Annotated in this window: 53 protein-coding genes and 1 pseudogene (2 of these 54 only partly in view); 26 read left to right on the top strand and 28 right to left on the bottom strand. The window is 72.9% G+C overall.

Annotated elements, in window-relative coordinates; all coding sequences use genetic code 11:
* On the top strand, positions 1-37 hold the 3' end of the coding sequence (locus F7Q99_RS26260; protein WP_153465312.1) for a putative bifunctional diguanylate cyclase/phosphodiesterase. 2,318 nt of this gene lie to the left of the window's left edge; the window shows 37 of its 2,355 coding nt (coding positions 2,319-2,355); its start codon lies off the left edge, out of view; the stop codon is at positions 35-37.
* Positions 38-175: 138 nt separating this feature from the next.
* Entirely contained in the window at positions 176-592 is a 417-nt protein-coding gene (tsaA, locus tag F7Q99_RS26255; RefSeq protein ID WP_153465310.1) for a tRNA (N6-threonylcarbamoyladenosine(37)-N6)-methyltransferase TrmO, read from the top strand.
* A gap of 27 nt (positions 593-619) precedes the next feature.
* Here tsaA and F7Q99_RS26250 read toward each other — a convergent pair whose 3' ends face one another.
* On the bottom strand, positions 620-1,288 hold the full coding sequence (locus F7Q99_RS26250) for a DUF4389 domain-containing protein (protein ID WP_153465308.1): 669 nt from the start codon (positions 1,286-1,288) through the stop codon (positions 620-622).
* A 754-nt stretch (positions 1,289-2,042) separates the two neighbouring features.
* Here F7Q99_RS26250 and F7Q99_RS26245 point away from each other — a divergent pair.
* Genes F7Q99_RS26245 through F7Q99_RS26225 form a run of 5 tightly spaced genes read left to right on the top strand, consistent with a single transcriptional unit; the run spans position 2,043 to position 8,119 of the window.
* Positions 2,043-2,267 (top strand): hypothetical protein, encoded by a 225-nt coding sequence (locus F7Q99_RS26245; protein ID WP_195911271.1) that lies wholly within the window; start codon positions 2,043-2,045, stop codon positions 2,265-2,267.
* Positions 2,264-3,979: an IucA/IucC family protein gene (locus tag F7Q99_RS26240; RefSeq protein ID WP_326847126.1), complete on the top strand. Its 1,716-nt coding sequence runs from the start codon at positions 2,264-2,266 to the stop codon at positions 3,977-3,979. Before F7Q99_RS26245 ends, F7Q99_RS26240 begins: the two co-directional genes overlap by 4 nt.
* Positions 3,976-5,187, top strand: coding sequence for an MFS transporter (locus tag F7Q99_RS26235; protein ID WP_153465305.1), 1,212 nt, complete (start codon positions 3,976-3,978; stop codon positions 5,185-5,187). Before F7Q99_RS26240 ends, F7Q99_RS26235 begins: the two co-directional genes overlap by 4 nt.
* Positions 5,184-6,914 carry an IucA/IucC family protein gene (locus F7Q99_RS26230; protein ID WP_153465303.1) on the top strand — a complete coding sequence of 577 codons (1,731 nt, stop codon included), beginning with the start codon at positions 5,184-5,186 and terminating at the stop codon, positions 6,912-6,914. Before F7Q99_RS26235 ends, F7Q99_RS26230 begins: the two co-directional genes overlap by 4 nt.
* Positions 6,911-8,119, top strand: coding sequence for a type III PLP-dependent enzyme (locus F7Q99_RS26225; RefSeq protein WP_153465302.1), 1,209 nt, complete (start codon positions 6,911-6,913; stop codon positions 8,117-8,119). Before F7Q99_RS26230 ends, F7Q99_RS26225 begins: the two co-directional genes overlap by 4 nt.
* A gap of 101 nt (positions 8,120-8,220) precedes the next feature.
* Here the strand turns inward: F7Q99_RS26225 and F7Q99_RS26220 are convergent, their stop codons facing one another.
* From F7Q99_RS26220 to F7Q99_RS26210, 3 genes are all read right to left on the bottom strand, one after another.
* On the bottom strand, positions 8,221-10,050 hold the full coding sequence (locus F7Q99_RS26220) for a choice-of-anchor P family protein (protein ID WP_195911176.1): 1,830 nt from the start codon (positions 10,048-10,050) through the stop codon (positions 8,221-8,223).
* 447 nt (positions 10,051-10,497) lie between these two features.
* Entirely contained in the window at positions 10,498-10,764 is a 267-nt protein-coding gene (locus tag F7Q99_RS26215; RefSeq protein WP_153465299.1) for a hypothetical protein, read from the bottom strand.
* 85 nt (positions 10,765-10,849) lie between these two features.
* Positions 10,850-12,283, bottom strand: coding sequence for an aminotransferase-like domain-containing protein (locus F7Q99_RS26210; protein ID WP_153465297.1), 1,434 nt, complete (start codon positions 12,281-12,283; stop codon positions 10,850-10,852).
* On the opposite strand from F7Q99_RS26210, the gene F7Q99_RS26205 reads away from it, so the two are divergent.
* Positions 12,282-13,517 (top strand): aminotransferase class V-fold PLP-dependent enzyme, encoded by a 1,236-nt coding sequence (locus tag F7Q99_RS26205; RefSeq protein ID WP_153465295.1) that lies wholly within the window; start codon positions 12,282-12,284, stop codon positions 13,515-13,517. The two genes, F7Q99_RS26210 and F7Q99_RS26205, sit on opposite strands and share 2 nt — an antisense overlap.
* Positions 13,514-14,836, top strand: a complete 1,323-nt coding sequence (locus F7Q99_RS26200; RefSeq protein WP_326847125.1) for an MFS transporter — start codon at positions 13,514-13,516, stop codon at positions 14,834-14,836. The genes F7Q99_RS26205 and F7Q99_RS26200 overlap by 4 nt, the downstream gene beginning before the upstream one ends.
* Before the next feature lie 72 nt (positions 14,837-14,908).
* Here the strand turns inward: F7Q99_RS26200 and F7Q99_RS26195 are convergent, their stop codons facing one another.
* The 3 genes from F7Q99_RS26195 to F7Q99_RS26185 all read right to left on the bottom strand — a co-directional run bounded on the left by F7Q99_RS26195 (position 14,909) and on the right by F7Q99_RS26185 (position 17,940).
* Entirely contained in the window at positions 14,909-15,625 is a 717-nt protein-coding gene (locus F7Q99_RS26195; protein ID WP_153465293.1) for an MOSC domain-containing protein, read from the bottom strand.
* A 212-nt stretch (positions 15,626-15,837) separates the two neighbouring features.
* Entirely contained in the window at positions 15,838-16,596 is a 759-nt protein-coding gene (locus F7Q99_RS26190) for a maleylpyruvate isomerase family mycothiol-dependent enzyme (RefSeq protein ID WP_153465291.1), read from the bottom strand.
* A gap of 18 nt (positions 16,597-16,614) precedes the next feature.
* Positions 16,615-17,940, bottom strand: coding sequence for an aldehyde dehydrogenase family protein (locus F7Q99_RS26185; RefSeq protein WP_153465289.1), 1,326 nt, complete (start codon positions 17,938-17,940; stop codon positions 16,615-16,617).
* Between the two features lie 160 nt (positions 17,941-18,100).
* Here F7Q99_RS26185 and F7Q99_RS26180 point away from each other — a divergent pair, with 160 nt between their 5' ends.
* The 3 genes from F7Q99_RS26180 (at position 18,101) to F7Q99_RS26170 (ending at position 19,849) form a co-directional block, all read left to right on the top strand.
* Positions 18,101-18,748: a TetR family transcriptional regulator gene (locus F7Q99_RS26180; RefSeq protein WP_153465288.1), complete on the top strand. Its 648-nt coding sequence runs from the start codon at positions 18,101-18,103 to the stop codon at positions 18,746-18,748.
* Between the two features lie 139 nt (positions 18,749-18,887).
* A complete protein-coding gene (locus F7Q99_RS26175) occupies positions 18,888-19,082 on the top strand; it encodes a DUF1918 domain-containing protein (protein ID WP_153465286.1) in 195 nt (64 codons plus the stop codon).
* A gap of 50 nt (positions 19,083-19,132) precedes the next feature.
* Positions 19,133-19,849 (top strand): DedA family protein, encoded by a 717-nt coding sequence (locus tag F7Q99_RS26170; RefSeq protein WP_326847124.1) that lies wholly within the window; start codon positions 19,133-19,135, stop codon positions 19,847-19,849.
* Here the strand turns inward: F7Q99_RS26170 and F7Q99_RS26165 are convergent.
* Both F7Q99_RS26165 and F7Q99_RS26160 read right to left on the bottom strand, forming a co-directional pair.
* Positions 19,846-20,586 (bottom strand): PIG-L deacetylase family protein, encoded by a 741-nt coding sequence (locus F7Q99_RS26165; RefSeq protein WP_153465284.1) that lies wholly within the window; start codon positions 20,584-20,586, stop codon positions 19,846-19,848. The genes F7Q99_RS26170 and F7Q99_RS26165 overlap by 4 nt on opposite strands.
* A gap of 272 nt (positions 20,587-20,858) precedes the next feature.
* Entirely contained in the window at positions 20,859-22,181 is a 1,323-nt protein-coding gene (locus F7Q99_RS26160) for a radical SAM protein (protein ID WP_153465282.1), read from the bottom strand.
* 176 nt (positions 22,182-22,357) lie between these two features.
* Here F7Q99_RS26160 and F7Q99_RS26155 point away from each other — a divergent pair, with 176 nt between their 5' ends.
* Entirely contained in the window at positions 22,358-24,304 is a 1,947-nt protein-coding gene (locus F7Q99_RS26155; protein ID WP_153465280.1) for an FUSC family protein, read from the top strand.
* A gap of 40 nt (positions 24,305-24,344) precedes the next feature.
* Here the strand turns inward: F7Q99_RS26155 and F7Q99_RS26150 are convergent, their stop codons facing one another.
* On the bottom strand, positions 24,345-25,748 hold the full coding sequence (locus tag F7Q99_RS26150; protein WP_153465278.1) for an amidase: 1,404 nt from the start codon (positions 25,746-25,748) through the stop codon (positions 24,345-24,347).
* A gap of 242 nt (positions 25,749-25,990) precedes the next feature.
* Between F7Q99_RS26150 and F7Q99_RS26145 the strand changes: the two genes are divergently transcribed.
* Entirely contained in the window at positions 25,991-27,319 is a 1,329-nt protein-coding gene (locus F7Q99_RS26145) for a cytochrome P450 (protein ID WP_230210321.1), read from the top strand.
* A gap of 37 nt (positions 27,320-27,356) precedes the next feature.
* Here the strand turns inward: F7Q99_RS26145 and F7Q99_RS26140 are convergent, their stop codons facing one another.
* Both F7Q99_RS26140 and F7Q99_RS26135 read right to left on the bottom strand, forming a co-directional pair.
* Positions 27,357-27,542, bottom strand: coding sequence for an AzlD domain-containing protein (locus F7Q99_RS26140; RefSeq protein WP_407697834.1), 186 nt, complete (start codon positions 27,540-27,542; stop codon positions 27,357-27,359).
* A gap of 64 nt (positions 27,543-27,606) precedes the next feature.
* On the bottom strand, positions 27,607-28,368 hold the full coding sequence (locus F7Q99_RS26135; protein WP_153466640.1) for a LysR family substrate-binding domain-containing protein: 762 nt from the start codon (positions 28,366-28,368) through the stop codon (positions 27,607-27,609).
* 67 nt (positions 28,369-28,435) lie between these two features.
* On the opposite strand from F7Q99_RS26135, the gene F7Q99_RS26130 reads away from it, so the two are divergent.
* The 3 genes from F7Q99_RS26130 (at position 28,436) to F7Q99_RS26120 (ending at position 31,665) form a co-directional block, all read left to right on the top strand.
* Entirely contained in the window at positions 28,436-28,846 is a 411-nt protein-coding gene (locus F7Q99_RS26130; protein WP_153465276.1) for a DUF5997 family protein, read from the top strand.
* A 289-nt stretch (positions 28,847-29,135) separates the two neighbouring features.
* The gene (locus F7Q99_RS26125; protein ID WP_153465274.1) at positions 29,136-30,809 is read left to right on the top strand and encodes a DUF885 domain-containing protein; all 1,674 of its coding nucleotides are present in this window, start codon (positions 29,136-29,138) and stop codon (positions 30,807-30,809) included.
* Between the two features lie 148 nt (positions 30,810-30,957).
* Positions 30,958-31,665, top strand: coding sequence for a hypothetical protein (locus F7Q99_RS26120; protein ID WP_326847123.1), 708 nt, complete (start codon positions 30,958-30,960; stop codon positions 31,663-31,665).
* Positions 31,666-31,884: 219 nt separating this feature from the next.
* Here F7Q99_RS26120 and F7Q99_RS43285 read toward each other — a convergent pair whose 3' ends face one another.
* From F7Q99_RS43285 to F7Q99_RS26085, 8 genes and pseudogenes are all read right to left on the bottom strand, one after another.
* Positions 31,885-32,109 (bottom strand): SDR family oxidoreductase, encoded by a 225-nt coding sequence (locus F7Q99_RS43285; RefSeq protein WP_326847262.1) that lies wholly within the window; start codon positions 32,107-32,109, stop codon positions 31,885-31,887.
* A 109-nt stretch (positions 32,110-32,218) separates the two neighbouring features.
* Positions 32,219-32,653 (bottom strand): annotated as a pseudogene (locus tag F7Q99_RS43280) (SDR family NAD(P)-dependent oxidoreductase); the annotation flags it as partial.
* 23 nt (positions 32,654-32,676) lie between these two features.
* Complete coding sequence (locus F7Q99_RS26110) at positions 32,677-33,162, bottom strand: SAM-dependent methyltransferase (RefSeq protein WP_230210320.1); 486 nt, start codon at positions 33,160-33,162, stop codon at positions 32,677-32,679.
* 129 nt (positions 33,163-33,291) lie between these two features.
* Complete coding sequence (gene ftsH, locus F7Q99_RS26105) at positions 33,292-35,223, bottom strand: ATP-dependent zinc metalloprotease FtsH (protein ID WP_153465272.1); 1,932 nt, start codon at positions 35,221-35,223, stop codon at positions 33,292-33,294.
* 90 nt (positions 35,224-35,313) lie between these two features.
* Positions 35,314-35,826, bottom strand: coding sequence for an NUDIX hydrolase (locus F7Q99_RS26100; RefSeq protein WP_153465270.1), 513 nt, complete (start codon positions 35,824-35,826; stop codon positions 35,314-35,316).
* 120 nt (positions 35,827-35,946) lie between these two features.
* Positions 35,947-36,552 (bottom strand): mycothiol-dependent nitroreductase Rv2466c family protein, encoded by a 606-nt coding sequence (locus F7Q99_RS26095; protein ID WP_326847122.1) that lies wholly within the window; start codon positions 36,550-36,552, stop codon positions 35,947-35,949.
* Between the two features lie 73 nt (positions 36,553-36,625).
* On the bottom strand, positions 36,626-38,185 hold the full coding sequence (locus F7Q99_RS26090; RefSeq protein WP_153465268.1) for an alpha/beta hydrolase: 1,560 nt from the start codon (positions 38,183-38,185) through the stop codon (positions 36,626-36,628).
* A gap of 187 nt (positions 38,186-38,372) precedes the next feature.
* A complete protein-coding gene (locus F7Q99_RS26085) occupies positions 38,373-38,696 on the bottom strand; it encodes a DUF2992 family protein (protein WP_153465266.1) in 324 nt (107 codons plus the stop codon).
* A gap of 317 nt (positions 38,697-39,013) precedes the next feature.
* Between F7Q99_RS26085 and rox the strand changes: the two genes are divergently transcribed.
* The 5 genes from rox to F7Q99_RS26060 all read left to right on the top strand — a co-directional run bounded on the left by rox (position 39,014) and on the right by F7Q99_RS26060 (position 45,536).
* Positions 39,014-40,483, top strand: coding sequence for a rifampin monooxygenase (gene rox, locus F7Q99_RS26080; protein ID WP_153465264.1), 1,470 nt, complete (start codon positions 39,014-39,016; stop codon positions 40,481-40,483).
* Positions 40,484-40,772: 289 nt separating this feature from the next.
* The gene (locus F7Q99_RS40495; RefSeq protein ID WP_195911175.1) at positions 40,773-40,913 is read left to right on the top strand and encodes a hypothetical protein; all 141 of its coding nucleotides are present in this window, start codon (positions 40,773-40,775) and stop codon (positions 40,911-40,913) included.
* Between the two features lie 179 nt (positions 40,914-41,092).
* The gene (locus F7Q99_RS26070; protein WP_153465260.1) at positions 41,093-42,331 is read left to right on the top strand and encodes a glycosyltransferase; all 1,239 of its coding nucleotides are present in this window, start codon (positions 41,093-41,095) and stop codon (positions 42,329-42,331) included.
* Between the two features lie 223 nt (positions 42,332-42,554).
* Positions 42,555-44,951, top strand: coding sequence for a helicase-associated domain-containing protein (locus F7Q99_RS26065; protein WP_326847121.1), 2,397 nt, complete (start codon positions 42,555-42,557; stop codon positions 44,949-44,951).
* A gap of 75 nt (positions 44,952-45,026) precedes the next feature.
* Positions 45,027-45,536: a GNAT family N-acetyltransferase gene (locus tag F7Q99_RS26060; protein ID WP_153465258.1), complete on the top strand. Its 510-nt coding sequence runs from the start codon at positions 45,027-45,029 to the stop codon at positions 45,534-45,536.
* Positions 45,537-45,721: 185 nt separating this feature from the next.
* Here F7Q99_RS26060 and F7Q99_RS26050 read toward each other — a convergent pair whose 3' ends face one another.
* Positions 45,722-46,375 carry an NAD(P)-binding oxidoreductase gene (locus F7Q99_RS26050; protein ID WP_153465256.1) on the bottom strand — a complete coding sequence of 218 codons (654 nt, stop codon included), beginning with the start codon at positions 46,373-46,375 and terminating at the stop codon, positions 45,722-45,724.
* A gap of 108 nt (positions 46,376-46,483) precedes the next feature.
* Here F7Q99_RS26050 and F7Q99_RS26045 point away from each other — a divergent pair, with 108 nt between their 5' ends.
* Positions 46,484-47,170 carry a GntR family transcriptional regulator gene (locus F7Q99_RS26045; RefSeq protein WP_153465254.1) on the top strand — a complete coding sequence of 229 codons (687 nt, stop codon included), beginning with the start codon at positions 46,484-46,486 and terminating at the stop codon, positions 47,168-47,170.
* A gap of 103 nt (positions 47,171-47,273) precedes the next feature.
* Positions 47,274-47,576, top strand: a complete 303-nt coding sequence (locus F7Q99_RS26040; protein WP_153465252.1) for a hypothetical protein — start codon at positions 47,274-47,276, stop codon at positions 47,574-47,576.
* 91 nt (positions 47,577-47,667) lie between these two features.
* Here the strand turns inward: F7Q99_RS26040 and F7Q99_RS26035 are convergent, their stop codons facing one another.
* Positions 47,668-48,729, bottom strand: coding sequence for a hypothetical protein (locus F7Q99_RS26035; RefSeq protein ID WP_153465250.1), 1,062 nt, complete (start codon positions 48,727-48,729; stop codon positions 47,668-47,670).
* Positions 48,730-49,042: 313 nt separating this feature from the next.
* Between F7Q99_RS26035 and F7Q99_RS26030 the strand changes: the two genes are divergently transcribed.
* Positions 49,043-49,522 carry an SsgA family sporulation/cell division regulator gene (locus tag F7Q99_RS26030; protein WP_153465248.1) on the top strand — a complete coding sequence of 160 codons (480 nt, stop codon included), beginning with the start codon at positions 49,043-49,045 and terminating at the stop codon, positions 49,520-49,522.
* A 116-nt stretch (positions 49,523-49,638) separates the two neighbouring features.
* Here the strand turns inward: F7Q99_RS26030 and F7Q99_RS26025 are convergent, their stop codons facing one another.
* From F7Q99_RS26025 to F7Q99_RS26000, 6 genes are all read right to left on the bottom strand, one after another.
* On the bottom strand, positions 49,639-52,038 hold the full coding sequence (locus F7Q99_RS26025) for an ATP-binding cassette domain-containing protein (protein ID WP_153465246.1): 2,400 nt from the start codon (positions 52,036-52,038) through the stop codon (positions 49,639-49,641).
* Positions 52,039-52,134: 96 nt separating this feature from the next.
* The gene (locus F7Q99_RS26020; protein ID WP_153465243.1) at positions 52,135-52,569 is read right to left on the bottom strand and encodes a VOC family protein; all 435 of its coding nucleotides are present in this window, start codon (positions 52,567-52,569) and stop codon (positions 52,135-52,137) included.
* 270 nt (positions 52,570-52,839) lie between these two features.
* A complete protein-coding gene (locus F7Q99_RS26015) occupies positions 52,840-53,082 on the bottom strand; it encodes a hypothetical protein (protein WP_153465242.1) in 243 nt (80 codons plus the stop codon).
* A gap of 102 nt (positions 53,083-53,184) precedes the next feature.
* Positions 53,185-53,679 carry a hypothetical protein gene (locus tag F7Q99_RS26010; RefSeq protein WP_153465240.1) on the bottom strand — a complete coding sequence of 165 codons (495 nt, stop codon included), beginning with the start codon at positions 53,677-53,679 and terminating at the stop codon, positions 53,185-53,187.
* Positions 53,680-53,722: 43 nt separating this feature from the next.
* Positions 53,723-53,953, bottom strand: a complete 231-nt coding sequence (locus F7Q99_RS26005; RefSeq protein ID WP_153465238.1) for a hypothetical protein — start codon at positions 53,951-53,953, stop codon at positions 53,723-53,725.
* A 4-nt stretch (positions 53,954-53,957) separates the two neighbouring features.
* Complete coding sequence (locus tag F7Q99_RS26000; RefSeq protein WP_153465236.1) at positions 53,958-54,806, bottom strand: SDR family oxidoreductase; 849 nt, start codon at positions 54,804-54,806, stop codon at positions 53,958-53,960.
* A gap of 158 nt (positions 54,807-54,964) precedes the next feature.
* Between F7Q99_RS26000 and F7Q99_RS25995 the strand changes: the two genes are divergently transcribed.
* Positions 54,965-55,459, top strand: the 5' end (the start) of a protein-coding gene (locus F7Q99_RS25995) for an IS630 family transposase (protein WP_153466636.1). Its footprint extends 588 nt past the window's final position; 495 of the gene's 1,083 nt are visible here — the first part of the coding sequence; the start codon lies at positions 54,965-54,967; its stop codon lies beyond the right edge, outside the window.

The following is a 55,459-nucleotide window of genomic DNA, read 5'->3' as shown; positions in this document are numbered from 1 at the left end:
CGCGCGGGCCGAGGGCCAGCCGCACCCGAGTGCCTGAGCTTCGCCGCCATCGTGCCAGCCCTTCGACACTCGGCGGGCAGACAGACCTCGGCAGGCGACGTGGGATGAGACGAGCCGAGTCGCGGCGTTGTACGAGCGAACCCCACACGCTCAGGAGGGGCGAGCGGAGAGAGCGATGGCGAACCAGGACTACCGGGTACGGGCGATCGGCCGGGTCGAGTCACCCCTGCTGGACCGGGCGGACGCCCCCAAGCAGGATGACGAGGGCGGGCCGGACGCCTGGCTGGTCTTCGAGCCGTCGATGGTACGGGGACTGCGGGACCTGGACGTCGGACAGGAGGTTCTGCTGCTCACCTGGCTCGACCGGGCAGACCGCGAGGTGCTCGCCGTCCACCCGCGCGGGGACCTCTCCCGGCCGGAGACCGGGGTCTTCGCCACCCGCTCGCCCGACCGGCCCAACCCCATCGGCCTGCACCGGGTCACCATCCTCGCCGTGGACGGCCCGCGCGTCCGCGTCAGCGGCCTCGAAGCCCTCGACGGCACCCCGGTCCTGGACGTGAAGCCGGTCCTGCCGCAGAGCGGCGAGCGGTAGGGGCTGTTGCCGGGTGGCGGACGGTGGTCACGGCGGGAGCTCGCCCGGTTCGCGGCCGCCCTGGTCGAGCCGGAACGGCGGATACTCGTCGGTCATCAGGGCCGCGTAGGCGGCGACCCGGAACACCCAGCGGTTGAGGCCGATGACCAGGTCGAAGAGGTCGCGCGGGTAGCACGAGGTGAAGGCCAGGATGACGGCCGCGATCAGCGCCAGGAGACCGATGAGCCCCGGCTCGCCCCCGTCCCCCCGCCAGCCGCCGCTGAAGACGCCGATCACCAGGTAGTGCGGAATCGCGAGGAGCCACCACTTGACCAGAACAAGCCCACGGGACAGCCGCTCCGGGTAGGCGACGTCGAGCCGGGCGGGGTAGTCCGGTTCCTCCCGCAGGCTGAACGGCGGGTACCGGTCGGTTCCCAGCGCGCCGTACGCGTAGTACGACACTCGCCAACTCCAGCGCAGTACGCCGAGGTTGAAGTCGAACAAGGCACGCGGGTAGCGCTCGTTGATGAAGATCGAGAAGAACGCGACCACACTCACCAGGACGAACGCGATCCACAGGAAGAACAGCACCACCAGGTGAGGGATCACCAGAATCCACTTCACCAGCCACAGCCATCGCGACAGCGGCGCGTCCAGGACCGCCACCAGCCGGACCGGACGGTAGACAGCGGAAGGGCGGACACCGGGGGTGGTCATGAGGACTCCTCCTCTCGTCGCCGGAGCGCTCGGCCAGGGCGCGGCGAGGGCGCTGCCGCCCCGGTGCGGGCGCGAGACGCCGCGAGCTACTACTCCAGCCTGCGCTCGGACGGAGCGGGCGGCGAGGCCACACCGAGCTCCTCACGCGCCGCCGACGGTTCCCCGATCGGCGTTCCGGAGTTTGTCGCGGGAACGACGTAATTGCACACGCGGATTTCCCCAGGCGGCAGCGCGCCTCCCATGCCGTCACAGGCGATCCGTTGACGAATCACTCCGGCACGTCCGCTCCTATGCGCCCTCGCAGAGGATCACACCCGGACCGGTTGCCGGCTCCACGACTACGAGAATTCCCGCCCGTCCACGACGTTCTCGACGCCAAATTGCCGGCTCTGGCCAGGAGTTCTCACGGCGAGTCACACTTGAGGCGAATTCGCCGAAATTTGACACACAGAGTCACTTTCCACCCTTTGCGCCGAAAAAATCGCGGGTGGGATGGGCCGGAAATGTCGCCACTTCCCTTGATGTGCGAAAATCGCCTCCTATACTGACTTTAGAGATTGTGTCCGAACCGGCCCGACCGCCTGATTCGCTCGGACACCTGAGACTTGTCGCGGTGTCAGGCACGATGCCTGACGTACATGCTGTGGAGTGACGGCACGGAAGCGCCTGACGCCGACGGCGCCGGCCGATGCGTCCGCCCGCCACGCCCGTGCGGCTGCCGGTGGCTGCGTCCGTGTGCCGAGGACCACCCGAAATGCTGCTGTACCTGCTCGCCCTCAAACCCACCGACTCGGTCACCCGGGGCTTCCTGCCGGCTGCGGCCCGGCTGGGTCTGGCGGTCACCGTGCTGACCGACCGCCGGGTGCGGGCGCTCAGGGACTACCTCGGCTTGGTCTGGGCCCTGGGCCGGGACCCGGACGCCCTCCGGCGTGCCGCCACGGACTTCGTCGCCGCCAACCGCTGGGAGATCACGCCGTGACCGAGCGAGACGAGTTGACCCTGCGGGTCCTGGGCGCCCTGCTCCGCGAGGACGTCCTCGGCCTGCGGACCGCCAGCGTGCCCGTCGAGCGGGCGGACGGCCGCTGGCTGCGCCTGGAGCTCAGCGGAACCGCCGTCCTGCTCCCGGTGGCGGACGAGGGCTTCCAGTGCGAGCACACCGCGCGACTGCCGCTGCTGGAGGTGGACGGAGCCAGGGTGACCGGCCTGGACGAGATGATCGGCTCACTGCGCGCCCTGGCCGCGCCGGAGGACCGGGCCGGCTACGACGCCTTCGCCGAGGAGTGCCGCCAGACCCTGGCGACCATGCGGCTGCACGCCGGGGCCCGCGATGGCGTGCACGCGGAGCTGGCGGCGCGGTACGGGGCCGACCCGGCCGACTGGACAGGTTTACGCGGCAGCCTCGCCGAGGACACCCTCGCGGCCTACCACGACCATCCCGTCTACCCCACCGCGCGCGGGCGGCGCGGTCTCGACGACGAGAACCTCCGCCGCTACGCACCGGAGTTCCATCCGTCCTTCCCGCTGCGCTGGCTCGCCGTCCCACGGGAGGCCCTGACCACACACGGTGACGCCCCGCTGCCCGCCTGGTGGCCCACGCCCCGACAGCTCGGCCTGCCCGATCCCACCGGGCACCGTCTCGCCATTCCGGTCCACCCGCTCTCGATCGGCGAGGGGCTGGAGGAGGCGCTGGCGGCCACTGCGCTTGGGGGGCGGGCCGTGCTGGCCGAACGCCCGTACCTCACCGTCGTCCCGACGCTCTCGATGCGCACCGTGGCCGTCGTAGAGACCCCGCTGCACCACCTCAAGCTCCCGTTGGCCACCGCCACCCTGGGCCGTCGCAACCGGCGGACCATCAAGCCGGGCGTGCTGCCCGACGGCGCGGCGGGCCAGCGGCTGCTGGAGGCGGTGATCGCCAGGGAGCCGAGATTCGCGCACTCCGTGCTGCTGGCCGACGAGCAGTGGTACGCCGAGACCGGCCACGAGCTGCTCGCCGTGCTGCTCCGCCGCTACCCGGCCACGCTCCAGGACGCGCTGACCGTGCCGTTGGCCGCGCTGCTCGCCGCCGCGCCCGGCGGCAGGCTGGTGATCGACCACCTCGCCGACCGGTTCTTCCGCGGTGACGTGCTCGCCCTCTACGACAGCCTGCTCGCCGTCCTGCTGGACTGGCACACGACGCTCTTCGGGTACGGGATCGCCCTGGAGTCGCACCAGCAGAACACCTCGCTGGTGCTCGACCTGCCACACGGCCGCACCCGGCTGCGGCTGCTCCTCAAGGACAACGACGGCCCCCGGATCAACACGGTGAGGTCCGCCCTGCTCGACGTGAAGCCGGACGACTTCACCGACCCGCGGATCTGCGGTACGGACGATCGGCCGCTGACCGACCTGTTCACCACCATCACCGGCCATCTCTGCACGGCCGCCGTCGCGTTCGGCCTCGCCGCACACGGCCGCGCCTCGCTGACCGGCCTGCTGCGGCTGCTGCGCGACCGTCTGGACGAGGCGATCGGCCGCCTCGGCGCCGACGGCGAACCGATGCGAGCCGCCCTGCTGGACGCCGAACGGCTGCCGGTCAAGGCGATGGTCACGGCCGGCACCCTGCTCAGCAAGGAGCGCTCGGGCGCCGCCGACGTCAACAAGTACTACACCAGCGGCCCCAACTACCTGCTCCGCGCGGGGGTCAGGAGATGAGCACCGCCGCCCCGCAGGGCTCCGCGCACGCCATCGCCGGCCCCACGCGGGGGCTCGACCGCGGCCAGGTGCACGCGGTCGCCGCCTGCTACTTCGTCGCCTCGTTCGCCACCCTGGGCCTGCCGCCCTACTTCACCGCGATCCTGCCCGGCCTCGGCGACCCGACCGCCCGCTGGGCCGGGTTGCTCTACGTCATCCCGACGGTCTTCAGCGCGCTCGGCGCCCCGTTCTGGGGTCGCCTGGCCGACCGGTTCGGCCGCAAGCGGCTGCTGTTGCGGGCCCAACTCGGGCTCAGCGTCTCCTTCCTGTTCGCCGGGGCGGCGGACAGCCTGCCGGCCTTCACCGCCGCGCTGGTGCTCCAGGGCTTCCTCGGCGGCACGTTCGCCGCCTCCAACGGCTACCTCGCCGCCGGCCTGGAGGGTCCGCGACTGTCCGGGGCCCTCGCCCTGATGCAGGGCGGCGCACGGGCCTCGCTGGTCGCGGCACCCATCGTGGTGGGGGCGCTCTCACCATGGATCGGCCCCCACCGGCAGTACCTGCTGATGGCCGTCCTGCCGCTGGCCGCCGCCGCGCTGCTGGCCCGGCTGCCGGAACCCCGCCTGACGCCGGCAGCAAAACCGGAGCGGGCCGGGCCCGCACCGTGCGATCGCACCGACGGCCTGCTCCGGCTGCTCTACGCCCTCGAGTTCGTCTTCGTCTTCTCCACCGTCATCTCCTTCCCGTACCTGATCGCCCTCCTCGATCAGCGCCTGCCCGGCCTGTCCCCCACCGTGGCGGGCCTTCTGTTCGCCCTGCCCCACCTCTGCTACCTGCTGTTCGCCGCCCGGGCCCACAACCTCGTCCTGGGCAGGGCGCGGCTCGGCTTCGCGCTGGGCCTCGCGGTGGTCGCGCTCGGCCTCGCCGGCCACGCGGCAGCCGACAGCCTGGCCGCCTTCGTCACCGTCCGGCTGGTGTTCGGCGCCGGGCTCACCCTCGGCCTGGTATCGCTCTCCGTGCTGGCCGCCGAGGCGGCGCACGGGCGGGCCCCCGGCCGGATGTTCGGCACGGTCGAGTTCTTCTCCAAGGGCGGAGCGGTGGCCGCCGGGGTCGTCGCCGCGCTCGTCGCCGGCCGCTACGGCGCGAGCGCCCCCGCGCTGACCGGAGCGGCGACCGCCCTCGCCGCGGCCACCGCCCTCCTCCTCTCCCGCACCCGTCGGAGGTTCCGATGAGGCCCCTGTCCCAGCCGCCGGCTCCGCTTCCCACCGCCGACCACGCCGTGTCGCACACCCTCCTCAACTGCCTGCTCCGCGAGGTGTCCGCGCCCGAGCACCAGACCACCGTCGCGGACGGACACCTGCTCGTGCGGCTGCCGAGGCGCGGGGTGCTGCTGCGGGTCGCGCTGCGCCGCACCTCCCTGATCGGCGCGCACCGGTTCACCGGCCCGGTCCACCAGGAGCACCCGGCCGCCCCGCGGGAGCTGGGCTGGCGCGAGTTCGCCGAGCACGTCCAGGGCGAGCTGACGCTGCGCAGCGGCGTCAACAACGACGAGTTCCTGGATCAGATGACCTCCAGTTACGAGGGTGTGGCCGCCGCCCTGTCCGGACGGCCGGCAGCCGGCACGGACCGCTACCTGGAGTCCGAGCAGGCGATCGTCTTCGGCCACCGCTTCCACCCCACACCCAAGTCCCGCTCCGCCGACCGGGCGGCCTGGGCCGCGTACGCACCGGAGCTGCGCGCGGCCTTCCCGCTGCGCCACCTCGCGGTGCGCGCCGACCTGCTCGCCGAGCAGAGCGTGGACGGTACGGCGACGGCTCTGGTGGACGGGCTGCGCCCGGTGCCCGCGGGGTACCGGCTGCTGCCCGTCCACCCGTGGCAGTACCGGCTGCTGGATGCGAACCCCCTGCTGCGGGCGGCACTCCGGCGGGGTGACGTGCTCGACCTGGGCACCGGCGGCAGTCCGTTCACACCCACCGCCTCGGTCCGCACCCTGCAAGGGGCTGGCGTGTTCCTCAAGTTCAGCCTCAACGTCCGGATCACCAACTGCCTGCGCAAGAACGCCGGTTACGAACTGGCCGGAGCGGTGGCACTGACCCGCCTGCTGGCCCCGGTACGGGCGGAGCTGGCCCAGCGGTTCCCGCAGGCCGTGATCCTCCGCGAGCCGGCGTTCCGCACTCTCGCGCTGCCGGGCCGCGACGGGCGCCCGGACACGGCGCTGTACGAGGGCTTCGGCCTGATCGTCCGCGAGGGCCTGGCAGCCGTCCTGCACCCCGGGGTGACCCCGCTCCTCGCGGCCGCCGTCGCCGACGAGTACCCGACCAGCTCCGCGCACGTCTCCCATCTGCTGGACGGCGCAGGGCCAGCCGAGGCGATCGACTGGTTGCGCGCCTACCTGCGGCTGCTCGTGCCGCCGGTGCTCGCCGCGTACTTCGACCACGGCGTGGTCCTGGAGCCGCACCTGCAGAACGTCGTGGTCGGGGTGGACGCCGCCGGGCGCCCGGCCCAGGTGCTCTTCCGCGACCTGGAGGGCACCAAGCTGCTCCCCGAACGCCACGCCCCCGCGCTGGCCCAGCTGCCCCCCGACGTGGCGGGCCCGATGACCTACGACGCGCAGCGCGGCTGGGACCGGGTGGTCTACTGCCTGCTGGTCAACCACGTCTCCGAGGTCCTGGCGGCGCTCACCGACCGGTACCCGCGGCTGGAGGCCACACTGTGGGAGCTGGTCCGCGAGACGCTGCGGGACCACGCCGCCGAGTACGGCTGTCCACCGAGGCTGAGCGCGCTCCTCGCGGGCGTGCCGCTGCCGGCCAAGGCCAACCTGCTGATCCGCTGGGCACGGAAGGCCGATCGCGAGGCCGGCTACGTCCCGCTGCCGTCGCCGCTCGCCGAGGATCTTCTCGCCGCCGTCGGCACCCCGTCCGAAGCCCTCGACCGCACCCCGATCCGGACCGTCCGATGACCGCCGCCGTCCGTCGACTGGTGGCCGGCCTGGCGTCCGACGCCCTTCCCGCCTACGTCTACGACCTGACCGCGCTGCGGGTGCACGCGGCCGCCGTCCGGGCCGCCCTGCCGGAGCGGGCCGAGCTCTACTACGCGGCCAAGGCCAATCCGGAGCCCGAGATCCTGGCCGCGCTGGCCGACCTGGTGGACGGCTACGAGGTCTCCTCCGGCGGCGAGCTGGCGCACGTCCACCAGGTGCTGCCGCAGGCCGCGCTGGCCTTCGGCGGGCCCGGCAAGACACCCGCCGAGACGGCCCTGGCGCTGCGGATCGGAGTCGGACGCTGGCACCTGGAGAGCGAACAGGAGCTGCGACGGCTGGCCGCGTTGCTCGCCGGGATGCCGGGGCGGACGGTGGACGTGCTGCTCCGTCTGAACCTGCCGGCCGGTTCGGAGGCGCTCGGCCCGGTGGCGCTGACGATGGGCGGCCGCCCGACGCCGTTCGGGCTCGACCCGGACCAGGCCGAGCGGTGCCTGCGGCTGCTCGCCGCGCCGGGCTTCGAGCAGCTGCGGTTGCGCGGAGTGCACGCCCATCTCGCCAGCGGGCTGGACGCGCCGGCGCAGCTGGCGGTGACGGAGCGGATCGTCCGTCGGGCGGTGGAGTTGGCCGAGCGGCACGCCTTCGAACTCACCGAGGTCAACGCGGGCGGCGGGATGGCCGTCGACTACGCCGACCCGGCGCGGCGCTTCGACTGGAAGGCGTTCGGCGCCGGCCTCGCCGAGCTGCTGGAGCGCGTCCCCGGGCTGCGGCTGCGGATCGAGCCGGGGCGGGCCCTGACGGCGTACTGCGGCTACTACGCGACCGAGGTGCTCGACGTGAAGCAGAGCTACGGCCAGGACGTCGCCGTCCTGCGCGGCGGCACCCACCACCTGCGCACTCCCGCCACCCGGGGGCACGACCAGCCGTTCACCGTCGTGCCGGTGACGGACTGGCCGCATCCGTGGGCCCGGCCCGCCGTCACCACCGGCCGGGCGACCCTGGCCGGGCAGCTGTGCACGCCGAAGGACGTGCTCGCCCACCAGGCCGCGGTCACGGTCCTGCGGGCCGCGGACCGGGTGATGTTCGAGCTGGCCGGCGCCTACGCGTGGAACATCTCGCACCACGACTTCCTCATGCACCCTCGCCCCGCCTTCCATTTCCTCGCACCGGGGGAACTCGACGTTTGAAGGGCAGGTGGACCGCGGACACCGGACGGCGTCGGGCCCTCCGTGGGTTCACGGAGGGCCCGACGCGGCAGTGCGACCAGTCGGTCCGGCAGCAGGTACGACTACCCGCGGGCGCCGGTCCGGCGGCTCCGGACGCGGGTGTAGCCGCGCAGGAGCGAGCCCATGCCCACGAGGGCGACGGCGGCGAGTCCGGCGGCCTGCGTCGAATCTCCCGCTCCCGTCTCCGCCAGGACGCCGCCGGGGTGGGGGGCCGGGTGGTGCTCGCCGAGCGGGTGGTGCTCGCCGACCGGGTGGTGCTCGACGACCGGGTACGGGTTGCCGGCGTACTCCAGCCCGACGGTGAGCGGGTCGGTGTCGGCGCTCACCGTGCGGCCGGCCGGAGTGGTGCCGGTGGCGGTCGCGGTGTCGGTGACCCGGCCCGCGGCGACGTCCGCCGCCGTGGTGGTGTAGGTGGCGGTGCAGTCCACCGAGGCTCCCGGCGCCAGTTCGCCCGTGGGGCAGGTCACCGTCGGCACGCCGGGCCCGTTGTCCGTCACGTGGATGTTGGTCAGCGGCTGGGCGCCGGTGTTGGTCACCGTGACGGTGTAGGTGATCGTCTCGCCCGCGCCGGTGAACACGGACGGGTTGGCGTGCTTGGTCGCCGCCAGCGCGGCGAGGGTGGTGGTGACCCGGTTGCTGGTCGCGGTCACCGGCTGCCCGCTCGAGTCGGTGCCGCTGGCCGACCCCTGGTCGGTGACCGACTTGGCCGCGACGTCCGCCGCCGTGGTGGTGTACGTGGCCGCGCAGGTCGTGCTCTCGGCGGGCGCCAGCTGGTTGGTGCCGCAGCCGGGGATGTTGACGCCCGGCGTCGCATCGGTCACGGTGACGTTGGTCAACGGCGCCCGGCCGGTGTTGGTGACGGTGTAGACGTAGTGGACCGTCGCGCCCGGGGCCTGGAAGTCGGGGTCGGTCGCCTCCTTGGTAACGGCCAGCGCCCGGAGCGGAACCGTCAGCTCGTTGCTGTTGATGGTGACCGCACCCGCGCCCTCGACGGTGGCGTTGAGCGTCGCGGTGTTGACGATCCGGCCCGCCGCCGCGTCCGCCGGGGTGGCGACGTAGGTGGCGGTGCAGACCTCGGAGGCGGCCGGCGCCAGCGTCCCGGCCGGGCAGGTGACGACCGGGCTGCCGGGGCCGGAGTCCGTCACCGTGATGCCGGTCAGCGGCACGACGCCGTTGTTGGTCACGGTGTAGGTGTAGTGGACCGTCTGCCCCTCGACGAACGAGCTCTCGGCGCTCTTGACGATCGACGGGGCCGGGGCCGCGCCTCCGCACTGGACGTGTGCCACGATGACGTTGGCCCCGCTGAGCTCCGGCAGCAGCTGCAGGTGGAACGCGTTGACCGTGAGCACTCCGTTGACGTCCGTCGACTGCTCGTTGAGCGTCAACTGGCCGAGTGCCGGGATGACGATGACGGTGTTCGGCGCCGGATTCGACGGCAGGATGACGGGAGCCAGCCCCGCGGGAGTGACGCTGCCGCTGTCGATCAGCCCCGAGCCCGTCGCACCGGCGGCGTTCGCGTTGCAGGTGGAGTGGACACCGACGAGTCCCAGAACGCCGATGTTCGCGCCGAGGTTGCCCCCGAGGTTCTCCACCGTGGCGGTGGCACTGGAGGTTCCGGTGACGGGGTTGCCGGCGGTGGCGGCGGTCAGGGTCCCGCTCGTGGCGAACGGGCCTGCGGTGAGGCCGACTTGGGTGGTCGTGCCACCGGGCGGATAGTCCGACACCACGGTGGGCGGCACGGCGGCGATCGCCCCGATGGCGTCGGACGAGACGACGAACGCGTGCGCGATCGGCGAGGGAAGGGCGGCGTGCGCCGGTGTGGCAGAGCACAGTGTGCCGGCGAAGGTGGTGAGCGCGGCGAAGGCGGTGCCGCGTCTGATCCGTGAACCCATGAAGATCCTTTGCGTAACAGTGAGCACGTGGGAACCCATCCGGGACCGGTGGACCCGACGGCCCTGACCGAGGACCGGGGCTGGACAGACCACTGCCGGCCGGGCGACCGGGACCGGGAAGCCCTGCGGTCGCCGGTGGGTGACGGGCATGCATCATCTTCGCCATGCGGGTGTCACACCCGTCCACATGCCGACCTGGGCGCGCGGCCGGTCCGCCGAGAACCACCTGTCCGGGCCAACAGGCGGTCAAAGGGACCGATGGCTACCAGCTTTCTGTCATACCGTCAGACCGGCTGTGGGATTCGGCGCAGGATGTCCCGAAAAGGTGGCGAACTGCCTCCACACATCGCCCCGTTCGTACCGGTCGAGACCGGGCCCGCGGCGTCAGTCGTCGCCGGCCTGCTCGACCGCCTGGAACTCGGCTCCGCCTGAGCCACTGCGCTGACCTCACGACCGTCTCAGCACCGTCTCGCACTCCCGGCACCTGAGCTCGGCCAGCGCGGGCGGATACCAGGACTCTCCGGGCCGCTGGGGGCTGTAGTGGGAGTGCTCCATCCGGCTGGTGTCCCGCAGGCACAGCGTGCGCGGCAGCGGGTCCTCGGGGACGTCGGGATCGGCACCGGCGGCATGGACGGCAACCACCCTCGGCTCCACTCCTTCGGGGCCGAGGGCTTCGTCCTGCTCCAGCTCGAAGAGCACGATGATCGAGGCCATACCTCAGACGGTGCGACAGGACGGCCCACCGCGCACGCCAGGCTGGCATCGGCGGGTACGAGGACGGCGCTTCAGAGGTCACGCTTCACCCGCCGGACGCCGACCCGGCCGTCGGCCCCAGGCTGCGGGCGGCGGCGGCCAGGCGGCTCGCGGCTTCGGCGAGTTCGGCGGGCTCCGCCGCGGCGGCAAAGGCGAGGCGCAGGTGAGCAGCGGGCGGCTCGGCCGGGAAGCGCTGGTGACCGAGGTCGACGGCCACCCGGTGAGCCGCGGCCGCGTCCACGACGGCCGTCTCCGTGAGGCCGGACGGAAGCCGGAGCCACAGGTGCAGGCCGCCCTCCGGAACGCCGAGGAGGCTCCAGTCGGGTACCTCACGGGCGAGGGCGCCGGCCAGGACGGCGCAGCGGTGGTGCAGTGCGGTGGCCAGCGTGCGCAAGTGGCGGTCCCACGCGGGGGTGCTGAGCAGTTCGACCGCGGCTTCCTGGAGGGGGCGCGCGATGAAGAAGTCGTCGACCCGCCGCATCCCGAGCAGGCGCCGCATGACCGGGCCCCGGGCGATGACGGCGCCGATCCGCAGGCTGGGCGACGCCGGTTTCGTCAGCGAGGTCAGGTGGATCACCGTGCCGTCGCGGTCGTCCGCGACCAGCGGGCGCGGCACCGGGCGGCCGTGGCCGAGATGGCGGGCGAAGTCGTCCTCGATCAGGAAGGCTCCGGCGGCGCGCGTCACGTCGACGACCTGCCGGCGCCGTTCGGGAGAGAGGACGAGGCCGGTGGGGTTGTGGAAGGTGGGCTGGCAGTAGAGCAGACGGGCTCCGGTCATGGCGAAGGCGTCGGCGAGCAGGTCGGGGCGCAGGCCCTCGTCGTCCATCGGCACGGGCACCGGGTGCAGCCCGGCGGAGCGTGCGGCGGCGAGCGCGCCGGGGTAGGTCGGCGACTCGACCAGGACCGGGCTGTCCGGCGCCGCGACGGCGCGGAACAGCATGGACAGCGCCCCCTGCCCGCCCCCGGTCACCAGGACGTCCTCGGGGCCGACGTCGCCACCGGCCTGGCGGGCGAAGATCGTGCGCAGGGTCGACAGGCCCGCCGCCGGGGCACGGTGCCAGGCATCGGGGCGGCGGGCCGCCCGGGCGAGGGCGCCGCCGAGCAGCCGGGTGGGCTGGAGGCTCTCGTGCAGGTAGCCGCCGGACAGCGCGATGGTGCCGGCCGGCACCCTGCCCGACTGCTCGTCAGGCCGCTCCGGAGGGGCGTGGCGGCCGGCCAGGGCAACCGCCTGCCAGGAGGTGTCCGGTTCGCCTCCGGTGTGCCGCGGCCGGCGGACGGCGACGTACGTACCGCTGCCGGGACGGGTGACGACGGCGCCCTCGGCGGCCAGCTGGGCGATCGCGCGGGAGACGGTGACCGGGCCGACGCCGTGACGCGCGATCAGATCGCGGCTGCTGGGCAGGCGATCGCCCGGGGAGAGCCGGGCGATCTCGGTCCGGAGGATCGCCACCAGCGTCTCGATACTGCTACTGTCAGACATGAAGAATCATGATAGCGCTTTCGCCGCAAGCCCGGAACCGCTCCTCGACCTCGCCGCCCTGCGGGCCGACACCCCCGGATGCGAGGCGGTGATCCACTTCAACAACGCCGGCTGCGGTCTGACGGCCCGTCCGGTGCTCCAGGCGATGCTCGACCACCTGCACCTGGAAGCGGCCATCGGCGGGTACGAGGCCTCCGCCGCCCGGGCCGGCGAGATCGCCGACTTCCACGCGGCGATCGCCGAACTCGTCAACGCCCGGCCCGACAACATCGCCTTCGCCGGCAGCGCGACCCACGCCTACACCAAGGCCCTCTCCGCGATCGACTTCCGCCCCGGGGAGGTCGTCCTGACCACCCGCAACGACTTCATCTCCAACCAGATCGCGTTCCTCGCCCTGCGCAGGCGTCACGGTGTCAGGATCGTGCACGCCCCCGACCACCCGGACGGCAGTGGCGTCGACGTCGACGCGATGGCCGTGCTGATGCGCGCTCACCGCCCGCGCCTGGTGGCCGTGACACACGTCCCCACCAACTCCGGGCTGGTCCAGCCGGTGGCCGAGATCGGCCGGCACTGCCGGGAACTCGACCTGCTCTACCTGGTCGACGCCTGCCAGTCGGTCGGCCAGTACCCGATCGACGTCGAGGAGATCGGCTGCGACCTGCTCACCGCCACCTGCCGCAAGTTCCTGCGCGGGCCGCGCGGTTCGGGCTTCCTGTACGTCTCCGACCGGGCGCTCGCGGCCGGTCTCGAGCCCCTGTACATCGACATGCACGGCGCGCGCTGGGTCGCCCCCGGCCACTACCGTGCGGTCGGCACGGCCGCCCGGTTCGAGGAGTGGGAGTTCCCGTACGCCACCGTGCTCGGCTGCGCCGCCGCCGTCCGCTACGCGCTGCGGGTCGGCCTGGAGCCGGTCGCGCAGCGCACCCCGGCGCTGGCCGCGCGGCTGCGCCGGCAGCTGGCCGACGTACCCGGCGTCCGGACGCTGGACCGGGGGCCCGCTCCGGCCGCGCTGGTCACCTTCGCGATCGAGAGATGGGAGGCGGAGCCGTTCAAGGCGGCGATGGACGCGCGCGGAATCAACTCGGCCCTGAGCTACCGGGAGTTCGCGCAGTTCGACTTCGCCGACAAGGAGGTGGAGTGGTGCCTGCGGCTGTCGCCGCACTACTACAACACCGAGGACGAGGTCGATGCCGTGGCCGGCGCCGTCGCCGAGCTCGTCGGGAGCGCCTGGTGACCCCGAACGCTCCCACGTCGGCCCCGACCGTTGCGGACACCACCGAGGCGGACACGTCCGCCCGACCGAGCCGGTGGCGCAACGGCGACTTCCTCAGATTCTGGCTGGGCGAGACGGTGTCGCTGCTCGGCACCCAGGTGACCAACCTCGCGCTCCCGTTGACGGCCATCAACGCCTTCGGTGCCACCGACGAGCAGGTCGGACTGCTGCGCTTCCTGCAGCTCGTCCCCTACCTCGGGCTCGCCCTGCTGATCGGCGTCTGGACCGACCGGGCCCGTCGGCGGCCGGTCATGCTGGGCGCCAACCTGGTCCGGCTGGTCCTGCTCGGCCTCGTCCCGCTGCTGTACTGGTGGCACGCGCTCGACCTGCCCGTGCTTATGGTGATCGCCTGCGCGGTGGGCATCGCCTCGGTGGTGTTCGACGTGAGCTGGATGTCGTACGTGCCGGTGCTGGTGAAGAGCCCCGAGCACTACGTCGAGGCCAGTGCCAGGATGGGCGCGAGCTCCTCCGCCGCCGACGTGGCGGGGCCCGGGCTGGCGGGTGTCCTGGTGTCGGCGCTGGGCGCGCCGGTGGCTCTGGTCGTCGACGCCTGCTCCTACGCGGTGTCGCTCGTGTCGCTGCTGCTGATCCGCACGCCCGAGCCGCGCCCCGAACCGGCAGCCGAACGGCACCTGCTGCGCGAGCTCGGGGACGGCCTCGGCTGGGTGATGCGGGACGGGGTGCTGCGGGCGCTCGCGCTGATCGGCTTCTGCTGCAACTTCTCGATGATCACGGTGTGGACGATGTTCCTGCTGTACGGCACCCACGATCTCCGTCTCGGCTCGACGACGCTCGGGACCGTGTTCGCGGTCGCTTCGGTGGGCGGGCTGATCGGCGCGCTGATCTCGCGGAGGGTCATCGCGCGGTTCCCGCTCGGCCGGGTCTACCTGGTCGCCCAGTCCGCCCTCCTGCTCGGCCCGACGCTGATTCCCGCCGCCACCGGGCCGCGACCGGTGATGATCGGGATGTTCGTCCTCTCCTTCTTCACCACCTATCTGGGCCTCGGCGTGGCCGGGGTCATCATCGTCAGCCTCCGCCAGGCCGTGACGCCGCAGTCGATGATGGGAAGGATGACCGCCGCGTTCCGAACCCTGCTGTTCGGCGGCGGTGCGCTGGGCGGCCTGTCCGCCGGCCTGCTCACGGGCCAGCTCGGCGCCCGGGGAGCCCTGACCGTGGCCGCCGCCGGCTCCGCCGTCGTCGTCATCGGCCTGGTGCTCTCCCCGGTCAGCCGCCTTCAGGACCTGCCGTCCTCACCGGGACGGCAGGCGACGGCCGGCTGACGACCACAATGCGAGAGCGGGGTCCGGCCGTCCACGGATCGGCCGGACCCCGCTCTCGCAGCGGCCCTGATCTCACATCAGTTCGACGGTGTCGCCGAGCCGTATCCGTCCCGGGCGGGTGACCGTGGCCAGGACGTCCAGCCGCGTGTCGTGCGCCTGCGCGATGGCTCGCAGGATCAGCGGCGAGTGCGGAAGGTCCTGCTGGGCCTCGTTGGTCATCACGCATCGCTCGCTGGAGCGCTCGAACCCCAGGCGCAGGGCGTCGCCGATCCGGGCGGTGCGGCCGAACCACTCGTCCTCCACGAACGGGGGCGTGCCCGGCGGTGTCCGCACCAGCAGGTTCGGGCGGAACCGGCGCTCGTCGACGGGCACGCCGGGAACGGCCGCGCGGACCCAGTCGAGGGTGGCCGTGGTCAGGAGGCTGAGCGGGAGCTGGTCGAAGTGCGAGACCGCGCCCTCGCGGGCCACCTCGACGTCGTCCCGGTCCAGGTAGCGCCGCAGGTAGCCGGTGGGGTCCGCTACCGGGACGCCGTCCGGGTCCAGCAGCTCGGGCACCTCCGTGACATCTCCGCCGGCGTACCGGGACCGCAGCCGCAACAGCCCCGGCATCCGCCGGAACCGGCGCGTGGTCTTGCCCGAGCCGAACTTCCCCTCGGTGTCCCGCACCGCGTGGAGCCTGTCGCCGACGACGCCCCGGACATCGACGGCGGCCTCGCTCAACGACTCACCACCGGTGGACTTGATCGGGTACCGCCAGATTCGCTCGATCGTGCCGAGCACCATGCCCATGTCCGCCTCCCCCGCGTGTCGCCATGTCACCGTCGGCGTGAACTGCACTGACACCTGTGGTGGTTGACCCCGGGAAAGTGCGGCAGCACTGATGGATGCCGGACGCGCGACAGCACAGACCGTAGGCGCCCAGCCGAACAAACCTCAAGAATCCTGCCCGGATTCGGGCAGGATTCTTGATTTCACCGGCGGGCCTGCGCCCGAACCGACTCCTAGAAGGCGGAGTTGGCGAACCAGCGCGCCAGCAGCTCCTCGTCCCCGTCGAGGACGACAGCGTCCGCCGTGCGGTCGAGGCGGCCGTACAGGAGGAGGAGCAGGTCGGCGGCCGTGGCCCGCACGGTGGCGTCGGCGGGCGCGGCGGCATCGTCCGGGGTGAGGCCGAAGCCGTCCGGGCGGAGGCGGACCAGCCAGGTGTCCTCGCCGTCGGTGCGGACGAAGCGGATGGTACGGTCCTCGGCTCGCAGCTCGGCCGTCCCGGGAGCGAAGAAGGCGGCGTGGGGCAGGTTGGTCAGGAACTCGGTCACGGCGTCGGCCGCGAGGGCCGGATCGATCGTGGGAGCGAGGCCGAGGGCGAGTTCGGCGTCGACGCGGTGGACGAGGGTTTCGCACAGCATGCGGCGCACCCAGAAGCGGGCGTGCTGGTCGGCGCCCCAGGCCCACATCGGCGCGTCGAGGTCGTTCTCCGCGAAGGTCCGGCCCGCCTCCGCGGCGGCCTCGGCGAGCCAGGCCGGGTAGGCCTGCGGCTGCTCGGGCAGGCGCAGGTCGACGTCGCGGCTGCGGGGCGGCTCCTGGATGCGCTGCCGGAGCAGGACGGTGAACCAGCGCTGGACGCTGCCGGTGTGGCGGACGAGGTCGGCGAGGGTCCAGCCGGGGCAGGTGGGGACCGGTGTGGACGGGTCGGCGTGCTGCACGGCGGCGACGAGGCGGGCGGTCTCGGTGGCGACGGCGGTGCCGTGGTCGAGCGGGGTCATGAAGGTGATCTCCGGTAGTCAGACGAGGGGCTTGTCGACGACGGCCTTGGCGTGGCTGAACGTCTCGATCGAGTACTCGCCGTGGTAGCGGCCCATGCCGCTCTCGCCCACGCCGCCGAACGGCAGCTCGGGCATCGCCAGGTGGGAGACCGGCAGGCCGAAGCTGAGCGCGCCGGAGGAGGTCTCCTCGGCCAGCCTCCGCTTGGTGTCTTCCGACTCGGTGAAGGCGTAGAGGGCGAGCGGCTTGTCGCGCTCGTTGATGAAGGCGATCGCCGCGTCGAGGTCGGGCACCGCGAGGACGGGCAGGATCGGGCCGAAGATCTCGGCCTGCATCACGGGGGCCGTGGCCGGGACGTCGGCGAGGACGGTCGGGGCGAGGTAGCGGGTGCCGCGGTCGTGGCCGCCACCGGTGACGGTCCGTCCGTCGCCGAGCAGTGCGGTGAGCCGGTCGAAGTGGCGCTCGTTGACGATCCGTCCGTAGGCGGGGCTGGCGGACGGCTCCTCGCCGAACAACTCCGTGACGGCGGCGGCGAGTTCCTTCTCCAGTCCGGCGGCGCTGTCGCCGATGGCGAGGACGTAGTCGGGGGCGACGCAGGTCTGGCCGGCGTTGAGGAACTTGCCGCGGGCGATCCGCCGGGCGGTGACCGCGAGGTCGGCGCCGGGCTCGACCACGACCGGGCTCTTGCCGCCGAGTTCGAGGGTGACCGGCGTCAGGTGCTTGGCGGCGGCGGCCATGACGATCCGTCCGACCGCGCCGTTGCCGGTGTAGAAGATGTGGTCGAAGCGCTGCTCCAGCAGGGCGGTGGTCTCCGCCACGGCGCCCTCGACGACCGCCACGGTGTCGGCGCCGAGGTAGCGCGGCAGCAGCTCGGCGATGGCGGCGGAAGTCGCGGGGGCGAGCTCGCTGGGCTTGACCACGGCGGTGTTCCCGGCGGCCAGGGCGCCGACCAGCGGGGCCAGGGCGAGCTGGAGCGGGTAGTTCCAGGGCGCGATGATCAGCACCACGCCCAGCGGGTCACGGACGACGCGGGCCTGGGCGGGCCGGAAGAACTCCGGCACGGCGGCGGGCTTCGGGCGCAGCCACTCCTCCAGGTGCGCCACGGTGTGGTCGAGCTCGTTGAGCGTGAAGCCGATCTCGGTGCGGTAGGCCTCGGCGGCGTTCTTGCCGAGGTCGGCGTGCAGGGCCTGCTGGAACGCCTCGGCCTGTTCGGTGAGCAGGGCGCGCAGGGCGGCGAGCTGCTCCAAGCGCCAGGCGAGCGGCTTGGTCCGGCCGGTGGCGAACTCGGCCCGCAGCCGGGCGACCACGGCGGGGATGTCTTCGTTCGGGAGGGTCAGGCGGGTCATGGGTGTCTCGCGATGCTTCGGGATGGCTGGCACACATCAATGTTTCATCACTTCAAGCAATTGCGACGCTAGACCTGAAAGGTTGAGTTTGTCAATCAATTGCCGCGGTGCGCCGAGCGTGATTCGCCGCCGGTGCGCCTGATGCGGCACAGTGACCCCCATGAGCGGGGACACGAGGACTCATCCACGGCGGCGGCCGGTGCAACAGCGCAGCCAGGAGCGGTACGGCCGGATCCTGGACGCCTGCGCCGGGCTGCTCGACGAGGTCGGCGCCACCGCGCTCACCACCAAGGAGGTCGCGGCCCGCGCCCACGTGCCGATCGGCACCCTGTACCAGTTCTTCGCCGGCAAGGAGGACCTGCTGGCCGCGCTCGCCACCCGCAACCTCGACCAGTACCTCCAACGGCTGGACGACCGGCTGGCGGACGCGGCCCCGGTCGGGCCGGCCCGGTTCACCGATCTGGCGGTGGAGGAGTTCGTCGCGATGAAGCGCGCCGTGCCCGGCTTCGGGAAGCTCGACTTCGGCCTCGCCGGACCGGCCGTCCCCTCCGACGTCCGAAACGACCAGCACCTGCTCGACGCCGGGGTGGACAACAACACCGCCGTGGCCCTGCGGCTCCAGGCGCTCGGCGGCGAGCTGTTCACCACGAACGACCCGGCCACCCTCACGCTCGCCCTCCGGGTGGCCCTGGAGGCCGCCGACGCGGTGCTCAAACTGGCCTTCCGCGGCGACCCGGACGGCGACCCCGCGCTGATCGCCGAATGCAAGCGGTTGGTCCGCAGTTACCTGGTGGAACAGCTGGCCTGAGGCCGGCCGCGAGGCCCCACCCTCCCTCGGAACCCGTCCCAACCCGTCCGCCCGAGCCGTTGCGAGGCCGCTCCCCGCGCAGCAGAGTGGAAGCAGACCGGCCGCGGACGCGGCCAACCGTTACCCGAGGAGCAGACCAATGCACGCAGCTGTAGGTGACCAGCTCCACATCCACAGCAGGTCGGTGGGCATGGTGGACCAGAAGGGCATCATTACGGAGGTGCGCGGGCTCAACGGCGAGCCGCCCTACCTGGTCCGCTTCGAGGACGGCCACGAAGGTCTGATCTACCCCGGCCCCGACTGCAACATCGAGCCCGGCAAGGCGGACCACTGACCCACACCCCCTCCACCGCGCACCCGGCCGGGGCGAGGTGGTGAGTCGCGGTGTCCGCCCCGTCGGCCCCGCTGCCCGGCGCACTTGCCGGGCTCGCGCCACTGCTGGACCACTACGGCTACCTGGCGGTGGCGCTGCTCGTGCTGCTGGACAACTGCGGCATCCCGGTGCCCGGGCAGACCATCCTGGTGCTCGCCTCCGTCTACGCCGGCACCGGGCACCTGGACTTCGCCGCCGTGCTGATCATCGCCTTCGCGGCGGCCTCGCTCGGCAACACCTTCGGCTACCTGATCGGCAGTACCGGCGGGCGTGCATTCGTCCACCGCTGGGGCCGCTACGTGCTGCTCACCCCGGCCCGGATGGAACGCGCCGACGGCTTCTTCGCCCGGCACGGCGGGAAGGTCGTCACGGTCGCCCGCTTCGTGGACGGGCTGCGCCAGACCAACGGCATCATCGCCGGCACCACCGAGATGCCGTGGCGCCGCTTCCAGCCGTTCAACCTGCTCGGCGCGGCGCTGTGGACGGCCGTCTGGGGGACGTTCGGGTACGTGGCCGGCGCCAACATCGGCACGGTCTACCGGACGGCGATCCGCTACCAGCTGTGGTTCGCGATCGCGCTCGGGGTGCTCGTCGCGGCGTTCCTGGTCCGGCAGGTGGTGCGCTACCGTCGCCGGCGCCGCGAGGACACCGGCGCCGGCGAGGCGAACGCCGACGAAGCCGACGCCGACGAAGCGAGCGGCGACGGATCGGACGGGTCCGCGGACTAACGCAGCGGGAACACCTCGAACGGCACCGCGAAGCGCACCCCGAGCCGGCTGCCCGCGCCCCGCCCGAAGCTCTCCAGGAACTCGCGCGCGTCGGCCATCGCCCCGCCCAGCCCGGCCAGGTACGCCTTGTGCTCCTGCAGCGAGGCCACGCCCAGGTCGAAGGTTGCGGTGGTGTCCACGGCGTGCCGCGAGAGCGGGGAGGCCGCCGCCCAGATCTGCCGGACGCCGTTCCACGGCTCGTGCCCCTCCTCCAGGAGCTCGCGGAACACCCACCGGTTCCCGGCGTCCCGGACGGCGTCCAGGGTGGCCCGGCCGACGGCGACGTGGTCGGCCTGGTTGAGGAACGTCCCGCCGTACGTCTCCCGGAAGTTGCTGGTGATGACGATGTCCGGCCGGTGCCGGCGCACCGCGCGGGCGATGTCGCGGCGCAGCGGCAGCCCGTACTCCAGCATGCCGTCCGGGTGGCCGAGGAACTCGACGGTGTCGACGCCGACCAGGGCGGCGGAGGCGATCTGCTCGGCCTCGCGCAGCGGCCCGCACTCCTCGGGGCCCATCGAGTCGATCCCGGCCTCGCCGCTGGTCACCATCACGTAGACGACTCGCTTGCCCTGCGATGTCCAGCGGGCGACGGCGGCGGCCCCGCCGTACTCCATGTCGTCGGGGTGGGCGACGACGGCCAGGGCGGTCTGCCAGTCCTCGTCGACGGGCTCGAACGGCTCGGGTGCCTGCTCGGTCATGGCGGTGCTTTCCTCTCGGTGCGCGGGTCGGCTGCGTACGGTCGTGTCGTACCGCAGCGACTTTAGAAGACGCACCGTCAGAATGCCTCCGGCTGGCGGTCCGAGGTGTCAGCGGCTTCCGCGGTGACGCGGGCCCGGGCTCTATGCCGCGCAAGGGAGTTCGGCGCTCCGGGGATAGCCGCCCCGCATGCCCGGCTACTCCCCTGCAAGCTCTCGCCCGGCACGTCGACGCCTCCGTCGTGTGCGTGCCGGGCGAGACGGTCGCCAAGTGGTCAGCGCGTCAGCGAATCCATGAAGGAGCTCACGGAGAACACCGCCTTGCCCGGCCCCGCCGGCCCGTAACCGGGCGGGGAGGAGAGGCCGAACTCCTCCAGCGTCGCCCGGTACGTCTGCAGCAGCCGGATGTGGTACTCCAGCGGCGCGCCCAGCGGGTTGGCCCTCCCCAGCGGGGTGGTCGGCTCCGGGCACCAGGTGGTGAACCGCGGCACCACGCCGTGCGACATGAAGAACCGCAGCCCCTCCCGGGTCGAGGCGATCGCCTCGTCCACCGTCGTGAACCCGAACGGCTTCGCCATCTCGATCCCCGCCACGAAGTTGGGGATCACGTTCGACGGGCCGAACACCTCGGCCGAGGCGAGGATCCGCCGGTGCCACTCGTCCCGGCCGACGTAGCGCTCCTTGCCCGGGCAGTGCAGCTCGAACAGCCGCTTGTCCCACACCTCGAAGTTCGGGTGGTAGATCCGCACGCCGTAGTCGTGGAAGCGCTGCACGTCCTCGCGCGGCAGCGCCTGCGCCACCACCTTGCCGATCCACCGCCCCGGGAAGCGCTCCTCGATGGCCTTCGCGTACTGGCCGTAGAAGTCCGCTTCGCCCATGCCGCCGACGTGCGAGGTGATCGAGCCGCCCGTCAGCGTGTAGGCCTGCGAGGTGCGGGCCGGATCGTGACGGTCGATCAGCTCCAGCGCCTCCAGCACCTCCTCCACCGGCTTGACGCCCGTGTAGGGGCGGCCCGCCGCCTTGTGCTGGCGCCAGTTGTGGTTGATGTCGCAGAACTGGCACTCCTCCTTGGCGCCGAAGTACTGGCACACCCGGAAGACCGTCAGGTAGATCAGGTAGCCCCACTGGATCGTCGGCGCGACCTCCATCACCGACTTCCCGTTGGCCAGCGTGTGCCGGTAGTAGTCCGGCATCGGTGGCAGGCCGACGTCGGCGATCCGCGCGCCGTCCAGGTAGAGGCCGAGCGTGCCGTCCTCGCCCGCGCCGACCCGGTACGGCGAGTCCGGGTTGACCCGCACCGACACCACCGTGCGGCGCAGCCCGTACGGGCCGCCGGTCAGCACGATCTCCTCCGGCGGCCGGTTGAGCGCGGCGGCGCCGAGCTCGGGCAGGGTGCGGTGGTCGAAGGAGAAGATGAAGTACGACTTGGGCTTGACCTCCCCCTCCCCCGTGCCGCCGCTGCCGCTGAGCGCGGACTCGTCGAAGGCCATGCCGCCGCGCAGCAGGTCCTCCTTGATCACCGCCTCCCGGGGCACCTCCGGGAACCGCTCCATCAGGTCCTCGACGAGCGCCGTCCGGCTCCGACCCTGGCTTTCCATCCGCTGTACTTCCCTCCCGGCCCCGTGCCACCACGAACTGCGGAGATCGTCCCCGCACATCCTGACGACCGGCCGCCGCGCCACGCCTCGGTCTGCAGTCCCCCACACGCTACGACTTCTGACGCAGGCCGCACCGCGGGGGCGCCGGTGTCGCCACGCCGCCGTACGTTGGCCGTATGGCACGCCGCTCCCGAGCCACCCGGCTCGCTCCGCCCAGCTGGCTGACCGAGAGCCTGCGGCCCCAGGCCGCGCCGGTCCCGTGGGCGGCGGTGGCCCGGGCCTCGGTGGCGCTCAGCGCGCCACTCGCCGTCGGGACGGCCACCGGGCGGACCGGGTACGGCGCGCTGGTGTCGATGGGCGCGCTGTCCGGCGTCATCGGGGACACCGCGGACGCCTACCGGATGCGGGTGTTCAACATCGCGGTGCCGCAACTGGTCGGCGCCCTCGGGGTACTGCTCGGCGCCGTGGTGTACGGCGAGGGCTGGACGGCCGTCGCCGTGCTGACGCTGATCGCGCTGGTATCCGGCATGATCTCGTCGATCGGCGCGGTCGCCTCGGTGTCCGGACTGCTCCTCCTGCTGAACGCGGTGGTGGGCGCGGGCCTGCCGCTGCCGTCCCCGTGGTGGCTGCCGCCGCTGCTGCTCCTGACCGGCGGCGGCGTGGTGCTCGTCCTCAGCCTCATCGCCTGGCCGCTGCGCGCCGGCACGCCCGAACGCGGGGTCGTCGCCGGGACGTACCGGGCGGTCGCCGACCTGCTGGAGGCCACCGGCTCGCGCGGGTACGACGAGAAGCGGCGGGCGCTCACCGATTCGCTCAACCACGCGTACGACGTGCTGCTCGCCCGCCGGGCCCGGCGGCACGGGCGCTCGCGCACACTCGTGCGGCTGCTCGCGCAGCTCAACGCGGTGATCCCGGTGGTCGAGGCGGCCGCGGCGGCGCAGCTGCGCCCCACCGAGCTCGGCCCGCTGCCGGCCGCCTACCCGGCGGCGGTGCGGCAGCTGGCGGACGCCGTCGAGCAGGGCCGCGCCGGGCCCGCCCCGGCGCCCGTCCTGCCGGAGCCCGGCGGGCCGTCCACCCGCGCGCTGGACGAGGCGATCGGGCACGCGGCCACGGTGGTGCACGAGCCCGAGCCGGATCCGTACGCCACCGCCGACCGGCTCGGCCGGCCCGCCGGGCTGCGCGACCGGGCCCGGCGAGCGGCCCGGGCGCTGCTGCTGTCCGGGGCGTCCTGGCGGTACGGGCTCCGGTTGGCGCTGTGCATCGGCCTCGCGCAGGTGCTCGTGTCGGTGATCGCGGTGCCCCGCTCGTACTGGGTGGCGCTCACCGTGACCTTCGTGATGAAGCCCGACTTCGGTTCGGTGTTCTCCCGGGCGGTGCTGCGCGCGCTCGGCACTGCGGCCGGGCTGCTGATCGCCATGCCGGTGCTGGCCGAGGTGCCGCGCGGCTGGTGGGACGTGCCGATGATGGCGGTGCTGGCGGCGCTGATCCCGGCACTGTCGGCGAAGGGGTACGCGTTCCAGACGGCGGCGATCACGCCGGTGATCCTGCTGCTCTCCGACCTGCTCAACCACCAGGGCTTCCACCTGGTGCTGCCCCGGCTGTACGACTCGCTGATCGGCTGTGCGATCTCGCTGCTGGCCGGCTACCTGCTGTGGCCGGAGTCCTGGCACACGCGGATCGGGGACCGGCTGGCCGACGCCGTCGCGGACACCGCCTCGTACGTGTCGCTGGCCTTCACGACCCGCCCGGGCCGGGACGAGCCGGCCCGGGCCCGGTACCGGCGGCGGCTCTACCGGGACCTGTCGGCGGTGCGCAGCGAGTTCCAGCGGGCGCTCACCGAGCCGCCGCCGGTCGCGGCGCGGGCGCAGGCGTGGTGGCCGCTGGTGATCGCGGTCGAGCGGATCGTGGACACCACGACCGCGACCCGGGTGCGGGTCGAACACGGCGCGCCGGTGCCGTCCCCGGCCGAGGTAGGCGCGGTCGCGCGGGAGCTGGCCGACCTGGCCGAGGCGCTGCGGACGGGCGAGGTGCTGCCCGAGCCGCCCGAGGGTGCGATCGCGCCCGACTGCGCACTGGCCCGGCTGCACCACGAGGTGCACGCGGCGCGGGCGATGGCCCGGTAGCCGGCGTAGACGGTGGTTCCGTACGGTCGGTTCCGGACGGTCAGCCTTGGATGCGGCGCCAGGGCCGGTCCGCCTCCAGCGCGAACGCCAGCTCCAGCAGCAGCCGTTCCTGCCCGTGCGCCGCCGAGAGGTGGACGCCGATGGGTAGGTCGTTCGCCGCCGCCCCGGCCGGCAGCGCGATGCCGGGGCCGCCGGTCACGTTGTTGACCGGCGTGAAGGCGACGTAGCGCAGCAGCCGTTCGATGAGCTCGTCGAAGGCCACGTTCGGGCTCAGGTGCCCGATCGGCGGGGCGACGTGGGCGAGCACCGGGGAGAGGATCACGTCGTGCTCGTGGAAGATCCCGGCGTACGCCGCCTCGGCCCGGCGCAGCCGGCGCAGCACGCCCGGGGTGCGCCGGAACTCGCTCTGGAAGCGGCGGCGCAGACCGGTGGTCAGGCCGTCGAGCCTCCCGGTCCGGAAGCTCGGATCGAGGATCAGCTTGCCGGTGAGGGCGATCACCCAGGCGATGTAGCCCCAGTACGAGACGAAGTCGCGGGAGAACTCCTCGCCGAACGGCAGGGTGGCCGGGGCGACGTGGTGGCCCATCGCCTCCAGCCGGGCGGCGGTCTCCTCGACGACCCGGCGGGTCTGCTCGTCGGTCTTGGCGATCGGCGAGTCGACGACCAGGCCGATCCGCAGCTTCCGCTCCCCCGGACCCTCGACCAGTCCGAGCGGCGGCAGGTCCAGGTTGCGGTGGTGGCGCTCGGCGGCGGCGAAGAAGGCGGCGGTGTCGCGGACCGAGCGGGTCAGTACGCCGTCGGTGACGATGTCGATCGGCAGCTTGCCGCCCTGCGCGTTGGTGACCAGCCGGCCGCGGGTGGGCTTGAGGCCGACCAGTCCGCAGCAGGCGGCCGGGATGCGGATCGATCCGCCGCCGTCGTTGGCGTGCGCGATCGGCACCACACCGGCCGCCACCAGGGCCGCCGCGCCGCCGGAGGAGGCGCCGGGCGAGTGCGAGGGCTTCCACGGGTTGCGCACCGGCTGGGCGGCGGCGAACTCGGTGGAGGCGTTGAGGCCGAACTCGGGCAGCCGGGTCTTGCCGAGGACGGCCAGGCCGGTGGAGAGGAACTGGTCGGTGAAGCGGGCGTTGCGCCGGGCCGGGCGGGCGCGGTACGCCTCGCTGCCCATGGCGGTCGGCAGGCCGCGCAGGTCCACGTTGTCCTTGAGGTAGGTGGGCACGCCCCACAGCGGCCCGCCGATGCCCTCCCTGCTGATCCGCGGCTGCTCGTACGAGGTGTGGGCGACGGGCATCAGCGTGTCGTCGATCCGCGCGGCGCGGTCGACGGCCGCCGCGACCAGCTCCCGGGGGTTGACCTCGCCGGCCCGCACGAGGGCGGCCAGCGCCACCGCGTCGTGCGCGCCGAGGGCGTCGTCGGTGAACGCGTGGGCCCGCTCGTCGGCCATCCGAACTCCCCATTCCCTACTGACTGGTAGTCTCGCAAGAGCTTCGCAGTCTAGGCGCGCGACGGCGACCGCGGGTAGCCCGCGCCGCCGCCGGGGACTCGTGGCGGGGTCAACAACCCGACGGCGCACGGGCGTTCGCCGCACGCCCCCGCGTTCACCCATTCGCCGGTCGGCGGCCGTTTTGGTGATCACCGCCGGGGAAGCTGACGATCATCGATCTTCGCAACCCCAAGGTGACGCCTTTGACCAGCCAGTACACCTCGGCCACCGCCCCCGGCGCCCTGCCCCTGCTCGGCCACGTGCCCGCGTTCGTCCGGCGCCCGTACGACTTCGTGGCCGGCCTGCCCGCCCACGGCGACCTCGTCCGGCTCCGGCTCGGCCCGCTCGACGCGTACGTCGCCTGCCACCCCGACCTGGTCCGCCGGATGCTCACCGAGCACCGCGTCTACGACAAGGGCGGGCTGGTCCTCGACAAGGCCCGCGAGGTCCTCGGCGACGGCCTCGCCACCTGCTCCGCCACCACCCACCACCGCCAACGCCGCATGCTCCAGCCCGCGTTCGACCGCGACCGGCTGCCCGGCTACGCCGCCCTGATGGCCGAGGAGATCGCCGGCGTCACCGTGCCCTGGCGCAACGGCGAGGTGATCGACGTCCCCGCCGCCATGTACCGCCTCACCACCGCCGTCACCGCCCGCTGCCTCTTCGCCGCACACGAACGGGCCGGCTCGCTGCCCGTCCACGAGAGCATGGACGTCGTCACCCGGGGCGTCGCCCGGCGGGTCATGATGCCGCTGCCCGGCGTCGGCCGGATCCCCACCCCCGGCAACCGCCGCTACCGGCGCGCCCGCGCCGACCTCGCCGAGATCACCCGGCGCCTCGTCGCCGACTACCGCGCGGCCGGCACCGACCACCACGACCTGCTGTCCGTGCTGCTCGCCGCCCGCGACGAGGACGGGCAGGCGCTGTCCGACGCCGAGATCCACGACCAGGTGGTCACCTTCCTGCTCGCCGGGATGGAGACCACCGCCGCCGCCCTCTCCTGGGTCTGGCCGCTGCTCGCCGCCCACCCGGCGATCCGCGACCGCCTGCACTCTGAGCTCGACACCGTCCTCGACGGCCGTCCGGCCCGCCACGAGGACCTGCCCGCCCTGCCGCTGGCCGCCCGCATCGTCACCGAGACCCTGCGGCTCTACCCGCCCGTCTGGCTCCTCAGCCGCACCGTCGCCGCCGACACCGAACTCGGCGGCCACCGGATCCCCGCCGGCACCACCATCCTCTTCAGCCCGTACCTGCTGCACCGCCGGGCCGACCTCTTCCCCGCGCCCGACCGCTTCGACCCCGACCGCTGGCTCGCCACCCCGCGCCCCACTCCCGGCACCTACGCCCCCTTCGGCGCCGGCGCCCGCCGCTGCATCGGCGACGCCTTCGGCACCACCGAGGCCGTCCTCGCCGTCGCCACCATCGCCGCCCACTGGACGGTCACGCCCACTCCCGGCCGGCCCGTCCGCCCCCGTCGCAGTTCCTCGCTGTCCCCCCGCCCCTTCACCGCCACGCTCACCCGCCGGCGCTGAAACGCATCGCCCGCGCGCGGCCGGAACTGCGGGAATCTCAGCGAGCCAGAACCGTACTGGCCAGCGTCACGTTCACGGTGGTGCCCACCGCGATGCTCACCAGGGCGTTGCGGCGCCACAGATGCAGGCCCACGGTGACGGCAAGAGCAATGACCGGAGCGAGCGCGCGCGGGTCGGTGAGGGGCAGGTCGCGCAGACAGTAGTACTGCGGGTCACCTCTCACCTGACCATGAAGAAGATCAAGTCCGACGGCTGACGATCGCCTCGGTACCGCCGGCGCCCGAGCGCTAGGAGCGGCGCTTCGGCTTGCCGCGCTTGGCGGTGGCCGCCTTCGGCTTCGGCCTGGGCTTCGCCCCGCTCTTCTGCGGCTGCGGTTTCTGCTGCTGCGGCTTCCGCGGCTGCGTCGCCTTCTTCTTGGGCTCGGGCTCGGCCGCCGCCTGCACGGCCCCGCGTCCGCGCGAGCTGTTGACCGTCCGCCCGCGGACGATCCCGATGAACTCCTCCACCAGGTCCGTCGTCTGCTCCTGCGGCCAGGAGAGCGCGACCTGCGACTGCGGCGCGTCCGCGACCGGCCGGTAGGTGAGGTCCCTCCGGTGGTGCAGCCGGGCGAGGGACTGCGGCACGAGCAGCACGCCGACGTTGGCCGCGACCAGTTCGATCGCGTCGGCCGTGGTGGCCGGGCGCTCGATGGCGGGGCGTCCGGGCAGGTCCGTCCAGCCGAGGGTGTCGTCGAGCGGGTGGAAGACGACGTCGTCGGCCAGGTCGGCGAGCGCGACCTCGTCGGCGGCGGCCAGCCAGTGGTCCTTCGGGAAGACGACGACGGTGGTCTCGGTGTACAGCGGGATCGCACTGAGCACGTCCCGGTCGACCGGCAGCCGCACCAGCCCGGCGTCGGCGTCGCCCTCGCGCAGGGAGCGCTCGCCGTCCGTGGAGGGGACCGCGACGAGGTCGAGCGGCACGTCCGGGAGCCGTTCGCCCCAGACGCGCGCCCACTTGCCGGGGGTCACGCCCGGGACGTACGCGAGCCGGAAGGACGGGTTCACCTGCATGTCTGTCACAGGGCAAGGCTACCGACCGTGACCGGAAGCGCTCGCACACTCCCTTACCCTTGTCTCCATGACATCGCTCAAGCAGAAGACCAGCCAGACCATGAAGCCGGCCACCGCGGCCAAGAAGCTGGGGATCTACCTCGACGCGGCCCCCGCCGGCTTCCGCGAGGGCATGGTCTCCCGCGAGGAGCTCAACACGCTTCAGGCCGACCCGCCGCAGTGGCTCCAGGAGCTGCGCAAGAACGGCCCGCACCCGCGCCCGGTGGTCGCCGCCAAGCTCGGCGTCTCCATCTCGGGCCTGGCCCGCGGCGGGGTGACCGAGGCCCTCACCACCGAGCAGATCGAGGCGATCAAGGCCGAGAACCCGCTCTGGCTCCAGCACGAGCGCGCCAACCAGGTGGACGTCCGCAAGGAGACCGTGCGGATCAAGGAGAAGCACGAGAAGGAGGCCGCGGCCAAGGCCGCGAAGGCCGGCTGACCCCTGCATCCCCTGTCGCCCCCGCGCCGCTCCGGCCGGGGGCGACCGCACGTTCGGCGGTCTTCCGGCGGTCCGTCAGCGGCCTGTCGACCTGGCGAGTCGGCTCGGCCGGGCATGGGATGACATTCGGTCATATCGCGGTATCCGCACGGATACCGCGGTAAATGCCACAAGGAATTCACTTCCCGGCCCCTTATTGACCGGGCCCGCACCGCATCCGAATAATCGGCGCCACCGGGGTACCCCCAGGAACCCGCGTCACGTCCACCACTTCGGACCCGGGAGCGACATGACCGACCGGACTCAGCAGGCCGAGCTCGTCGAGCTCGCCGAGGAGTACTTCGCCGCCGCGAACGCGCACGACCCGTTCGAAGCCACGCTCAGCGGAGTCGCCGGGCACGCCCACGAGGTGCCGGATCCGTCCCGGGAGGCCGCGCTGGCGCACCGCGCGGTGCTCCGCGGCCTCGGGACGCGCCTCGCCGCGATACCGGTCGACGGGCTGGACACGGACGACCGCGTCACACACGGCGTCCTCGGCCGGCTGATCGACAACGGCACCGGCGAGATCACCCACGGGCTGGCCGACTTCAGCGTCTCGGCGACCATCACCGCGCCGCAGAACGCGGCGTTCCAGTCGCTCGCCATGACCGCCGTCGACCAGGAGGGCGCCGACTCCTACCTGGAGCGGCTGGCCGGTCTGCCCGCCTACTTCGACGTCCACCTCCAGCGCTACCTGGACGCCGCCGCCGAAGGCCGCCGTCCCCTGCGCAGCGGCGTCGACGCCGCCATCGCACAGCTCGACACCTACCTCGCCGGGAGCCTCGCCGACGACCAGCTGCTGCGCCCGTTGCAGGGCCGCCGGGAGGCGGAACGGGCCAGGACGATCGTGCGCGACGGCATCCGCCCCGCGGTGGCCCGCTACCGGGCGGGCCTGGCGCAGCGGCTCGCACCCGGCGCCCGGCCGGACGACGAGGCGGGCGTCTGCCACGTCCCCGGCGGCACCGAGGGCTATGCCGACGCCGTCGCCCGCTTCACCCGGCCCGGGCTGACCCCGGAGGAGATCCACCGGATCGGCCTGGACACCGTGGCGACGCTGCGCGAGGAGTTCGCCGAGCTGGGCGCGACGGTGTTCGGCATCGGCGACCCGGACGGCGTGCTGGCCGCGCTGCGCGAGGACCCGGCGCTGCGGTTCGGCAGCGCCGAGGAGATCGTCGCCCTGGTCGACGACGCGCTGGAGCGCGCCCGCCGCGCCGGCGCCGACTACTTCCGCGCCTACCCGATCGCCGACTGCGTGACCCGGGAGATCGACCCGATCGAGGCGGAGACCGCGCCGCTGGCGTACTACCAGCCGCCGGGCCCGGGCGGCCTGCCCGGCACCCACTGGATCAACACGCTGCGCCCGGACACCCGGTTCACGTACGAGTACGAGGCGATCGCCTTCCACGAGAGCGTGCCGGGCCACCACCTGCAGATCGCCGTCGCGCAGACCCTGCGCCACCTGCCGGAGTTCCGGCAGAAGTCGAGCGGGCAGATGACCGCGCACGTCGAGGGCTGGGGCCTGTACACCGAGCGGCTGGCGGACGAGATGGGGCTGTACAGCTCGGAGCTGTCCCGCTTCGGCATGCTCTCGCTGGACGCGCTGCGAGCCGTCCGGCTGGTGGTGGACACCGGCCTGCACCACTTCGGCTGGTCGCGGGAGCGGGCGATCGCGTTCATGCGGGACAACACGGCCACCACCGAGGCCAACGTCCGCAACGAGATCGACCGCTACATCGCCTGGCCCGGTCAGGCCACCGCCTACCTGATCGGCCGCCGGGAGATCGTCCGCCACCGGGAGCGGGCCCGGGAGGCCCTCGGCGAGCGGTTCGACATCCGGGAGTTCCACCACCAGGTGATCGGGCACGGCAGCCTGCCGCTCGGTGTGCTGGACGAGCTGGTCACGGACTGGATCGCGGCGCACTGACGTCAGGTGGGGGCCGGTACGGGCCGGCCCCTTCCGCGCCCGGACGTGGCGTCACCCATTCGGCCCCTTCGACACGGTAGTGTCCGCTGGCGCGGCACTCGGCACACCCGCCGGGCCCGCAGCTCACGCACACCACCTGGAGGAATTCGTGCCGGCTCCCGCTCGCCGTGCCCTGGCGATAGCCGCGGCCGTCCTGCTCGCCGCAGCCGCAGGCTGCTCGCCAGGCGGCGGTCACACCGCCAAACCGGCCTCGCACAGCTCGGCCCCGCCCGCCGTCGACGCGGCGGGCGCCCACGCGATCCCGGTCGGGCCCGGCCCCAAGAGCTCGTACGACGTGCAGCAGCAGCCCGCCGCAGGCTCCTGCAAGTACCGCTACACCGCCGACAAGCAGCCGCTGCCCGACCCGAACTGCACCCCGGGCGCGACCAGCCCGGCGGTGACCCAGGCCACCGTCAACGACACCATCTGCAAGCCGGGCGGCTACACCTCGACCATCCGCCCGCCGGCGAGCATCACCGGCAAGGAGAAGGCCGAGAACGCCAAGTCCTACGGCTACACCGGGCCGATGGGTGACGCCGAGTACGACCACCTGATCAGCCTCCAGCTGGGCGGAGACCCGAACGACCCGCGCAACCTCTGGGTGCAGCCGCCGTCCCCGGACCACGTCCCGGGCAAGGGGCCGAACAACCCCAAGGACACCGTCGAGACGCACCTGAAGATGGCGATCTGCAAGGGTCAGGTCACCCTCGCCGCCGCCCAGCAGGCCATCACCACCGACTGGACCACCGCCGAGACCAAGCTCGGCATCAAGCCCGCCGGCCAGCCCTCCGCCAGCGCCGACGCCGACGACGACTGACGGGCGGTCCACTCGGCGACGCGTCGACCGGCCGGTACTCCGCTCGCGGAACCGGCCGGTCGCCGAGGACTGTCGACGGTCAGCAGACAAGACCGTCCACCCCTGCGGCGACAGGGGGCGCGCGCAGCGGTGCACGCCACGGCGTCACTCGTACGCGCCGTGGGGGCCGGTGATCGCGGTGCCTGGGCCCGGCGCCCGCGACCCGGACGCGGCGCCGTCTCAACGGCCGAGCACCGCACCGCCGTTCAGGCCGATGACCTGGCCGGTGAGGTAGCCGGCGGCGGGCGAGGCGAGGTAGGCGACCGCCTCGGCCACGTCATCGGGGGTGCCGGCGCGGCCGACGAGGGTGTCCGCGATCTTCCCGGCGTGGAAGGCCTCGCTCCAGCCGGTGCCGAAGATCTCGGTGTCCTCGATGTAGCCGGGCGCGAGGACGTTGACGGTGATGCCGTCCGGGCCCAGCTGCCGGGCCAGGCCGAAGGCCCAGCCGTGCAGGCCCGGCCTTGGCGGCGGCGTAGGAGCCGGCCGAGTGCGGGCCGGCTCCCCCGCGCTGGGCGGCGGCCGAGCTGATGACGACCAGACGGCCGCCGGGCCGCCTCAGCCGGTCCTGGAGGGCGGTGGTGAGGAGGACGGCGGTGAGCAGGTTGCCGTCCAGGTCCTGGCGCCAGGAGCGGGCGAGGGCGGCCAGGCTGCCGTCGGCGGGCGGGGTGACGATGGCACCGGCGTTGTTCACCAGGACGTCCAGCGGGCCGAGTTCGGCGGTCCGGGCGGCGATCGCCTCGACGGCCTCCGGGTCGGTGAGGTCCCCGGCCAGCGGGATGATCCGTCCCGGGCCGGTGGTCCGCTCGATCGCGTCCCGGGCCTGTTCCAGGACGGCCGCCCGCCGTCCGAGGATCGCCACCCGGTGTCCGTCGGCGGCGAGCCGGGCGGCGATCGCCCGTCCGATGCCCGTTCCGCCGCCGGAGACCACGGCGAGTCGTTCCTGCGTCATGCCGGTTCCCCCCTCGGTGTGCGTCAGTCGGCGTCGTAGTAGTCGCGCATCAGCTCGGTCGACCAGGCGGGCTGGCGGACCTCGCCGCGCGGGCCGAACTCGGCCAGGTACGGCTTGATGTCGAGCACCGGCGTGCCGGCCACCGCGTCGAGGCCGGTGACGTGCAGGTCGAGGCCGTCCACCCGGAGGAGGGTGCAGCGGGAGACGCCGAGGCGGTTGGGGCGGTTCTTGCCGCGCTGGGCGAAGATGCCGACCAGCGGCCAGTCGGTGTTGCCGCGCGGGTGCCGGGCGCCGGTCTCCACCTTGTCGACGGGGACGCGGTCGAAGTGGTAGACGACCTCCAGGTGGGAGAACGCCTCCAGCCCGTACAGCGCCTCCTCGGTGAACTGCTCGGCGTCCAGCCGGATGATCGCGGCGACGCTCCCCCAGCCGTCGTCGTACACCTCGTCGCGCCCGCCGACCACCTCGGCCACCGGCATCGACGTCACCTCGTGCAGCGCGTCGGCCATCCCGCGTTCCCCCTTCGGTTCGTGATCTCCGATCGTAGCCGCGTGGTGATCACCCCGTGGGCCGTTCCACCAGCGCGAGCAGGCCGGGCGTGCGCAGCACCCGGCCGCCGAACCGCCCGAGGCCGCGGGCTATCCCGTCGTGGGTCCGGGCCTTTTCAGGATGTCGAGGACGACCGCGCCGTCCACCGTCTCCTGTGCGACCAGCAGGGCGGCCAACTCGTCGAGGTGGTGCCGGTGTTCGCGCAGCAGGCCGACGGCGCGCTGTTCGGCGCGGCGCAGCAGGCGGGCGACGGCCTGGTCGATCGCGCGCTGGGTCTCCTCGGAGTAGGGGCGGCGGAGCAGGTCCTCGGGGCTATCGCCGAGGTAGTGCGGAGAGCCGGAGGAGTAGCCGACCGGGCCGAGTTCCGGGGAGAGGCCGAACTCGCGGACCATCCGGGTGGCGACGGCGGTGGCGTTGGCGAGGTCGTTGGCGGCGCCGGTGGAGCCCTCGCCGAAGACGACCAACTCGGCTGCACGTCCGCCGAGTTGGACGGTGAGCAGGTCGGTCAGGTAGGCCTCGCTGTACAGGTGTCGCTCGGCCTCGGGGAGTTGCTCGGTGGCGCCGAGGGCGACGCCGGCCGGGAGGATGGTCACCTTGGCGACCGGGTCGGCGTGCTCGCAGAGCGCGGCCATCAGGGCGTGTCCGGACTCGTGCACGGCGACGGAGTGGCGCTCCTCGGGGAGCAGGGCGTTGGAGGACTCGCGGCGGCCGAGCAGGACGCGGTCGCGGGCGGCGTCGAGGTCGTCGGCGGTGATGGTGGCGCGTTCGGCGCGGACGGCGTTGATGGCGGCCTCGTTGACCAGGTTGGCGAGGTCGGCGCCGGAGAAGCCGGGGGTGCCGCGGGCGATCCGGTCGAGGTCGACCCCCGGGGCGAGGGTCTTGCCGCGGACGTGGACGGCCAGGATCGCGGCCCGTTCGCGCTGGTTGGGCAGCGGGACGGTGACCTGGCGGTCGAAGCGGCCGGGGCGCAGCAGGGCCGGGTCGAGGGCGTCGGGGCGGTTGGTGGCGGCGATGACGACGATGCCGGTGCTCTGGTCGAAGCCGTCCATCTCGGCGAGCAGCTGGTTGAGGGTCTGCTCGCGCTCGTCGTTGCCGCCGAGCCGGGAGCCGCCCGCGCGGCGGGCGCCGACGGCGTCGATCTCGTCGATGAAGACGATGGACGGCGCGCGTTTGCGGGCCTCGTCGAAGAGGTCTCGGACGCGGGAGGCGCCGACGCCGACGAACATCTCGACGAAGCCGGAGCCGGTCACGGAGAGGAACGGCACCTCGGCCTCGCCGGCGACGGCGCGGGCGAGCAGGGTCTTGCCGGTGCCGGGCGGCCCGACCATGATCACCCCGCGCGGCCCCTTGGCCCCGGCGGCGGCGTAGCGGTCGGGGCTGCGCAGGAAGTCGACCACCTCGCTGACCTCCTGTTTCACTCCCTCGTACCCGGCGACGTCGGCGAAGCCGGTGGCGGGGCGTTCGGCCTCGATGATCTTCGCGCGGGAGCGGCCGATGGCGCTGAGGCCGCCGGTGACCGAGCGGGCGGCCATCCGGCCGGACCAGAGGAAGAGCGCGCCGAAGACCAGCAGCGGGAGGAACAGCAGCAGCGTCGACCAGATCGAGCTGCCGCCGCTGCGGCTGGCGGTGACGTCCACGTGCTGGTCGGCGAGGGATCGGCTGAGCTGGGAGGTGTCGAGGGCGGTCGGGATCTGGCTGGTGAAGTGGGTGCCGTCCTTCAGGGTGCCGCTGACGCCGCCGGTGTCGGTCACGTCCACGGTCCTGACCTGTCCGGCGCCGACCCGGTTGAGGAAGTCGGTGTAGCCGTAGCGGGTGCCGCGCGGGCCGGGGCTCTGGACGACCAGGAGCAGGATCAGGGCGAGCAGGGCACCGATGGGCAGCAGCCAGCGGCGCAGGGTCGGGGGTGGCGGCTTGGGCGGGGGCTTTCCCGGGGTAGGGCCGCCCCGCGGCGGGCCGGGCGGCGGCGGGTCCGGCGGGCCCGCCCGGTGGCGGGCGGCACGCAGACGCGTTCGTCCGATCATCTACGCTCACCGCCTCTCCGGAGGCGGACGGGCGATGCCGGAGCCTCCGTCTCCATGGTCGGACGAGACGGGCCCGGACGGGAATCCTGGCTACCGGCCGTCTCCGCACTCCGCCAGATAGCGGTCGAAGGCCTCCCGCCCGTCGGGCACGAACGGCCACCGCCGGAACGCCTCGGCCAGCTCCGCGGGCGTCAGCCAGGCGTACCAGGCGACCTCGGCCGGGTCCGCGCTGATCCCGGCGACGGCCTCGGCGGGGAACACGGCCTCGTGCACGCCGAGCCAGTACGGGCTGATCGCGCCCGCGCAGAGGAAGGTCAGGCAAGGCCGCACCGGCACGGTGACGCCCAGCTCCTCGGTCAGCTCCCGGACCGCCGCCGCCTCGTACGACTCCCCGACCTCCACGGCGCCGCCGAACATCACCTCGTGGTGCCCCGGGAAGCGGCTCGCGCCGTCAGGGCGCCGGTACACCAGGAACCGCCCGGCCTCGTCGCGGCAGATCGTGGTGGCGACGCGGTGCGGCCAGCGGTTGCGGATGGCGTCCTCCCGCTCGACGACGCCGAGGACGCGGTCCTGCTCGTCCACCCGCTCAACCGGCTCCCTCATGGCCTGCCCCCTCCGTCCGTTACACCCCCGCCGTCGGGGGCGCCCCAAGGGTAGGCGAAGGCGAGCAGCTCCGCGCTGAATGCTCCACCACATCTGCAAAGATGGATAATTGACTGACTATCAGGAGAAGTCGAGCGCCCCGGTCCGAGTGCGCTTCAGCTCGAAGAACTTCGGGTACCCGGCCAGCAGCCGGACGCCCTCGAAGACCTTCACCGCGTCCTCGCCGCGCGGGATCGCGGTCAGCACGGGCCCGAAGAACGCCACCCCGTCCACGTGGATGGTCGGCGTGCCGACCTCCTCGCCGACCGGGTCCATGCCCTCGTGGTGGCTCTTGCGCAGGGCGATGTCGTACGCCGTGCTGTCGGCCGCGTCCGCCAGGTCCTCCGGCAGTCCGGCCTCGGCCAGCGCCTCCCGGATGACGGTCGCGTCGGCGGGGCGGTCCTGGTCGTGCAGGCGGGTGCCGAGCGCGGTGTACAGGTCGCGCAGCACGTGCTCGCCGTGCCGCTCGGCGGCGGCGATGCAGACCCGGACCGGCCCCCAGCCGGTGGTCAGCAGGCGCCGGTAGCGCTCGGGCAGGTCCTCGCGGCCCTCGTTGAGGACGGACAGGCTCATCACCCGGAAGGTGAGGTCGAGGTCGCGGTGGCGCTCGACCTCCAGGATCCAGCGGGAGGTGATCCAGGCGAACGGGCAGATCGGGTCGAAGTAGAAGTCAACTTGGGTCGTCACCCGAGTGATCCTAGGGGCCGAGTGGACCGCGCCCCAGGTCCAATCTGCCCCCGATATGGTGGGCCACTTCGTTTCAGCTGCAGACCGTGCCGTCCGCCGGGACCTTGCCGTCGAGCAGGTAGCCGTCCACCGCCTGCGTCACGCACGGGTTGCCGGTGTTGTACCCGCCGTGCCCCTCGCCCTGGAGCGTCACCGTGACGCCGACGCCCGCGCCCAGCTGCTGCGCCATCGTCCGCGCGCCCTCGACCGGGGTGGCCGGGTCCCCGGTGGTGCCGACCAGCAGGATCGGCGCGGCGCCCGCGGCGGCGACCTCCGGGCGGTCCGTCCTGCCCGGCACCGGCCAGCCGGTGCAGCTGGTGAGGCCCCAGGCGGTGAACGCGCCGAACACCGCCGAGGCGGCACGGAACCGCGCGAGCTGCTGCTCCACGTCCTGGTCCGAGTAGCGCTGCTTGGCGTCCACGCAACTGACCGCCCGGTTGGCCGCGTTGAGGTTGCTGTAGTGCCCGTTCGAGTCGCGCCCCAGAAGGCCGTCGGCGAGCTGGAGCAGCATCGTGCCGCTCCCCTGCTGCATCGCCTCGGTCAGCCCGGCGGCCAGCGCCGACCAGGTCTCCTCGCTGTACAGCGCGCCCGCGATGCCGGTGACGGCCAGGCTCTCGGTGAGCTGCCGGCCACTGCCGGCGGGCAGCGGCGACTGCGCGAGTCTCTGCAGCAGGTCGGCGATCCGCGCGGTGCCCTCGGCGCCGCCGCTGCCGGTCGGGCAGTCCTGCAGTTGGGCGGCGCAGGCCTTCATGAAGTCCTCCAGGGCGAGCTGGAAGCCCTTGGCCTGGCCCAGCGCGGACTGCAATGGGTCCTTCGTCGGGTCCACCACCGAGTCCAGGACGAAGCGGCCGACCTGTTGCGGGAAGAGGTGCGCGTAGACGCCGCCCAGCTGGGTGCCGTAGCTGATGCCGAAGTAGTGCAGCTGCTGGTCGCCGAGCGCCTGGCGCATCAGGTCCATGTCGCGGGCGGCGCTCTCGGTGTCCACGAAGGGCAGCACCGGGCCGGAGTTGCGCTCGCAGGCGGTGTTGAACTGCGCGGTGGTGTCGTCCAGCGCCTTGACGGCCGCCGGATCTTCGGGCGTGCCGTCGACGGCGTTGGAGGCGTCCATCGCCTTGTCGTCCAGGCACTTCACCCCGCCGCTGTCGCCGACCCCGCGCGGGTCGAAGCTCACCAGGTCGTAGCGGGTGTTGAGGGAGGCGTACGACGCGGCCAGTGCGGGCAGCGTGGCGACGCCGGAGCCGCCGGGACCGCCGAAGTTGAACAGCAGAGAGCCGATCCGCTGCTGCTCGTCCTTGGCCCGGGCCCGGATCAGCGCGAGATCGATCGTGTCGCCGTCCGGCTTGCCGTAGTCCAGCGGCGCCTTGAGCGTGGCGCACTGCCAGTCCCCGGCGGGCGCCGTGCCGCCGCCCTGGGCGGTGCTGGGCGCCGGGCAGGCGTGCCAGTCGAGCCGCTGCGCCGCGGCGGACGACGTTGCTGCCGCCGACGTCGGCGCGGGCTCGGCGGCGGACGAGGCCTCACCCTGGCAGCCGGCCGCGGAGGCGAGAAGCAACACGGTCAGGCCGAGCGCACCGGCCCCGCGGACGACGGTGTGCATGGGACTCCACCTCTCGGACGGCCGCACGGAAGGCCGGTCGGAAACTCGCGGACGGCCGGGCGGCTCCGGCGCACGCCCCCGCGCCCGTTCCGCCACCCTAGAGTCGCTCCGCCCCGCACGCCTGCCGGACACCGCCAGCAGGGGGCGTGCGGCGCCCACCGCCCCACCGGCCGTCCGGGTGACGCCGCTACCGGCCCCGGTGCCTCTCCCTGGCCTGCCGCCGGACCAACTCCCGCCGCTCACACGCTTCCTCGGCGGCACGGCGCTTGGCCGCCGCACGGTTGAGGTGCCCGGCCTCCTCGTGCGCCCGGGCCAGCGCCTCCTCGGCGGCAGTGCTCAGCGGCCGGGTCGCCAGCTCCTTCGCGGCCTGCCGGGCCAGCCGCTTGGGGTTCACCGGATGCCGCCGCGCCCGTCGTTCGACGACCACCTCGGGCGCCGCGAGTGCGGCGTCCAGCAGCCGGCCGAATTCCCGGCGGACGAAGTCCAGCCGTGTTTTCGCGCGCTCCGGCACCGATCGTAAGGGGATTCCCGGCCGGCTTCAGGCACTTTTCCCGCTCGTCCCTTCGCGGCGGACGATCGGGAAAAAGCGAAGGCAAGGAGGTCATCCACTCCTTGCCACTTTCACCATATAGCGCACCGGGGGCCTTGCCGCAAGGCCCGGGTCGTGCCGCAAAATGGCCGACCTGGGCCGGAACCTGCGGAAATTAGCGGATTCGCGAAGTACACGTGTGTTGGTCGATGTATGGGTCGCGCGGGACGTCGAAACCGTCGGTGGGACTCGGCGCGGAGCGGCCGGCCGACATCCAATCTGGTTGAACGGGGATTCTGATGATGGACGTGATCGTGGTCGGCGGCGGACCGACCGGCCTGATGCTCGCCTGCGAGTTGCGGCTGCACGGCGTGCACGTGGTCGTGCTGGAGAAGTTGACCGAGCCGACCGAGCAGTCCCGCGGACAGGGCCTGCACGCGCGCAGCGTCGAGATGATGGACCAGCGCGGCCTGTTGGACCGGTTCCTCGCGGTCAGTGAGAAGTTCCAGGTCGGCGGTTTCTTCGGCGGCATCCACAAGCCGTGGCCGGAGCGGTTGGACACGGCCCACCCGTACGGCCTGACCACCCCGCAGCCGGTCACCGAGCGGCTACTGGGTGAGCGTGCCCTCGAACTCGGCGCCGAGATCCGGCGCGGCTGCGAGGTGATCGGGCTGAGCCAGGACGAGGACGGGGTGACCGTCGAGCTGGCGAGTGAGGGCACCCCTACCAATGAGGGCGTAGCCGGCGGGGGACGCACGTACCTGCGCTCGCGCTACCTCGTCGGCTGCGACGGCGGCCGCAGTACGGTGCGCAAGCGGCTCGACGTCGGTTTCCCCGGCGAGCCCGCCAAGATCGAGACACTGCTGGGGGAGATGGAGCTGGCGGAGGATCCGGCGACGATCGCCGCCGTCGTCACGGAAGTCCGCAGGACCCAACTGCGGTTCGGCGCCATCCCCCTGGGAGACGGGACCTACCGGGTCGTCGTGCCTGCCGACGGCGTGGCCGACGACCGCGCGACCACGCCGACCTTCGAGGAGTTCACGAGGCAACTGAGGGCCCACGCGGGCACCGACTTCGGCGCGCACTCGCCACGCTGGCTCTCCCGCTTCGGCGACGCCACCCGGCAGGCCGAGCGTTACCGCGTCGGCCGGGTCCTGCTGGCCGGCGACGCTGCGCACATCCACCCGCCGACCGGCGGCCAGGGGCTCAACCTCGGCATCCAGGACTCGTTCAACCTCGGATGGAAGCTGGCCGCCACCGTCAACGACTGGGCGCCGGAGGGCCTGCTGGACAGCTACCACACCGAACGACACCCGGTCGGCGCCCGCGTGCTGAACAACACCCGCGCGCAGATGACACTGCTGGGGACGGATCCGGGTGCGACCGCGCTGCGGGAGCTGCTCTCGAAGCTGATGGACTTCGACGAGGTGAACCGGTACGTGACCGGGATGATCACCGCAGTCGGCGTCCGCTACGACTTCGGCGAGGGCCACGACCTGCTCGGCCGACGGCTGCGGGACGTCAAGCTGAAGCAAGGCCGCCTCTACGAGCTGATGCACGCCGGCCGCGGGCTCCTGCTCGACCAGACCGGCGGCCGGCTCTCGGTGGACGGCTGGGCGGACCGGATCGACCATGTCGTGGACACCAGCGAGGAATTGGACGCACCCGCCGTACTGCTGCGCCCGGACGGCCACGTGGCATGGGTCGGTGACGATCAGCAGGATCTGCTCGACCGCCTGCCCAGGTGGTTCGGGGCTGCCGCCAGCTGAGGGCTACAGCGAGCGACAACCCGCACCGCGCCCGGTTTCGTCAACCTCCCCGCAGAGTAGCGGCGTTGGCCGTACGGTGACCGCTACCGGGCGTCGGCCACCTGCGCCGGTTCGGCCCGGCGTGGACGGAGGGCGAGTTGAGCGGCGAGTTCAGCAGTGTCGACATCTTCATCACCAACAGCCGGCAGGAGATCCTGCTCCAACTCCGGGACGACAAGCCGGACATCTGCTGGCCCGCGCACTGGGTGACGCCGGGCGCGCCAATCCGCGCAAGGGCGTCAACCACACCATGGCTGATCTGCAGGGCGAGTTGTGCGATGTGATCACCGCCGCGATGGTGGCGCTGCGCGAGACGACGCCGGACGCCGCCTCGATCCTCGCCGACCACCTGGCCGGCTGGCGCCCGACCCGACGCGCTGATGGCACGTAAGACGACTGCGACTCGAATCGAGAGATCGTCAGTTGACTCGTCGGCAATGGAGGAAGGACAGTACTCACTCCCCGCCACTCTCAACTTATAGCGCACCAGGGGCCTTGCGGCAAGGCCCCGGTCGTGCCGCAGAATCGCTGCCTCAAGGCCAGAAAACCTGCGGAAACGGGAGTAGCGGAATGCGTGTGGTGCTGTCGACGTACGGGTCGCGCGGGGACGTCCAGCCGTTGGCGGGGCTCGCCTTGCAGTTGCGGGCACTCGGTGCGGAGGTGCGGGTGTGCGCGCCGCCTGATGACGAGCTCGCGGAGCAGCTGGGCGCTGCCGGTGTGGAGATGGTGCCGGTCGGCGAGTCGGTGCGCTCGCTGGTGACCGGGCCGCCGCCGGCGCCGTCCGAACTGCCCAAGCGCGCGGCGGCGTTGGTCGCCGACTTCTACGACGCGGTCATGGCGACGGCCGGGGCAGGTGACGCGGTGGTGGCGACCGGCCTGTTCCCGAGCGCGGCCGGCGCTCGGTCGGCGGCCGAGAAGCTGGGCATCCGCTACGCGTACGTGAGCCTCCAGCCGACCACGCTGCCGTCTCCGCACCACCGGCCGTTCGAGTACTCGATGCAGCCGTATCCGCCGGAGGTGACCGACAACCGGGAGCTGTGGGAGCTGAACATCGCGACCATGAACGCGCTGTTCGGCGAGGTGGTCAACACCCACCGGGCGTCAGTCGGCCTGGCGCCGGTGGACAACGTCCGCGACCATGTCTTCACGGACCGCCCCTGGCTGGCGACGGATCCGGTCCTGGGCCCGTGGTTGCAGCCGGCCGACCTCGACGTCGTCCACACCGGCGCGTGGATCCTGCCGGACGAACGCCCTCTTCCCGCCGACCTGGTGGCGTTCCTGGACGCCGGCGCACCCCCGGTGTACGTGGGCTTCGGCAGCATGCCCATGCGCGGTTCGCAGGACGTCGCGCGGGTGGCCGTCGACGCGGTCCGGGCGCAGGGCCGGCGCGTCGTCATCAACCGCGGCTGGGCAGGCCTGAACCTGACGGACGACGAGGACGACTGCTTCTTCGTCGGCGAGGTCAACCAGCAGGCGCTCTTCGGCCGGGTGGCGGCCGTCGTGCACCACGGTGGCGCTGGCACGACGACGACGGCCGCCCGGGCCGGCGCGCCCCAGGTGGTGGTGCCCCAGATCGTGGACCAGCCGTACTGGGCCGGCCGGGTGGCCGAGCTGGGCATCGGCGCGGCACACGACGGCCCGGCTCCGACCACCGAGTCCCTGTCGGCCGCGCTCGGGACGGCCCTGACCCCCGGGACTCGCGAGCGGGCGACCGCCGTGGCCGGCACGATCGGCACCGACGGGGCGGCGGTGGCCGCGAAGCTGCTGCTCGACCCGTCCGGCCGGGAAGGACTGGCGGCGTCCGCTTGAACCGGCCGTGACCGGCGGGCCGGAGGTGCGGCCCGAGGTCGTCAGCCGCGCAGCCGAGGTCGTCGTCGAAAGGGTCCGGAAAGAACGCGGTAGGTCAAGCTGCCCTGGCCGGCGAGCCCGGCCAGGGCGGCGGGTTCGCGGATCATAGCGGCAACCGCTTCGAAGCGCGTCACACTGTCGGCCGGTCCTCCGGAACGCCGTAGGCTCTCCGCGGGAGGATGAAGTGAGCCGAAAGACGGAGAATCGCCGGTCGCCGCTGACGGCGTGGCTGTGCACGCTCGGCGCCGAGCAGCTGCACCGGGTGCTGACCGCTCGACCGGATGCCGGGGCCGCACCGGAGCCGCGTGCCATGGGCGAGTTGGCGGACCGCCTGCAGCGGCCCGGGTCGGTGGCGCTGGCGCTCCGCCGGGTGCCGCTGCCCTGTCTCCAGGTGGGCGAGGCCCTGGCCGCTCTCGGGGAGACCGCGTCGCGGGGTGAGCTGGCGGCCCTGCTCGGGGTCGTGGACGCCGAACTCGGCGAGGCTTTGGCCGTGTTGGCCGATCACGCCCTGATCTGGCCCGGTGCTGACGGTGTGCTGCACCAGGCGTCGGCGCTGCGGCAGGCCTGGCGGGCTCCGCTCGGTCTTGAGCCGCCACTCGTGAAGCTGCTGGACGGCCAGACCTCCGACACACTGCGGGGCATGCTGTCGGCGCTCGGCCTCAAGCCTCTCACCACGCGGCAGCAGCGCGTGGCGGCGCTCCTGGATCAGTACGGTTCGGCCGAGCGAATCCTGGCGGTCGTCGCGAAGGCTCCGGCACGGACCCGGGAACTGCTGGAGCGGCAGGCCCGGACCAAGCCCGAAGACCCGCGCCCCGTGATCGTCTTCGGGTCGCCGCGACCCGACGTTCCGGCCGCCGCCCGCTGGGCGGTCGCCCGCGGCCTGCTGCTGCAGGACCGGCACGGCTTCATGCCCGCGCGGATGCCCGCAGAGGTGGCGCTCGCGCTGCGCGGCGCGGACTGGCACGCCCCGTTCGACCCCGTCCCGCCCCTGCCCGCCCTGGCCCCGGTATCCGCCGCCGAGGTGGACGGGGAGACCGCCTCCGCCGCCGGAGCCTTCGGCAGCCATGCGGCGGCCGTGCTGGCCGAGTGCGCGGCGAGGCCGCTGACGGTCCTCAAGGCCGGTGGGGTCGGGGCCCGTGAGGTGGCCCGGGTCGGCAAGGCGGTCCGGTGCGACGAGCCCACGGTCCGGCTGGTGCTGGAGACCGCGCACGGTGGCGGACTCGTGCGGCGCGATGGCGATCGGGTCCTCGTCACCGAGGCGTACGACTCCTGGGTGGAGCAGGAACCCGCCGATCAGGTGGCGCAGTTGGTCCACGCCTGGTGGCAACTGCCGTACACACCCACGCAGTCCCGCGACGAGGACGGCAAGGCGCTACCGGCGCTGGTCCGGGCGAGCGTGTGCGACGGTTGCGTCCAGGCCCGGCACGGCCTGCTGGCCGCCCTTCGCCGCCTCCCCTCCGACCAGGGCGCGGCCGACCTCGCGGATCTGGGCCGACTCGTCGAATGGCACCACCCGCACGCCGAGCAACTCCCCCAGGACACCGAGCCGTTCGCCACCGTCATCCACGAGGCGCGCCTGCTCGGCGTCCTCGCCCGCGGCGCGCTCTCCCCGCTGGGCGCGGCCCTCACGAGCGGCGACGCGGCGGAACTGGCCGGCCACGCCCGCCGGTTGCTGCCCGCGGCCGTCGACGGCGTGCGCATCGGCTCCGACCTCACCGCCGTCGCGACCGGCACCCCCTCCGCCCGGCTCACCGCTCTCCTCGACTCGCTCGCCGACCGCGAGGCGCGGGGGACGGCCTCGGTCTGGCGGTTCAGCGCCGCGGGCCTGCGCCGCGCCCTCGACGCCGGACACGACGCCGCGGCCGTCGAAGCCGATCTCACGGCCGTCGCCGGCGGGCCGCTCCCCCAGGCGTTGACCTACCTGATCGCCGACACGGCACGCCGCCACGGCAGGGTCCGGGTGGCTTCGGCCGCCTGCGTGATCCACGGTCCGGAACCGGCGCTGCTGGCCGAGATCGCGGCCCACCGCAAGCTCGCCGGTCTCGGCCTCCGGCAGCTGGCACCGACGGTCCTGACCAGCAGGTCCTCCGTGACACAGACGCTGGCCGCCCTGCGCGCCCACGGGTACGCCCCCGTGGCGGAGGCCGCCGACGGCACGGTGCGGATCGAACGAACGGCACCCCAGCGTGCCCCTGCGGTCCCCCGGCCCCGCGCCCGTGCAGGGAGGCCGGCCACACCGGTACCGCCCGACCTCCGCGCGCTCGCGTCGAAGCTGGTGCACGCCCCGGCAGAACCGCGGCTGCCCGACCCGGACCGGGGCATCCCGTACGACAGCGACACCGAGGAGATCCTCGCCGAGACGGCGAAACAGCTCTCCCTGACCGACGTGCGCCAGCTCGCCCACGCGATCCACACCGGGGAAGCCGTCACCATCGAGTACGTCGACGGGGTCGGCGCGCACACCGTGCGCGCGCTCAGCGAACTCGAACTCGATGCGCCGTACCTGTACGCCTGGTGCCACCTGCGCTCCGACAACCGGGTGTTCACCCTCTCCCGCATCCGCACGATCGCTCCTTCGTGACACGGGAGTTGGCCCAGCCCGCAGGCGACGGAAAAGTCCCTGGCACCGATCCGTCGCGTGCGGGACCGTGGTTCCATGCGGATTACCGAGTGCGAGCAGACCGATGTCGCGCTGCTGGAGGAGCATCTGCCGTCCCGCGGCCGAAGCTCCTTCCACGCGCGGCGTTTCGCCCGCCAACTCGCCGGCAGCAGCACGTACCTGATCGCCTGGGAGGACGAACGCCCGGCCGGCGCCGCCGAGGTCCGCTGGAACGGGTGCGCGGCGGCCGAGGTGCAACGGGCGCTGCCGGAGTGCCCGGAGATCAATGCGCTCCACGTCGCCGAGCCCTTGCAGGGCCGCGGCATAGGCACCGCCCTGATCCGCCACGCCGAACGGCTCGCCGCCCGGCGCGGCGTGCCGCGGATCGGCCTCGGCGTCGCCGAGGAGGGCAACCCCCGGGCTGCGGCGCTGTACGCCCGGCTCGGCTACCGGCCGGTGGTCCGCTACCTCGACCGGTGGTCGTACGTCGACGACCGCGGCGAGGTCCACGACGTCGAGGATCCCTGCGTGTTCCTCGCGAAGGGGCTCGCCGCGGCGGCCCGCTGAACGACGGAACCGGCCGGGGGTGGCTCCGGTCGAGCTCCGAGTACCGAACACGTCTCGTCTCGTGGAACTCCGGGACGGTCAGGATCAGGCCGAAGTGCGGTACGGGGACGGCGTCTCCGTCGACCGGGTTGTGGACCTGCTCGGGGTGGGCCGACGGGGCGGCGCCGAGGCCCGGTGCCCCGTGGTCAGTGGGCGGCGAGCGCGGCGACGGCCTCGGCGACAGGGGTCTCGCCGGAGGTGATCTCGACGATCACCCGGTGGAGCGCCGGCTCGTGCAGGGCGGCGGCGATGAAGGCGGCGACGTCGTCGCGGTGCACGTCGCCGTACTCGACCGCCGGACCGGCGGTGACCCTGCCGGTGCCGGGGGTGTCGAGGAGGGTGCCGGGGCGGACGATCAGCCAGTCGAGGCCGGTGCGGGTCAGGTAGACGTCCGCGGTCTTCTTGACCTTGACGTAGTGCTCGAAGCCCTCGCCGGGCGCCTTGCCGCGCAGGGCGTCGGGGAACACCGACACCAGCACGAACCGGCGCACACCGGCCTGCTCGGCGGCGTCGGCGGCCTTCTCCAGGCCCTTGCCGTCGATCAGCGTGGTCCACTCCGCGCCGGTGCCGTGGGCGCCGGCCGAGAAGACCACGGCGTCGTGCCCGGCGAGCTTCGCCGCCAGGTCGTCCACCGTGTCCGCGAGGAGGTCGCCGGCGAGCGCCGCGGCGCCGGTCGCGCGGACGGTGTCGGCCTGGGCCGGGCTGCGGTGCATCCCGGTCACCTCGTCACCGCAGGCGGTGAGCAGCTCGGCCAGCCTGCGGCCGACGCCTCCGGCGGCGCCGATCTGGAAGACCTTCATGTCGATCCTTCCTCCGACTGCATAGGGCAATGCGGGCGAGATGAGCAGCGTTGACATGAGGACAACATGTCGAATGTCAACATTTCCGTGTCAGAAAGGCGGACGAACATGGATGAAACGGACAGAGTGACCCCGGCCCGGCGCCGGGGGTTGGCCGACGAGGTCGCTGACCGGATCCGTGAGGCCATCTTCAACGGCGCCTACGCCCCGGGCGTGCAGCTGCGCGAGGTCGAGCTGTCGGAGGCGATGGACGTCAGTCGCGGCCCGGTGCGCGAGGCCCTGCGGCTGCTGGAGCGCGAAGGCCTGGTCCGCGTCGCCTGGCACCGCGGCGCCGTGGTGACCACGCTGTCCGCCGAGGACGTCGCCGAGCTGGAAAGCCTGCGCGGCGCGCTGGAAGGCCTCGCCGTCGAGCGGATCACCGCCCTCGCCTCGGCGGAGGCCTTCGCCGCCCTGGAGAACGCCGCGGGACTGATGGAGCGGGCTGCGGACGGGCACGAGATGGCCCGCCTGGACATCGCGTTCCACGACGCCGTGTTCGCCGCGGCCCGGCACCGGCGCCTGGCGGAGGCGTGGCAGGCCATCCGCTGCCAGGTCCACCTGTTCCTGCTGACCCGCATCGACCGCGACGCCGCTGGCTACCTCGCCCACGTGCCCGACGAGCACCGCGGACTCGTCGCCGCCCTGCGCTCACGGGACGTCCGGAACGCGCTCGACCTGTTCGCCGCCCACCGCCGTATCGCCGTCGACGTGGTCACCGCGGGCCTGGACGACACCGCGGGCCCGGACGCGAACTGACCCGGCGGCCGGGCCCCTGAACACCCGTCGTCACCGATCCGTACTCCCCGACGGGGGCGCGAGGCCGCCCGGCCCCGCGCACGTCCCCGACCAAGGAGGCGCGATGCTACGCAGCGCAGCCACCGGGCTGCTCGCAGGTCTCCTCTGCCTCGGCGGCGCAGGCGTCGCCTTCGCGAATCCGACACCGAACCAACCCGGGCCACCGAACCAGACCTGCCAGGACTTCCTGGCGCTCGGCGCCCAGGCTCCGGGCCACAGCAGTTCCTCCCCCGGCTCCCCCTTCGACGAGCCCGGATTCGGCAGCCAGCCCAACGGCGGCACGGGCGGCCAGGCCTACAACGCCGCGGGCGCCCCGTCCCAGTACGACGTCGCCTGCTTCCAGCAGTTCGTCCACTCAACCCGCTGAACCCGTCCAGACCGGGCTCGGGGCGCCGCACCCCGGGCCCGGCCCTGTGGGTTGTCCCCGGGGCGGGGCCGACCCGGACACCGGGGCGTGATCACTGCACCGAGGCGTCGGGAGTCCGGCCGGTCTGGGCCTGCTGGGAGCGGGTGGCGAACATGCGGGCGAGCGGGGTGACGCGCTCCGCGGCGCGGGGATCCGTACTGGTCGGCGCGTAGGTGACCATCAGGACGGTGCTGCCGACCTTGACGAGGACCCCCGTCGTCCGGCCGTCCCGATGGGCACTGGAGCGGTCGCCGACCGCCGGGACGGCCACGGGATCGGCGCTCGGCCCCTTGGTGAAGGAGGCCTGGATCAGGTCGTACGCCTTGTCGGCCCAGAGCGGGCTCGGGCCCGCGACGATCCTGAACTGCACCCGGACGTCCTCGTCGGCGGTCCGGTAGGTGACGGTGCCCGAGGCCACGCTCTGCGAGCACAGGTCCGCCTCCGCGGCGCTGATGCCGCTGCCCTTGCAGTCGCTCGGGGGTTCGGCGGTCGGCGCCCGCGACTCGCGCCAGCCGGCGGGCACGGCGTGCAGATCGGGCAGGACCGACCGGACCTGGTCCGTGTTGGTCAGCGGCGCGGCAGCGAGTCCGCCGCCGGGCATGCCGAGGTCCTGGGACGAGCCGGAGTTCAGGTGGATCCCGAGCGCGACCAGCGCCGCGACCGCGACGAGGACGCCGATCAGCCCGGCGACGCTGCCATGCCGGTGCGTGGTCCTGATGTTCCCGCCGGCCACGGTGTTGTTGGTGCCCATCGCCGTCTGCCCGGACGTCCGGTTCCCGCCGCCGATCACCGTCACCGGCGCGTCCTGCGGCGGGGGCGGTTCGGTCGTGACCACGGACAGCCGGGCCCGGAGGTTGGCGGCGAGGCCCGGGTTCCAGCCGAGCAGCTCACCGACCGCCCGGGCCAGGGCCTGCTGCGCCTGCGGGTCGCCCGGGGTCGCGTCCACCTGTCCGGCGGCCTGCGCCCAGTGCGGCGCCCGCCGCAGCCCCTCCCGCACCCGCGCGACCGCCTCGCTCCCGAGTGCCGCGCCGGCCGCCCCGACCGTGTTCGACGCCGCCTGCACCAGTGCCTGGACCACCATCGCGACGAGGTCCGAGCTGTCCCCCGTTGTCATCCAACCCCCCTGATGGAAACCCACGTTGGTGCAACTCTGACACCAGCACGCCAACCGCGCACAGCCCCGGCCAACGGAGACCGAAACGCAATCCGGGGTGCCGGGCCGCCGTGTCGTCGCCCGAATATCGCCGCGGACGGTTACCACCGGCGGGCCGGCTCGTTCTCCAGCCGAAAGGCCGCACCGCCGAACCGCCGTCCACGTCCCGCCCAGGCCCGTCGAAGCACCGTCAGAGTCCTGTCCCCGTCGCTGAAAAAACGATTCTGCGCAACCCCCGCCCTCCCGCCGCACCACACCCACACGAGGAAGAGGAATGAGCGAGCAGCACGAGATGCCCGGCGCAGTCCCCCAGGAAAGCGCCTGCGCCGACGACGAGTTGGTGCTGTACCTCGACCTGGAGGCGGTCGCCTGCCCCGGCCTGCTCGTCTCCGTACCAGCCCGGCTCCGCTACCGACCCGAGGACCCGTACGCCGTCTGCCTCGACACCCACGTGGACCTCGACGAGCCGATCACCTGGATCTTCGCCCGGGGCCTCCTCACCACCGGCCTCACCGGCTGGGCCGGCCTCGGCGACGTCACCGTCCACCGCGGCACCGGCCCCGGCTCCGCCACCCTCTTCATCGCCCTGACCGCCGACGACACCACAGCCGTCCTGCACGCCCCCGCCACCCTCGTCGCCGCCTTCCTCACCGCGACCGAACACCTCGTCCCATACGGCTCCGAGCCTCTCCACATCGACGTCGACGACCTGATCCTGCGGCTCATGGAAGCCGACGGCCCGCCGGTGGCCTGAACTCGGGCGGTCTGACGAGGCGGACACCGTGCGGGTGGTCAACTTCCCATAGTGCCCTCCTCGTTCGAGTCGGCTCACGCGTCGCAGGAACGAGGAGGGCCGCAGCACCCGGGCGGTCAGACGCCCATGGTGGCGCCGATGTAGGCCGCGAGGTGCTCGCCGGTGAGGGTGGAGCGGGCGGCGACGAGGTCGGCGGGGGTGCCCTCGAAGACGATCCGGCCGCCGTCGTGGCCGGCACCCGGGCCGAGGTCGATGATCCAGTCGGCGTGCGCCATGACCGCCTGGTGGTGTTCGACCACGATGACGGACTTGCCCGAGTCGACGAGCCGGTCGAGCAGGCCGAGCAGCTGCTCGACGTCGGCGAGGTGCAGGCCGGTGGTCGGCTCGTCGAGGACGTAGACGCCGCCCTTGTCGGCCATGCGGGTGGCCAGCTTGAGCCGCTGCCGCTCGCCGCCGGACAGCGTGGTGAGTGGCTGGCCGAGGGTGAGGTAGCCGAGCCCCACGTCGGCGAGCCGGGTGAGGACGGCGTGCGCGGCCGGAGTGCGGGCCTCGCCTGCGCCGAAGAACTCCTCCGCCTCGGTCACCGACATCGCGAGCACCTCGCTGATGTCGCGCCCGCCGAGGTGGTACTCCAGCACCGACGCCTGGTAGCGCCGGCCCTCGCAGTCCTCGCAGGTGGTGGCGACGCCGGCCATCATCGCCAGGTCGGTGTAGACGACGCCGGCGCCGTTGCAGGTGGGGCAGGCGCCTTCGGAGTTGGCGCTGAACAGGGCCGGCTTGACGCCGTTGGCCTTGGCGAACGCCTTGCGGATCGGGTCCAGCAGCCCGGTGTACGTGGCCGGGTTGCTGCGCCGCGAACCGCGGATCGCGCCCTGGTCGATCGACACCACGCCCTCGCCGGACGGGACCGAGCCGTGCACGAGCGAGCTCTTGCCGGAGCCGGCGACGCCGGTGACGACGGCGAGCACCCCGAGCGGGATGTCGACGTCGACGTCGCGCAGGTTGTGCGTCGTCGCGCCGCGGATCTCCAGCGTGCCCGTGGGCTTGCGGACCGTCTCCTTGACGCGGGCCCGGTCGTCGAGGTGGCGGCCGGTGATGGTGCCGCCCGCCCGCAGCCCCTCGACGGTGCCCTCGAAGCAGACGGTGCCGCCCGCCGTACCGGCGCCGGGGCCGAGGTCGACGACGTGGTCGGCAATCGCGATCACCTCCGGCTTGTGCTCGACGACGAGCACCGTGTTGCCCTTGTCGCGCAGCCGCAGCAGCAGGTCGTTCATCCGCTGGATGTCGTGCGGGTGCAGGCCGATGGTCGGCTCGTCGAAGACGTATGTGACGTCGGTGAGCGAGGAGCCCAGGTGGCGGATCATCTTGACGCGCTGCGCCTCGCCGCCGGACAGCGTGCCGGACGGCCGGTCGAGCGAGAGGTAGCCCAGCCCGATCTCCACGAACGAGTCCAGGGTGTCCCGCAGCGAGGCGAGCAGCGGCGCCACCGATGGCTCGTCGAGCCCGCGGACCCACTCGGCGAGGTCGCTGATCTGCATGGCGCAGGCGTCCGCGATGCTGATCTTCCCGATCCGCGAGGACCGGGCCGCCTCGGTGAGCCGGGTGCCCCCGCACTCGGGGCAGGCGGTGAAGGTGACCGCCCGGTCGACGAACGCCCGGATGTGCGGCTGCAGTGCCTCCCGGTCCTTGGAGAGCATCGACTTCTGGATCTTCGGGACCAGGCCCTCGTAGGTGAGGTTGATGCCGTTGATCTTGACCTTGGTCGGCTCGCGGTAGAGGAAGTCCTGCATCTCCTTCTTGGTGTACCTGCGGATCGGCTTGTCCGGGTCGAGGAAGCCCGACTCGGTGAAGATCCGCAGGGTCCAGTGGCCGTCCACCGAGTAGCCGGGGACGGTGACCGCGCCCTCGGCGAGCGACTTGGAGTCGTCGAAGAGCTGGGTGAGGTCGATGTCGGAGACGGTGCCCCGGCCCTCGCAGCGCGGGCACATGCCGCCGGTGATGCTGAAGCTGCGCCGCTCCTTCACGGTCTTCCCGCCACGCTCGACCGTGACCGCGCCCGCGCCGCTGATCGAGGGGACGTTGAAGGAGTACGCCTTGGGCGAGCCGATGTGCGGCTTCCCCAGCCGGCTGAAGAGGATGCGCAGCATCGCGTTGGCGTCGGTCGCGGTGCCGACCGTGGAGCGCGGGTCGGCGCCCAGCCGCTGCTGGTCGACGATGATCGCGGTCGTCAGCCCTTCGAGGACGTCGACGTCGGGCCGCGACAGCGCCGGCATGAAGCCCTGCACGAAGGCGCTGTAGGTCTCGTTGATCAGCCGCTGCGACTCGGCGGCGATCGTGTCGAACACCAGCGAGCTCTTGCCGGAGCCGGAGACGCCGGTGAACACCGTGAGTCGGCGCTTCGGGATGTCGACGCTGACGTCCTTGAGGTTGTTCTCGCGTGCGCCGTGCACGCGGATCAGGTCGTGGCTGTCGGCGTCGTGCGGCGCGGGCACGGGCGCGTCCGTCCTCTTGGCCATGGTTCTCGTGTCTCCCCATCTGTCAGGCGGGCTCGCCCGCGCGGTTCTCTTCTCCGGTGTGCGGGCCGGGGTTTCGTGGTCGGCGTCGGTGCGGGCTCAGCGGAGCTCGTTGATGCGGACCAGGTTGCCCGAAGGATCGCGGAAGGCGCAGTCGCGGATCCCGTACGGCTGCTCGGTCGGCTCCTGGACGAGTTCGGCGCCGCCAGCCTTCAGCCGGGCGAAGACGCCGTCGAGGTCGGCGGTGGCCAGGGTGATGCGGGCGTAGGTGCCCTTGGCCATCATCTCGGTGATGGTACGGCGCTCGTCCTCGGTGACGCCGTGCTCCATGGCCGGCGGCTCCAGGACGACGGACGTGCCGGGCCGGCCGGCGGGGCCGACCGTGATCCAGCGCATCGTGCCCTGGCCGACGTCGTTGCGGACCTCGAAGCCGAGGAGGTCGCGGTAGAAGGCCAGGGAGCCGTCGGGGTCGGTGTGCGGGAGGAAGGTCCAGTGGATGTCGATGTCGTTGATGCCGGTGTCGTTGATGTCCATGTCCGCCAGGCTAGGCGCGGCCCGTGCGCCGGTGCTTCTCCGATCCTGATCGGTCTCGCTCGTCGCGTCGCCGCGGCTCGGCCCGGGTGTGCGCCGTCGGGAGCGGCAGCAGCCACGGCCTGTCCGGGGCGCACCTGCGGCCGGGTCCGTCCCCTGCGCGGACCCGGCCGGTCGCCCCTCGGGACGCTGTGCCTCGAACGTACGAAGGGGCCGGCTTACCGATCGCTTACCGCCGGCTTACCGGTCCGCTCACGACGCTCACCGATCCGCTCACGGGGTCACCCGTCGTGCGACAGGGCCCCGGCATCGCCGTTCGCGGGGCCTTCGCCCAGCTCGCGGGCCTCGGTGCGCACGCGCCTCGGCGGAGTCGGGCAGCCCGGCCCGGTCGTACGCGCGGCCGAGTGCCTGGAGCGCGCCGACGAGGAAGGAGCGCCAGCCGCGGGCACGCCACACCAGGACGGACTCCTCCAGGTACGCGACGGCCGAGGCGTGGTCGCCTGCCGCGAGGTCCAACTCGCCGAGGATGCCGAGCGCTTGGGCGAGGCACCGGTGCAGGCAGCGATCAACGCGCTCGTCACGGGCGGTCCTGCCGACGCCGGCAGCCGCCGGCCGCTCCTAGAGACACGCCCAGCAGTAGAGCCGATCGCCGGCCTCGCGGGCGCGCCCGGCGAGCCCGACCAGCTCCTCGACCACCGGCTGGACGTCCTCCGCGGCTGCCCCGTACAGCTCCTCCGCCTGCGCCCAGGTCGCCGCGACCGCTGGTATGTCCGCCTCCCGCACCTCTGCGAGGGCGTCACGCGTGGCCGCGTCGATTTCGGTCACCCACGGGCCGGTCGCCCACGGATCGTCCTCGCCCCCTGGACTCTCCGGCCCCGGGGCCGGACCGGTCGGCCATACGGTCGTCTCCGCCACGAGGTGCACGTCCCACGGGACCTGCCTGATGGCGGCGATCAGCTGCCCCAGGACGACGCTCGGATCCAGCCCCTTCGACTCGACACCGTCGAACGCGGGCTGCCGACCCCCGAGAGGCGACCCGCCCTCCGTCCGTTCCAGCACACGCCGGACCGCCTCCGTGCCCGGCGCACGGAAGTAGGCGGTCAGAACGCCCATCGCCGTCTCCTCCCTGCCGCTCGACTCTTCGCCGGAAAGTAGATCAGACGCCACTGACAACGCCGCCGGCCGGCCTCAACTCGTTCAACTCGAGGCCGGCCGTCGAGCGTTCGCGGAAGGTGTCGACGTCCGCGCCGGTGGCCTCGGCGCTGCCGCGGACGACGTTGCGGGCCTGCCAGGCGGTGCGGGTGAGGCCGGACTCGACCAGCATGCCGTTCATGGCGCCCATCAGGGCCTTGTCGGTGCGGTTGAGCCAGTAGCCGATGAGCTGCACGGTGTCATTCCTTGGGGACGGTGAACGCGGCGGCGTTCTCGGTGGCCCACTGCCGGAAGCTGCGGGCGGGCGTGCCGAGCAGGCTCTCGGCGGTGTCGGCGATGGCGGCGGGGCCGGCGGAGGCCGCGGCCCAGAGGGCGAGCAGGGAGCCGACCATCGGGGCGGGCATGAACCGGCCCATCTGCTGCTCGGCCTCGGCGTGGGTGATGGTCTCGACGGTGATGTCGCGGCCGAGGACCTCGGACAGGATGGCGAGTTGCTCGCGGAAGGTGAGCGACTGTGCACCGGTGAGGGTGACGGCGCGGCCCCTGAGGGCCGTCCCGGTCAGCGCCTCGACGGCGATGTCGGCGATGTCCTCGGGGTGGACGGGCGTGATGTGCGCGTCGGGGTAGGCGAGTTGGACCGGCAGGCCGTGGCCGATCGGGTGCGCCCAGGCGAGGGCGTTGCTGGCGAAGGCGTCCGGCCGGAGGAAGGTGCCGGGCAGGCCGCTCGCGGTGAGGGCCCGCTCGACCCGGAGGCTGTGCGAGGCGAGCGGGTCGGTCTCGGCGTCGGGGGCGAGGACGGAGGAGGACGACAGCAGGACGACGTGCTCGACGCCTTCGGCTCGGGCGGCCGCGGTGAAGGCGTCGATGCCCGCCGGATTCGGGTAGAGGAAGACCTGGCGCACGCCGTCGAGGGCGGCTGCGAAGGTCTCGGGCCGGTCGAGGACCAGCTCGGCGGTCTCGACGCCTGCGGGGACGGTCAGCTCGGCCGGCTTTGCGCTGGCGGCGCGGATCGGCAGGCCGCCGGTGTGCAGGCGGTCGAGGACGGCGCGGCCGACCTTGCCGCGGGCGCCGGTGATGAGGATGGTCATGGGTCCCCCCTGGGTTTCTGCCACAGCTCCTTGCCGTGACACATATGCATGTTGGCACGCATATAAATGGGAGTCAACACATGCCTGCCATTGCTCACGGACCTAGTGTCCTGCGCCAGGAATTCGCTTCATATCTATAGTCTGTGTTCATGGCGCGTATGGGGCGGCCGATGGCCGAGCTGACCTTGACCGACGACGAGCGTGAGGCGCTGGTCCGCTGGTCGCGGCGGGCGAAGTCCTCGCAGGCCCTGGCCCAGCGGTGCCGGATCGTGCTCGGCTGTGCGGACGGCAAGACGAACCAGCAGGTCGCCGCAGAGCTCGGCATCTGGCCACAGACGGTCGGCAAGTGGCGGCGGCGCTTCCTGGAGCACCGCCTGGAAGGGCTCGCGGACGAGCAACGCCCTGGCGCTCCACGGAAGATCAGCGACGAACGGATCGAGGAAATCGTCGTCGCCACCCTGGAGCGCACCCCCAAGGACGCCACGCACTGGTCGCGGGCGTCGATGGCCGCCGAGACCGGGTTGTCGAAGTCCACGGTCGGCCGTGTCTGGCGGGCCTTCGGCCTCAAGCCCCACCTGGCCGACACCTTCAAGCTGTCGAAGGACCCGCAGTTCATCGACAAGGTCCGCGACGTGGTCGGGCTCTATCTGGAC

Source organism: Streptomyces kaniharaensis (genome assembly GCF_009569385.1).
Classification (GTDB): Bacteria; Actinomycetota; Actinomycetes; order Streptomycetales; family Streptomycetaceae; genus Kitasatospora; species Kitasatospora kaniharaensis.
The sequence above is the reverse complement of the archived record's forward strand: the minus strand, read 5'-3'. Positions and strand labels throughout refer to the sequence as shown.

Bases quoted from the DNA above. Each gene is read 5' to 3' on its own strand.
- tsaA (WP_153465310.1), top strand. From the start codon at position 176: ATGGCGAACCAGGACTACCGGGTACGGGCGATCGGCCGGGTCGAGTCA.
- F7Q99_RS26250 (WP_153465308.1), bottom strand. From the start codon at position 1,288: ATGACCACCCCCGGTGTCCGCCCTTCCGCTGTCTACCGTCCGGTCCGG.
- F7Q99_RS26245 (WP_195911271.1), top strand. From the start codon at position 2,043: ATGCTGCTGTACCTGCTCGCCCTCAAACCCACCGACTCGGTCACCCGG.
- F7Q99_RS26235 (WP_153465305.1), top strand. From the start codon at position 3,976: ATGAGCACCGCCGCCCCGCAGGGCTCCGCGCACGCCATCGCCGGCCCC.
- F7Q99_RS26230 (WP_153465303.1), top strand. From the start codon at position 5,184: ATGAGGCCCCTGTCCCAGCCGCCGGCTCCGCTTCCCACCGCCGACCAC.
- F7Q99_RS26225 (WP_153465302.1), top strand. From the start codon at position 6,911: ATGACCGCCGCCGTCCGTCGACTGGTGGCCGGCCTGGCGTCCGACGCC.
- F7Q99_RS26220 (WP_195911176.1), bottom strand. From the start codon at position 10,050: ATGGGTTCACGGATCAGACGCGGCACCGCCTTCGCCGCGCTCACCACC.
- F7Q99_RS26215 (WP_153465299.1), bottom strand. From the start codon at position 10,764: ATGGCCTCGATCATCGTGCTCTTCGAGCTGGAGCAGGACGAAGCCCTC.
- F7Q99_RS26205 (WP_153465295.1), top strand. From the start codon at position 12,282: ATGAAGAATCATGATAGCGCTTTCGCCGCAAGCCCGGAACCGCTCCTC.
- F7Q99_RS26210 (WP_153465297.1), bottom strand. From the start codon at position 12,283: ATGTCTGACAGTAGCAGTATCGAGACGCTGGTGGCGATCCTCCGGACC.
- F7Q99_RS26195 (WP_153465293.1), bottom strand. From the start codon at position 15,625: ATGGGCATGGTGCTCGGCACGATCGAGCGAATCTGGCGGTACCCGATC.
- F7Q99_RS26190 (WP_153465291.1), bottom strand. From the start codon at position 16,596: ATGACCCCGCTCGACCACGGCACCGCCGTCGCCACCGAGACCGCCCGC.
- F7Q99_RS26185 (WP_153465289.1), bottom strand. From the start codon at position 17,940: ATGACCCGCCTGACCCTCCCGAACGAAGACATCCCCGCCGTGGTCGCC.
- F7Q99_RS26180 (WP_153465288.1), top strand. From the start codon at position 18,101: ATGAGCGGGGACACGAGGACTCATCCACGGCGGCGGCCGGTGCAACAG.
- F7Q99_RS26175 (WP_153465286.1), top strand. From the start codon at position 18,888: ATGCACGCAGCTGTAGGTGACCAGCTCCACATCCACAGCAGGTCGGTG.
- F7Q99_RS26165 (WP_153465284.1), bottom strand. From the start codon at position 20,586: ATGACCGAGCAGGCACCCGAGCCGTTCGAGCCCGTCGACGAGGACTGG.
- F7Q99_RS26160 (WP_153465282.1), bottom strand. From the start codon at position 22,181: ATGGAAAGCCAGGGTCGGAGCCGGACGGCGCTCGTCGAGGACCTGATG.
- F7Q99_RS26155 (WP_153465280.1), top strand. From the start codon at position 22,358: ATGGCACGCCGCTCCCGAGCCACCCGGCTCGCTCCGCCCAGCTGGCTG.
- F7Q99_RS26150 (WP_153465278.1), bottom strand. From the start codon at position 25,748: ATGGCCGACGAGCGGGCCCACGCGTTCACCGACGACGCCCTCGGCGCG.
- F7Q99_RS26135 (WP_153466640.1), bottom strand. From the start codon at position 28,368: ATGCAGGTGAACCCGTCCTTCCGGCTCGCGTACGTCCCGGGCGTGACC.
- F7Q99_RS26130 (WP_153465276.1), top strand. From the start codon at position 28,436: ATGACATCGCTCAAGCAGAAGACCAGCCAGACCATGAAGCCGGCCACC.
- F7Q99_RS26125 (WP_153465274.1), top strand. From the start codon at position 29,136: ATGACCGACCGGACTCAGCAGGCCGAGCTCGTCGAGCTCGCCGAGGAG.
- F7Q99_RS26110 (WP_230210320.1), bottom strand. From the start codon at position 33,162: ATGGCCGACGCGCTGCACGAGGTGACGTCGATGCCGGTGGCCGAGGTG.
- ftsH (WP_153465272.1), bottom strand. From the start codon at position 35,223: ATGATCGGACGAACGCGTCTGCGTGCCGCCCGCCACCGGGCGGGCCCG.
- F7Q99_RS26100 (WP_153465270.1), bottom strand. From the start codon at position 35,826: ATGAGGGAGCCGGTTGAGCGGGTGGACGAGCAGGACCGCGTCCTCGGC.
- F7Q99_RS26090 (WP_153465268.1), bottom strand. From the start codon at position 38,185: ATGCACACCGTCGTCCGCGGGGCCGGTGCGCTCGGCCTGACCGTGTTG.
- rox (WP_153465264.1), top strand. From the start codon at position 39,014: ATGATGGACGTGATCGTGGTCGGCGGCGGACCGACCGGCCTGATGCTC.
- F7Q99_RS40495 (WP_195911175.1), top strand. From the start codon at position 40,773: ATGGCTGATCTGCAGGGCGAGTTGTGCGATGTGATCACCGCCGCGATG.
- F7Q99_RS26070 (WP_153465260.1), top strand. From the start codon at position 41,093: ATGCGTGTGGTGCTGTCGACGTACGGGTCGCGCGGGGACGTCCAGCCG.
- F7Q99_RS26060 (WP_153465258.1), top strand. From the start codon at position 45,027: ATGCGGATTACCGAGTGCGAGCAGACCGATGTCGCGCTGCTGGAGGAG.
- F7Q99_RS26050 (WP_153465256.1), bottom strand. From the start codon at position 46,375: ATGAAGGTCTTCCAGATCGGCGCCGCCGGAGGCGTCGGCCGCAGGCTG.
- F7Q99_RS26045 (WP_153465254.1), top strand. From the start codon at position 46,484: ATGGATGAAACGGACAGAGTGACCCCGGCCCGGCGCCGGGGGTTGGCC.
- F7Q99_RS26040 (WP_153465252.1), top strand. From the start codon at position 47,274: ATGCTACGCAGCGCAGCCACCGGGCTGCTCGCAGGTCTCCTCTGCCTC.
- F7Q99_RS26035 (WP_153465250.1), bottom strand. From the start codon at position 48,729: ATGACAACGGGGGACAGCTCGGACCTCGTCGCGATGGTGGTCCAGGCA.
- F7Q99_RS26030 (WP_153465248.1), top strand. From the start codon at position 49,043: ATGAGCGAGCAGCACGAGATGCCCGGCGCAGTCCCCCAGGAAAGCGCC.
- F7Q99_RS26025 (WP_153465246.1), bottom strand. From the start codon at position 52,038: ATGGCCAAGAGGACGGACGCGCCCGTGCCCGCGCCGCACGACGCCGAC.
- F7Q99_RS26020 (WP_153465243.1), bottom strand. From the start codon at position 52,569: ATGGACATCAACGACACCGGCATCAACGACATCGACATCCACTGGACC.
- F7Q99_RS26010 (WP_153465240.1), bottom strand. From the start codon at position 53,679: ATGGGCGTTCTGACCGCCTACTTCCGTGCGCCGGGCACGGAGGCGGTC.
- F7Q99_RS26000 (WP_153465236.1), bottom strand. From the start codon at position 54,806: ATGACCATCCTCATCACCGGCGCCCGCGGCAAGGTCGGCCGCGCCGTC.